Annotated in this window: 48 protein-coding genes and 1 pseudogene (1 of these 49 running past the window's edge); 21 read left to right on the top strand and 28 right to left on the bottom strand. The window is 73.6% G+C overall.

Translation table 11 applies throughout. The annotated features are described in order from the left end of the window. Positions 1–221: 221 nt before the first annotated feature. Positions 222–1,553, bottom strand: a complete 1,332-nt coding sequence (locus ACZ3KJ_RS20005; RefSeq protein ID WP_467528630.1) for an FAD-dependent oxidoreductase — start codon at positions 1,551–1,553, stop codon at positions 222–224. Positions 1,554–1,828: 275 nt separating this feature from the next. Between ACZ3KJ_RS20005 and ACZ3KJ_RS20010 the strand changes: the two genes are divergently transcribed. Then, positions 1,829–3,406 (top strand): aspartate aminotransferase family protein, encoded by a 1,578-nt coding sequence (locus ACZ3KJ_RS20010; protein WP_467528631.1) that lies wholly within the window; start codon positions 1,829–1,831, stop codon positions 3,404–3,406. Between the two features lie 258 nt (positions 3,407–3,664). Here the strand turns inward: ACZ3KJ_RS20010 and ACZ3KJ_RS20015 are convergent, their stop codons facing one another. Then, a complete protein-coding gene (locus ACZ3KJ_RS20015) occupies positions 3,665–4,309 on the bottom strand; it encodes a hemerythrin domain-containing protein (RefSeq protein ID WP_467528632.1) in 645 nt (214 codons plus the stop codon). A 61-nt stretch (positions 4,310–4,370) separates the two neighbouring features. Next, positions 4,371–5,945, bottom strand: coding sequence for an MFS transporter (locus tag ACZ3KJ_RS20020; protein WP_467528633.1), 1,575 nt, complete (start codon positions 5,943–5,945; stop codon positions 4,371–4,373). 274 nt (positions 5,946–6,219) lie between these two features. Here ACZ3KJ_RS20020 and ACZ3KJ_RS20025 point away from each other — a divergent pair, with 274 nt between their 5' ends. Then, positions 6,220–7,170, top strand: a complete 951-nt coding sequence (locus tag ACZ3KJ_RS20025) for an MBL fold metallo-hydrolase (RefSeq protein ID WP_467528635.1) — start codon at positions 6,220–6,222, stop codon at positions 7,168–7,170. Between the two features lie 279 nt (positions 7,171–7,449). Here ACZ3KJ_RS20025 and ACZ3KJ_RS20030 read toward each other — a convergent pair whose 3' ends face one another. From ACZ3KJ_RS20030 to ACZ3KJ_RS20040, 3 genes are all read right to left on the bottom strand, one after another. Next, positions 7,450–8,391, bottom strand: coding sequence for an aromatase/cyclase (locus ACZ3KJ_RS20030; protein WP_467528636.1), 942 nt, complete (start codon positions 8,389–8,391; stop codon positions 7,450–7,452). Between the two features lie 74 nt (positions 8,392–8,465). Beyond that, positions 8,466–9,263 carry an SDR family NAD(P)-dependent oxidoreductase gene (locus tag ACZ3KJ_RS20035; protein ID WP_467528638.1) on the bottom strand — a complete coding sequence of 266 codons (798 nt, stop codon included), beginning with the start codon at positions 9,261–9,263 and terminating at the stop codon, positions 8,466–8,468. A gap of 95 nt (positions 9,264–9,358) precedes the next feature. Continuing rightward, complete coding sequence (locus ACZ3KJ_RS20040; protein WP_467528640.1) at positions 9,359–10,057, bottom strand: TetR/AcrR family transcriptional regulator; 699 nt, start codon at positions 10,055–10,057, stop codon at positions 9,359–9,361. Positions 10,058–10,174: 117 nt separating this feature from the next. On the opposite strand from ACZ3KJ_RS20040, the gene ACZ3KJ_RS20045 reads away from it, so the two are divergent. After that, positions 10,175–11,875: an MFS transporter gene (locus tag ACZ3KJ_RS20045; protein WP_467528642.1), complete on the top strand. Its 1,701-nt coding sequence runs from the start codon at positions 10,175–10,177 to the stop codon at positions 11,873–11,875. 549 nt (positions 11,876–12,424) lie between these two features. Here ACZ3KJ_RS20045 and ACZ3KJ_RS20050 read toward each other — a convergent pair. The 6 genes from ACZ3KJ_RS20050 to paaA form a co-directional block, all read right to left on the bottom strand. Then, positions 12,425–14,848: a SpoIIE family protein phosphatase gene (locus ACZ3KJ_RS20050; RefSeq protein WP_467528644.1), complete on the bottom strand. Its 2,424-nt coding sequence runs from the start codon at positions 14,846–14,848 to the stop codon at positions 12,425–12,427. Positions 14,849–14,927: 79 nt separating this feature from the next. Further along, positions 14,928–16,064 (bottom strand): 1,2-phenylacetyl-CoA epoxidase subunit PaaE, encoded by a 1,137-nt coding sequence (paaE, locus tag ACZ3KJ_RS20055; protein WP_467528645.1) that lies wholly within the window; start codon positions 16,062–16,064, stop codon positions 14,928–14,930. Then, positions 16,064–16,579 (bottom strand): 1,2-phenylacetyl-CoA epoxidase subunit PaaD, encoded by a 516-nt coding sequence (gene paaD / locus ACZ3KJ_RS20060; RefSeq protein WP_467528648.1) that lies wholly within the window; start codon positions 16,577–16,579, stop codon positions 16,064–16,066. Before paaD ends, paaE begins: the two co-directional genes overlap by 1 nt. Next, positions 16,573–17,403, bottom strand: coding sequence for a 1,2-phenylacetyl-CoA epoxidase subunit PaaC (gene paaC / locus ACZ3KJ_RS20065; protein WP_467528650.1), 831 nt, complete (start codon positions 17,401–17,403; stop codon positions 16,573–16,575). Before paaC ends, paaD begins: the two co-directional genes overlap by 7 nt. 9 nt (positions 17,404–17,412) lie before the next feature. Next, a complete protein-coding gene (gene paaB / locus ACZ3KJ_RS20070) occupies positions 17,413–17,706 on the bottom strand; it encodes a 1,2-phenylacetyl-CoA epoxidase subunit PaaB (protein ID WP_389516004.1) in 294 nt (97 codons plus the stop codon). Then, the gene (gene paaA, locus ACZ3KJ_RS20075; RefSeq protein ID WP_467528652.1) at positions 17,703–18,689 is read right to left on the bottom strand and encodes a 1,2-phenylacetyl-CoA epoxidase subunit PaaA; all 987 of its coding nucleotides are present in this window, start codon (positions 18,687–18,689) and stop codon (positions 17,703–17,705) included. The genes paaB and paaA overlap by 4 nt, the downstream gene beginning before the upstream one ends. A 279-nt stretch (positions 18,690–18,968) precedes the next feature. Here paaA and paaI point away from each other — a divergent pair, with 279 nt between their 5' ends. The 5 genes from paaI to ACZ3KJ_RS20100 all read left to right on the top strand — a co-directional run bounded on the left by paaI (position 18,969) and on the right by ACZ3KJ_RS20100 (position 23,124). Next, complete coding sequence (gene paaI / locus ACZ3KJ_RS20080; RefSeq protein ID WP_467528654.1) at positions 18,969–19,394, top strand: hydroxyphenylacetyl-CoA thioesterase PaaI; 426 nt, start codon at positions 18,969–18,971, stop codon at positions 19,392–19,394. Next, positions 19,391–20,737 (top strand): phenylacetate--CoA ligase PaaK, encoded by a 1,347-nt coding sequence (gene paaK, locus ACZ3KJ_RS20085; RefSeq protein ID WP_467528656.1) that lies wholly within the window; start codon positions 19,391–19,393, stop codon positions 20,735–20,737. The genes paaI and paaK overlap by 4 nt, the downstream gene beginning before the upstream one ends. Before the next feature lie 329 nt (positions 20,738–21,066). Beyond that, positions 21,067–22,059 carry a dihydroxyacetone kinase subunit DhaK gene (dhaK, locus tag ACZ3KJ_RS20090; protein ID WP_467528658.1) on the top strand — a complete coding sequence of 331 codons (993 nt, stop codon included), beginning with the start codon at positions 21,067–21,069 and terminating at the stop codon, positions 22,057–22,059. 62 nt (positions 22,060–22,121) lie between these two features. Beyond that, positions 22,122–22,721, top strand: coding sequence for a dihydroxyacetone kinase subunit DhaL (gene dhaL / locus ACZ3KJ_RS20095; protein WP_467528659.1), 600 nt, complete (start codon positions 22,122–22,124; stop codon positions 22,719–22,721). Further along, positions 22,714–23,124 (top strand): PTS-dependent dihydroxyacetone kinase phosphotransferase subunit DhaM, encoded by a 411-nt coding sequence (locus tag ACZ3KJ_RS20100; protein WP_467528661.1) that lies wholly within the window; start codon positions 22,714–22,716, stop codon positions 23,122–23,124. The genes dhaL and ACZ3KJ_RS20100 overlap by 8 nt, the downstream gene beginning before the upstream one ends. Before the next feature lie 32 nt (positions 23,125–23,156). On the opposite strand, the gene ACZ3KJ_RS20105 is transcribed toward ACZ3KJ_RS20100, so the two are convergent. Then, on the bottom strand, positions 23,157–23,957 hold the full coding sequence (locus ACZ3KJ_RS20105) for a glycoside hydrolase family 75 protein (RefSeq protein ID WP_467528663.1): 801 nt from the start codon (positions 23,955–23,957) through the stop codon (positions 23,157–23,159). 472 nt (positions 23,958–24,429) lie between these two features. Between ACZ3KJ_RS20105 and ACZ3KJ_RS20110 the strand changes: the two genes are divergently transcribed. Together ACZ3KJ_RS20110 and ACZ3KJ_RS20115 are read left to right on the top strand one after the other, a co-directional pair. Beyond that, positions 24,430–25,389: a fibronectin type III domain-containing protein gene (locus ACZ3KJ_RS20110; protein ID WP_467528665.1), complete on the top strand. Its 960-nt coding sequence runs from the start codon at positions 24,430–24,432 to the stop codon at positions 25,387–25,389. 150 nt (positions 25,390–25,539) lie between these two features. Next, positions 25,540–26,076 (top strand): hypothetical protein, encoded by a 537-nt coding sequence (locus ACZ3KJ_RS20115; RefSeq protein ID WP_467528667.1) that lies wholly within the window; start codon positions 25,540–25,542, stop codon positions 26,074–26,076. Between the two features lie 383 nt (positions 26,077–26,459). Here the strand turns inward: ACZ3KJ_RS20115 and ACZ3KJ_RS20120 are convergent, their stop codons facing one another. From ACZ3KJ_RS20120 to ACZ3KJ_RS20135, 4 genes are all read right to left on the bottom strand, one after another. Next, positions 26,460–27,023, bottom strand: a complete 564-nt coding sequence (locus ACZ3KJ_RS20120) for a PadR family transcriptional regulator (RefSeq protein ID WP_467528668.1) — start codon at positions 27,021–27,023, stop codon at positions 26,460–26,462. 31 nt (positions 27,024–27,054) lie between these two features. Continuing rightward, a complete protein-coding gene (locus ACZ3KJ_RS20125) occupies positions 27,055–29,070 on the bottom strand; it encodes an NADPH-dependent 2,4-dienoyl-CoA reductase (RefSeq protein WP_467528670.1) in 2,016 nt (671 codons plus the stop codon). A gap of 100 nt (positions 29,071–29,170) precedes the next feature. Then, positions 29,171–29,539, bottom strand: coding sequence for a hypothetical protein (locus ACZ3KJ_RS20130; protein ID WP_467528671.1), 369 nt, complete (start codon positions 29,537–29,539; stop codon positions 29,171–29,173). 156 nt (positions 29,540–29,695) lie between these two features. Continuing rightward, positions 29,696–30,595: a hypothetical protein gene (locus ACZ3KJ_RS20135; protein WP_467528672.1), complete on the bottom strand. Its 900-nt coding sequence runs from the start codon at positions 30,593–30,595 to the stop codon at positions 29,696–29,698. A gap of 249 nt (positions 30,596–30,844) precedes the next feature. On the opposite strand from ACZ3KJ_RS20135, the gene ACZ3KJ_RS20140 reads away from it, so the two are divergent. Continuing rightward, the gene (locus ACZ3KJ_RS20140; RefSeq protein ID WP_467528674.1) at positions 30,845–32,914 is read left to right on the top strand and encodes a SpoIIE family protein phosphatase; all 2,070 of its coding nucleotides are present in this window, start codon (positions 30,845–30,847) and stop codon (positions 32,912–32,914) included. Positions 32,915–33,214: 300 nt separating this feature from the next. Here the strand turns inward: ACZ3KJ_RS20140 and ACZ3KJ_RS20145 are convergent, their stop codons facing one another. Next, positions 33,215–34,021 carry a putative protein N(5)-glutamine methyltransferase gene (locus tag ACZ3KJ_RS20145; RefSeq protein ID WP_467528676.1) on the bottom strand — a complete coding sequence of 269 codons (807 nt, stop codon included), beginning with the start codon at positions 34,019–34,021 and terminating at the stop codon, positions 33,215–33,217. Between the two features lie 436 nt (positions 34,022–34,457). On the opposite strand from ACZ3KJ_RS20145, the gene ACZ3KJ_RS20150 reads away from it, so the two are divergent. The 3 genes from ACZ3KJ_RS20150 to ACZ3KJ_RS20160 all read left to right on the top strand — a co-directional run bounded on the left by ACZ3KJ_RS20150 (position 34,458) and on the right by ACZ3KJ_RS20160 (position 36,717). After that, positions 34,458–34,946, top strand: a complete 489-nt coding sequence (locus tag ACZ3KJ_RS20150) for a MarR family winged helix-turn-helix transcriptional regulator (protein ID WP_467528678.1) — start codon at positions 34,458–34,460, stop codon at positions 34,944–34,946. A 93-nt stretch (positions 34,947–35,039) separates the two neighbouring features. Then, positions 35,040–35,624 carry an Rv1733c family protein gene (locus ACZ3KJ_RS20155; protein ID WP_467528679.1) on the top strand — a complete coding sequence of 195 codons (585 nt, stop codon included), beginning with the start codon at positions 35,040–35,042 and terminating at the stop codon, positions 35,622–35,624. Between the two features lie 124 nt (positions 35,625–35,748). Then, on the top strand, positions 35,749–36,717 hold the full coding sequence (locus ACZ3KJ_RS20160; protein ID WP_467528681.1) for an acetylxylan esterase: 969 nt from the start codon (positions 35,749–35,751) through the stop codon (positions 36,715–36,717). 269 nt (positions 36,718–36,986) lie between these two features. On the opposite strand, the gene ACZ3KJ_RS20165 is transcribed toward ACZ3KJ_RS20160, so the two are convergent. Beyond that, positions 36,987–37,712 (bottom strand): class I SAM-dependent methyltransferase, encoded by a 726-nt coding sequence (locus ACZ3KJ_RS20165; RefSeq protein WP_467528682.1) that lies wholly within the window; start codon positions 37,710–37,712, stop codon positions 36,987–36,989. A 37-nt stretch (positions 37,713–37,749) separates the two neighbouring features. Further along, positions 37,750–38,322 carry a PadR family transcriptional regulator gene (locus ACZ3KJ_RS20170; protein WP_467528684.1) on the bottom strand — a complete coding sequence of 191 codons (573 nt, stop codon included), beginning with the start codon at positions 38,320–38,322 and terminating at the stop codon, positions 37,750–37,752. Between the two features lie 70 nt (positions 38,323–38,392). Between ACZ3KJ_RS20170 and ACZ3KJ_RS20175 the strand changes: the two genes are divergently transcribed. Continuing rightward, entirely contained in the window at positions 38,393–38,791 is a 399-nt protein-coding gene (locus ACZ3KJ_RS20175; RefSeq protein WP_467528686.1) for a nuclear transport factor 2 family protein, read from the top strand. A gap of 48 nt (positions 38,792–38,839) precedes the next feature. Here ACZ3KJ_RS20175 and ACZ3KJ_RS20180 read toward each other — a convergent pair whose 3' ends face one another. Further along, positions 38,840–39,706, bottom strand: a complete 867-nt coding sequence (locus ACZ3KJ_RS20180) for a hypothetical protein (RefSeq protein ID WP_467528688.1) — start codon at positions 39,704–39,706, stop codon at positions 38,840–38,842. A gap of 515 nt (positions 39,707–40,221) precedes the next feature. Between ACZ3KJ_RS20180 and rho the strand changes: the two genes are divergently transcribed. Both rho and ACZ3KJ_RS20190 read left to right on the top strand, forming a co-directional pair. Continuing rightward, entirely contained in the window at positions 40,222–41,358 is a 1,137-nt protein-coding gene (gene rho, locus ACZ3KJ_RS20185; protein ID WP_467528690.1) for a transcription termination factor Rho, read from the top strand. 477 nt (positions 41,359–41,835) lie between these two features. Then, a pseudogene (locus ACZ3KJ_RS20190) lies at positions 41,836–42,534 on the top strand (D-alanyl-D-alanine carboxypeptidase family protein); the annotation flags it as partial. Positions 42,535–42,617: 83 nt separating this feature from the next. Here the strand turns inward: ACZ3KJ_RS20190 and ACZ3KJ_RS20195 are convergent. The 7 genes from ACZ3KJ_RS20195 to ACZ3KJ_RS20225 form a co-directional block, all read right to left on the bottom strand. Next, the gene (locus ACZ3KJ_RS20195) at positions 42,618–44,012 is read right to left on the bottom strand and encodes a glycosyltransferase family 87 protein (protein ID WP_467528692.1); all 1,395 of its coding nucleotides are present in this window, start codon (positions 44,010–44,012) and stop codon (positions 42,618–42,620) included. Next, positions 44,009–46,081 (bottom strand): polyprenol phosphomannose-dependent alpha 1,6 mannosyltransferase MptB, encoded by a 2,073-nt coding sequence (gene mptB, locus ACZ3KJ_RS20200; protein WP_467528694.1) that lies wholly within the window; start codon positions 46,079–46,081, stop codon positions 44,009–44,011. The genes ACZ3KJ_RS20195 and mptB overlap by 4 nt, the downstream gene beginning before the upstream one ends. Before the next feature lie 252 nt (positions 46,082–46,333). Continuing rightward, positions 46,334–47,350 carry an asparaginase gene (locus ACZ3KJ_RS20205; protein WP_467528696.1) on the bottom strand — a complete coding sequence of 339 codons (1,017 nt, stop codon included), beginning with the start codon at positions 47,348–47,350 and terminating at the stop codon, positions 46,334–46,336. A 50-nt stretch (positions 47,351–47,400) separates the two neighbouring features. Beyond that, positions 47,401–48,135: a FadR/GntR family transcriptional regulator gene (locus ACZ3KJ_RS20210; protein ID WP_467528698.1), complete on the bottom strand. Its 735-nt coding sequence runs from the start codon at positions 48,133–48,135 to the stop codon at positions 47,401–47,403. Positions 48,136–48,209: 74 nt separating this feature from the next. Then, positions 48,210–48,497: an ArsR family transcriptional regulator gene (locus ACZ3KJ_RS20215; RefSeq protein ID WP_467528700.1), complete on the bottom strand. Its 288-nt coding sequence runs from the start codon at positions 48,495–48,497 to the stop codon at positions 48,210–48,212. 294 nt (positions 48,498–48,791) lie between these two features. Then, positions 48,792–50,360, bottom strand: coding sequence for a glycoside hydrolase family 53 protein (locus ACZ3KJ_RS20220; RefSeq protein WP_467528701.1), 1,569 nt, complete (start codon positions 50,358–50,360; stop codon positions 48,792–48,794). A gap of 124 nt (positions 50,361–50,484) precedes the next feature. Next, positions 50,485–52,506 (bottom strand): beta-galactosidase, encoded by a 2,022-nt coding sequence (locus ACZ3KJ_RS20225; protein WP_467528703.1) that lies wholly within the window; start codon positions 52,504–52,506, stop codon positions 50,485–50,487. Positions 52,507–52,689: 183 nt separating this feature from the next. On the opposite strand from ACZ3KJ_RS20225, the gene ACZ3KJ_RS20230 reads away from it, so the two are divergent. The 4 genes in view from ACZ3KJ_RS20230 to ACZ3KJ_RS20245 are tightly spaced (each overlapping or abutting the next) and all read left to right on the top strand, a layout consistent with a single transcriptional unit that may run on beyond the window. Next, positions 52,690–54,006 carry an ABC transporter substrate-binding protein gene (locus tag ACZ3KJ_RS20230; protein WP_389516072.1) on the top strand — a complete coding sequence of 439 codons (1,317 nt, stop codon included), beginning with the start codon at positions 52,690–52,692 and terminating at the stop codon, positions 54,004–54,006. After that, positions 54,003–54,926 (top strand): carbohydrate ABC transporter permease, encoded by a 924-nt coding sequence (locus tag ACZ3KJ_RS20235; RefSeq protein ID WP_467528705.1) that lies wholly within the window; start codon positions 54,003–54,005, stop codon positions 54,924–54,926. The genes ACZ3KJ_RS20230 and ACZ3KJ_RS20235 overlap by 4 nt, the downstream gene beginning before the upstream one ends. Next, complete coding sequence (locus ACZ3KJ_RS20240) at positions 54,923–55,828, top strand: carbohydrate ABC transporter permease (protein WP_389516077.1); 906 nt, start codon at positions 54,923–54,925, stop codon at positions 55,826–55,828. The genes ACZ3KJ_RS20235 and ACZ3KJ_RS20240 overlap by 4 nt, the downstream gene beginning before the upstream one ends. Further along, positions 55,825–56,201, top strand: the 5' portion of a protein-coding gene (locus tag ACZ3KJ_RS20245; RefSeq protein WP_467528707.1) for a LacI family DNA-binding transcriptional regulator. The gene runs 655 nt beyond the window's last position; only the first 377 of its 1,032 coding nucleotides appear in the window; the start codon lies at positions 55,825–55,827; the stop codon falls past the right edge of the window. The genes ACZ3KJ_RS20240 and ACZ3KJ_RS20245 overlap by 4 nt, the downstream gene beginning before the upstream one ends.

Genomic DNA, 56,201 nt, shown 5'->3' on the forward strand with positions numbered 1-56,201 from the left:
GCAACGCACGCACCACCGCCAACCCGATCCCCCGACCCGCGGCCGTCACCACCACCGACTTCCCCGCATACTCCAGATCCACGACCCATACCTCCTGTTTGTCCGTTGATCATCCGTTGATGAATCGAGCGATCCGGGCCTTTCGGACGGCCCGGACGAAAGGTTGATCCTCGATGGCGCGCGCCGTGACCGGAGCGCGGACGGCCGCCGGTGGCGCCGTGTCAGAGCGTCGCGGCGACCCGCTCCTGGATCTCCGGGCCCAGGAGCGCGGCCGGCGGGTCGACGAGACCGAACACCTTCAGGCAGGCGACGGCCAGTTCGTCGTCGAGGGTGGCCGCGGCCTGGGTCCGGCCGACGAGTTCGAGCACCCGCATCAGCTCCGGAGGGCGCTCGCCCTCGACGCCGGGGATGCTGAGGTCGCTGAGCACGGTCATGTCCCAGACGGGCCCCACGACCTGTTCGGTGAGCTGTGCGAAGAACTCCGCGGGGTCCGGCTGTACGCCGTCCGCGGCCCGCAGCCGGTCCCTCAGCACCGTCGCCTGGAGGGCGGCGAGCGTCATGCCCTGGCCGTAGCGCGGGTTGAGGCTGCACACGGCGTCGCCGAGCACCAGCAGTCCGCGCGGGAAGCGGGCCAGCCGCTCGTAGTGCCGGCGCAGGCCGGCCGGGAAGCGGTAGCGCTGCGGCTCGGACAGCGGCTCGGACACCTCCAGGATCTCGTGGATGTCGGGCGCCGCCAGCGACTTGGCGAAGGCGAGGAAGCCGTCGTGGTCGAGCGGCGGATGGTCGCCGAGCAGCCCGTAGAGCGTGACCACGGTCCGCTCGCCGTCCACCCGCTGGCAGGCTCCCCCGCGGGGCGAGTCGGCGGAGGCGACGATGTTGACGGAGATGTCCCCGGCGAAGGCCTCGGGCGGGGTGCGGACATAGCGGGTGACGTATCCGATGTCGACCTTGAGCCGGGTCTCCTCCACCCTCCCGTAGCCGAGTTCCTCCAGCCGGACGGGGGTGCGGGAACCGCGGCCGGTGGTGTCCACGACGAGGTCCGCGGGCAGGTGCTCGGCCCCGGTGCCGTCCCGCCGGGTCACCGTCACGCCGACGACGGCGTCCCCGTCCCCGGCCGTGGTGAACCCGGTGACGTCCCGGTCGCCGTGCACGGTCACGCCGGGCAGCGCCCGGACGCGCCGGCGCAGGTGGAACTCCCGGAAGGGGCGTGAGGCGGTCACCGTGCCGAGTCCGGCGGCCGGCTTCCTCAGGGGGTGGCCGCCCACGATCCAGCGCATGGCGCCGGCGATGTCACCGGCGTGCGCGCCGGCGGCGGCCAGTTCGTCGCCGAGCCCGGGGAAGAGCTCCTCGGAGATCTGGTGGCCGCGGGCCAGGAAGTCGTGGGCGTGTCCGCTCTGCGGCACCCCGCGGCGCGGCTCGTGCGGCGCACCGGCCAGGTCGTCCCGGTCCAGTACGGTCACGCGCCCGTAGAACTCGGACAGGACGCGGGCGGTGAAGAGTCCGGCGATCCCCGCTCCGAGGACGATCGCATGCGCTTCGGCGCGAGGTGTCATGACCTGCCGCCTCCTGTGGTCGGCTTCCGTGGGCGTGGGTGGGTGGTGCGCAGAGCGCACCGGGTGGCTGTCCCGTGTCCCGTGCGCCGTGCTTCGGCACGAGTGCGTGCGCCGTGCTTCGGCACAAGCTAGCGGCGGCCCGCTCACCGCCCGCCCACCGCGCGGCCATCGCGGCACCATCCGGGACCGGCGTTACCGGCCGATGACCCTCGGCTGAGATCCCTCACACCGCGCTTGCCTAGGCTCGCCCGCGACCCCGACGACGGAGGAGAGCCATGGAATCCGAAACCAGCCGAGCGGAGCTCACCGAGCCGTATCTGACCGGGATGCTGGCCGGTATCGGTCTCGCTGTCGAATACGTCCGGGCCGAGGGGAACACGCTCCACCACCTCGGCGACGACGGGTCCGAGATCCCGGTGGTCGACTACTGCGGCGGTTACGCGTCCCTGTTCCTCGGCCACAACAACCCGGAGATCGTCGCGCACGCGCAGCGGGTCCTGTCCGCGGGCACGCCCGTTCTCACGCAGTTCTCCCCGCACTCCACGGCCAACGACGTCGCGCTGAAGCTCAACGAGATCCTGCGCCGCGAGACGGGTGCCACCGAACCGTACTTCGCGCATTTCGCGAGCACGGGTGCGGAGGCCGTCGAAACCGCGGTCAAGCAGGCGGAGTTCGACCGGGTGCTGAAGGTGTCGGCGCTGATGGCCGAGATCGGCGAGCACGTCGAGCGGGCCCGCGCCCTGGCCGCGACGGGCGGCGTCACCGTGGCGGACGGCGCGTGGGCCACGGCCGGCCTGGAGCGGGCCGGCGCCGCCTCCTTCGAGGACCTCGCCGCCGCCGTCGTACGCCACAACACCGCGGTGTCGGCCCGTCCGCCGGTGCTGCTGGCGCTGGAGGGTTCCTTCCACGGCAAGCTGATGGGGAGCGTGCAGTTCACCCACAACACCGGGTTCCGGTCGGCGTTCGCGGCGCTGGGCGCCCAGGCCCGGTTCGTCCCCGTCGACCAGCCGGACGTCCTGGCGAAGACGGTGGACGAGGCGCGGGCCCGGGTGCTGGACGTCGTGGTCGAGGAGGGGACCGTACGGCTGGTGGAGCGGGACTTCCCCGCGTTCTGCGCGTTCCTGGTCGAGCCGATCCAGGGCGAGGGCGGTATCCGGGTGCTCGGCGAGGAGTTCGCGGCGGAGGTGCAGCGGGTCTGCGCCGAGGCCGGCTGCCCGCTGATCATCGACGAGATCCAGACCGGCGTGGGGCGCACCGGTTCCTTCTTCGCCAGCGCGCAGGTGGGGCTGCGCGGTGACTACTACGTCCTGGCCAAGAGCCTCGGCGGTGGCATCGCCAAGTGCTCGGTCGCGCTGGTGGGCCAGGCGCGCTACCGCCAGGAGTTCGAGCTGGTGCACAGTTCGACGTTCGCCAAGGACGGCTTCTCGTGCGCGATCGCGCTGAAGGTGCTCGAACTGCTGGAGGCGGACGACGGGGCGGCGTACCGCACGGCCGCGGAGCGCGGGGCGCGGCTGCGGGAGATGCTCGACCGTGTCCGTGCGGACCACCCCGACGTCGTGGCGGAGGTCCGCGGCAAGGGACTGTTGCAGGGCCTGGAGTTCCGCGACCAGTCGCAGGCGGCTTCCGAGCTGATCGGGTCGCTGGCCCGGCAGGGCGTCTTCGGCTACGCCGTGGCCGGCTTCCTGCTGCGCCGGCACCGCATCCGGGTGCTGCCGACGGCGAGCGCGCCGAACACCCTGCGGTTCGCGCCGTCGGTCCAGCTCACCGACGCCGAGATCGACCAGTTGGAGGCGGGCCTCAGGGACCTGTGCACGCTGCTGCACGACCAGGACGAGCAGCGCCTGATGGGCTGAGGACGCCGACGGCCGGCCGCCGCGGAGGGGGAACCTCGCGGCGGCCGGCCACGGCGGGCGCCCGGAGGCCGGGGCTGCCGACGGACCGGTGCCGGACGCGTGCGGGGGTTCACGCGTCCGGCACCGGAGTGTGTGGGGGTCACCCGTCCGGGACCGGAGGGTGCGGGGGTCACCCGTCCGGCACCGGAAGGTGCGGGGTCACCCGTCCGGCACCGGAAGGTGCGGGGTCACCCGTCCGGCACCGGAGTCTGCCGGGCTTCAGGCAGCCGGCCGTTTCCAGGGCGAGTGCCGCTCGTAGCGGGGCCGCCACACGGCGCGGTACACCAGGCGCAGCGGCGGGGGCAGCCGGTCGAGCACGTCCCGCCGGTCGCCCTCCGGCACCCCGTCGAGCAGCCAGGGGAAGAACGTCGCCGCGCCCTTGAGGCCGACCTGGCTGCGCTGTTCGGCCACGAAGCCGTTCCACTCGGCGGCCGTCAGCTCGCTCTCCAGCAGGGGCAGCGCCTGCGCCTCCTCGTGGTCGAGGTGGTCGGACAGGCAGGCGGCGACCTCCCGCATGAGGTCCGGCAGCGCCCGCTCGCCGCCCTCCTCGGCGAGGGCCGCGTCGACCTTCTCGGCGGCCCGGTCCAGGAGGGCGTGTTCGGCCTCCATGTCCTCCAGCATGGCCAGCGCCTCCGGCCGCCCGGCCAGTTTGTTCCGCAGGACGGGCCAGAGCGAGTGGTCCTCGGCGACGTGGTGGATCGTCAGGTAGCGCCCGAAGAGCTGCCATCCGTCCCTGAAGGCGGCGATGTCGTCGTGCTGGGCCGCGGTCAGCAGCCGCAGATCCCGCCGGAGGGCCCGGTGGATCGCGTACATCATGGTCAGGTCGACGCCGGAAGCGGTGCCGGACTGCGCTCGGGCGCTCATGGTGGACTCCTCCTGGTCGGGAGCGGCGGGCGGGCGGGGGTTCGGCGGTGGCCGGAGCGGCTCAGACGACGACGCCGATCTCGGCGTTCTCCGCGTCCGCGGAGGAGACCCGGATGACCAGGACGGCGAGGAGGAACGCGCCCAGCAGGACGAAGCCCGTGACGAGGAACGCCGTGCCGTATCCGTGCGCGAGCGAGTCGAACACCGCGTTGCGGACCTCCGGCGGCATGTGCGCCGCGTCCGCGGGCCCATAGCTCTCGGCGGACTCCGCAGCGGCCGCGCCCATCAGCTCCGTGAGCCGGTCCTTGGTGACGGTGACCGCGACCGTCCCGAGGGCCGCGAGGCCGAGCGCCGCTCCGACCTGCTGTCCCGCGTTGAGGAGCGCCGAGGAGACGCCGGCCTGGGCCTTGCGCACCCCGGCCACCGCCGCGAGGGTCAGCGGCACGAAGCACAGGCCCACGCTGCATCCGGCGAGGACCAGCGGGCCGAGCAGGTCGCCGCTGTAGCTGCCGTCCTCGCTGATCCGCGAGAACCAGAAGAAGGCGACCGCCGCCAGCACCGTCCCGGCGCCGAGCAGGACCCGCGGGCCGACCCGCCCCACCACCTGGCTGCTGATCGTCGCGAAGACGGCCGCGCCCACGGCGAACGGCAGGAAGGCGAAGCCGGTCTTCAGCGGGCTGAAGCCGAGCACGATCTGCATGAAGAGGGTCAGGAAGTAGAAGAGGACGATCATTGCGGCGCCGAGCGTCAGCATGATCGCGTACGCGCCGGAGCGGTTGCGGTTGCGGAAGATGCTCAGCGGCATCAGCGGGGAGCCGCTGCGCGCCTCGATGACGACGAAGGCGGCGAGCAGCGCCGCGCCGACGGCGAGCGGGGTCACCGTGCCCGCGCTGCCCCAGTCCTCGGTGGCGGCGTGGATCAGCCCGTAGACGACGAGGGACATGCCGGCCGTCGAGGTGACGGCGCCCGGCAGGTCCAGTCGCCGGCCGGCGGCGTCGGCCCGTTCGGCGGGGAACGCCCGGACCGCGGCCAGCAGCAGGAGGACCCCGATGGGCACGTTGACGAACAACACCCAGCGCCAGCTCAGCGCGTCGGTGAAGACCCCGCCGAGCACGTTGCCGAGCGCGCCGCCGGCACCGCCCATGGCGGCGTAGATGCCCATGGCCTTGTTGCGTTCGGCGCCCTCGGAGAACGTGCTGGCGATCAGGGCCAGCGCGGCGGGCGCCACGAGCGCCCCGGCCAGGCCCTGCACGGCCCGGGCCGCGATCAGCCAGCCCTGGTGGGGCGCCATGCCGCCGAGCAGCGAGGCCACCGTCAGGACGCCGACGCCGACGAGGAACGTACGGCGCTGGCCGTACAGGTCCGCGATCCGCCCGCCGAGCAGCAGGAGTCCGCCGAATGCGAGCGCGTAGGCGTTGACCACCCACTCCAGGTCGGTCGCGGAGAAGTCGAGGGCCGACTGGATGGACGGCAAGGCGACGTTCACGATCGAGACGTCGAGGACGACCATCAGCTGGGCCACCGCGATGGCGGCCAGCGCCAGCCCCTTGTTGGCGGAGCGGGAGCCCGCCGGCGCGCCGTTCCGCGGCACGGCGGGCGAGGTCGCGGGAGGCTGCCCCACGGATCGTTCGGACACCAGATCTCTCCTGCCGGTGGGCGATGGGAAAGGGAAAGGGAAGCGGAGGCAGGCCATCCGCCAACTTCGGAACAACTTGCCCCACAACTCTGGAACACTATGCCCCACACCCGGCTCCGGTGCAAGCTGTTCCACAGTGGGATCCGGCCACTTCGCAGGTCTCTCCGCCGGCGCTCTTCCCCGCGGCCACCCCCGCACCTGCGCCCCTCCAGCGGGACGGCGGATCGTGAGGACCGCTCGCGCTCCGCACCACCGCCTCGGGAAGGAACTCCGGATGACCCAGCCCACGGCCGGGCCGCGCCCCAGCACCCCGCTCCCGCCCGCCCCTCCCCGCCTCGAAGAGCTGGCGCCCGGCGTCCACGCCTACATCCAGCCGGACGGCGGCTGGTGCCTGAACAACGCCGGCGTACTCATCGGCGACGACGCCGTGGCCCTGGTGGACACCGCCGCCACGGAACGGCGGGCCCGCGCGCTGCGCGCGGCCGTCGCCTCGCTCACCCCGCTGGAGGTGGGCACCGTCGTCCCCACCCACCACCACGGGGACCACCACTTCGGCAACGCGGTGGCCGCCCCGCACGCCACCGTGGTGTCCCACGAGGTCACCCGGGCCGAGATGGCCCGGCGCGGCCTGGCGATGCGGGAGGTCTGGCCGGCCACCGACTGGGGCGACGTCCGCCTCTCGCTGCCGACGCTCACCTTCCGCGACCGCGCCACGCTCCACGTCGGCTCCCTGACCGCCGAGTTGATCCACGTCGGCCCCGCCCACACCACCGGCGACGTCGTGGTCTGGCTGCCGGAGCAGCGGGTCCTGTTCGCCGGGGACGTCCTGCTGCCCGGCTGCACCCCGTTCGTCCTCATGGGCTCGTTGAGCGGCACCCTGGAGGCGATCGCGCGGCTGCGGGCCCTGGACCCGGCCGTCGTGGTGGGCGGACACGGCCCGGTGGCGGGGCCGGAGGTGCTCGACGCGACGCGGGACTACCTGCTGTGGGTCCGCGACACCGCCCGCGAGGGCCTGGCCGCCGGCCTCTCCCCCCTGCGGACCGCGCTCCGCGCGGACCTCGGCGCGTACGCCCGGCTGCGCGACCCCGAACGGCTGGTGGCCAACCTGCACCGCGCCTACGCCGAGGAATCGCGGCTCCCGCGCGACACCGAGATCCGGTCGGCACCGGTCTTCGCGGAGATGGCGCGGTTCAACGGCGGCCGCCCGGTCGCCTGCCACGCCTGAGCCGGCGGTGCCGCGGCCCCGGCGCACGCCATCGGGACGGCGCGCCGGATCCACGGCACCGCTCCGGTGCCGGGGTACGGCGGGAGGGGCGGTCCCGGGGGGGCGGGACCGCCCCTCGCACGGGTGGGCGGTCCCCGGGGGCGGGACTGCCCACCCGTGCACGTGGGCGGCTCCGGGTGGCGGACCGCCCCTCGCGCGGGTGGGCCGTTGCGGGCGGCGGACCGCCCTCCGTACCCGTGGGCGGCTCCGGGCGGCGGCCGCCCTCGCACGGGTGCGGTGTCAGCCGACGGGGTTGCGCTCGGTGAACTCCTTGGCGTGCCGGAGCGTCGCCAGGCTGTTCGTGCCCAGCGCGTCCCGCACGAAGGCCCGCGCGTCGGCCACGGTGGCGTCCGGGCCGAGCAGGTGGACGGAGGACGGGTTGACGACGACGGTGTGCCGGGCCACGGCCGTCGTCACCCCGTCCGCCTCCTCCAGCAGCCAGGCCCCCACGTGCGCGGTGAGCAACGGCGGCACGCGGAGCTGCTTGTACACGATGCGGGAGGGGCCGAGGCTCACCCGCACCGACTCGGTGGTGTGCCGGGAGCCGTCCCGGGCGATCGTGTCCATCTCGAGGATCTGGATGTCCGTGCCCGGCTCCGTCAGTCCCACCCGGGCCACGTGCGGAAGCAGGTCCTCCCACGCCTCGGCCCGCCACAGGAAGGCGTGGACGTCGGCGCACGGGGCCTCGATGCTCACCTGGTCCTCGAAGGTGCACAGCAGTTCCCCGAGCCGGTCGGCGGACTCGGCGGTGGCCTTCATCCGGCTCAGTTCGGCCTCGCTGTTGCGGTCCAGCGCCTGGTTGATCCACGCGACGTTCTCCGGGGCGTCGTCCACGGCCGTGAAGTCGTGCAGCAGCACCACCTCGCACCGGGCGTCGGACAGCGGGCGGATCCGCCACTCGCCCCCCATCGACGCCGCCGGCGCCTGGGTCCTCTCCTGGCGGAAGCCGATCACGAGGCCGTCGGGGTCGAGCCGGCGCCGGGACCGCCACGCCTTGACCTCGCCGTTGGCCGTGGCCCAGACGTGCAGCACCTCCTCACCGTCGCCGAGCGGCGTCTGCTCCACGTGCACCGAGGGAGGGAAGACGCGTGGCCAGTCGGCGGCGTCCGCGATGATTGCGTACACGGTCGGCGCCGGAGCGTCGACGGTGATCGTGTGCCGGGCGCGATGCGTCACTGCCATGGCGGAACAGGGCCTCCTTGGGTCGGGGCCGGGGCGGGCCCTCGTACGGACATCAGCGGTACACCCGTCGGGCGTCAGTAGTTCCCGAGGCCGCCGCAGACGTTGAGGGCCTGGGCGGTGATCGGGGCGGCGGCGGGGGTGACCAGGTAGCCGACCAGGGCGGCCACCTCTTCCGGAGCGGTGTACCGGCCCAGCGGGATCTTGGCCTCGAACCGCTCGAGCACCTCTTCCACCGCGATGTCCCAGTGGCCCGCGTATCCCTCCCGCACCGACCTGGCCATCGGGGTCTCCACGTAGCCCGGGCAGACGGCGTTGACGGTGATCCCGGTCTTCGCCAGTTCCAGCCCGAGCGACTTGGTGAAGCCGACGACCGCGTGCTTGGAGGCGCTGTACGGCGCCCCGAGCACCACGCCCTGCTTTCCGCCGGTGGAGGCGATGTTGATGATCCGTCCGATCCGTCCGGCCGCCATCCCGCCCGCGTTGAGCACCTCACGGGTCATGCGGAAGACGCTGGTCAGGTTGGTCTCGATGACGTCGTTCCACAGCTCGTCGGGGATCTGCGCGGTCACTCCGCCGCCGCTGCGGCCCGCGTTGTTGACCAGGATGCCGATGGGCCCGAAGCGGTCGACGGCGGCGGCCACGGACCGCGCCACGTCCTCGCCCCGCCGTACGTCGGCGGCGATGCCGTCGACGGTGATCCCGCTCTCGGTCAGCTCCTTCACCGTCGCCGCCACGTCGTCGGCGTTGCGCGAGGTGATGAAGACGTTGATGCCGGCCCCGCCCAGCGTCTCGGCCACCGCGCGGCCGATGCCCCGCGTGGCCCCGGTGACCAACGCGACCCGCTGCTCCTCGGTCTGCGACTCCGCCGTCATGGCGCTCCTTCCCCACGTGTCCGTCGCTGCCTGTGCAAGGCGAGCCTGACGGGGGGCCCTGGAGTACGGCTGAAGGGCTGGGCGAGCGAGGGGGGTCATCCGCCGGACGCGCGCTCCGCGGCCAGGTCGGCCACCAGCGCGGCGGCTTCGTCCGCGGGGATTCCGGCCGCGCTCAGGAACGTGATCGGGGCGGCACGGCTGGCTTCGCCGCTGTCCAGGAGGCCGTCGTTCACGGCTTCCATCAGGCTGAAGATGATCTGTTCGAGGACGTAGACGAGCACGCGGTCCGACAGCGGCGTACGGAATCTGCCCTCGTCCAGACCGCGTCGCAGGACCTGGGCACCCGACTCGTGCACGAGGGCGAGGCGCTCGCGGATGCCCTGCATCGTGACGGCGCTCTGGGCGAGCGAGAGCAGCAGGCGGTAGCGGTCGGTCACACGCCACACGGAGAGCATCGCGCTGGCGACGGCACGGGCCGGGTCGTCGATGCCGGCGATGCCGGCGACGTGCGCGGCCTGCACCGCCTCGACCGCCTCCTCCACGATCGCGGTGACCAGGGTCTCCCGGTTGGAGAAGTGGCCGTAGATGGTCCGCCTGACCACTCCGGCGGCGCGCGCGATCTGCTCCATGGAGGCGTCGGGATCGCGCAGCAGCTCCACGACGGCGACGTCCAGGATGCGCCGCCGGTTGGCGTCGGCGCGCTGCTGGGCGGCCGAGGGAGAGGTCGGTCGCGGACGGCTCGTACGTCCGTGCAGGGCGGTGCGGCCCGGCTGAGTGCCCGTCATGGGCCCCATTCTGCACGGGAAACACCGTCATTGCACAACCGCGTGCATCGACAGCCCTCGACGGGATACATTGCACAGCACTGCGCAATTGCACACCTGCGCGCAATCACGAGAAGGAGCTTTCGCATGCCCTTATTCGTCAATGAGCCGGTGGCACGCATGGAGCAGCCCTACGCCCGCCGCTGGTGGGCCCTGCTCGTCCTGTGCCTGAGCCTGCTGATCGCCGTCATGGCGAACACCGCGCTGACCGTCGCGGCCCCCGACATGACCGGCGACCTCGATCTGAGCAGCTCCGAACTGCAATGGGTCATCGACGCCTACACCGTGCCGTACGCCGCCCTGATGCTGCTGCTCGGCGCCATGGGCGACAAGTGGAGCCGCCGGGGCGCGCTCGTGCTCGGCCTGGTGATCCTGGCGGCGGGAGCGGGGGCGGGCGCGCTCGCGGACAGTCCCACGGGCGTCATCGCCGCCCGCGCGGTGATGGGCGTGGGCGCGGCGATGATCATGCCGGCCACGCTGTCCCTGCTGGCGGCGACCTTTCCGCGCGAGGAGCGGGCCAAGGCGATCACCCTGTGGGCGGCGACGTCCGGCGTGGCCATCGCGGCCGGCCCGCTGATCGCCGGAGCGCTGCTCTCCGACTACGGCTGGGCGTCGACGTTCCTGATCGACATCCCGGTCGCCGTCCTCGCGATCGCCGGCGCGTTCGTCCTCGTACCGCCGTCGAAGGCCGGTGACCAGGGCAGCGTCGACTACGTCGGCGGCCTGCTGTCCGTCCTGTGGATCAGCGCCCTGATCTACATGATCATCGAGGGTCCGGGGTTCGGCTGGGGCACGCGTCCGATCGCGGCGGCGGTCGTCGCGGCCGTGGGCCTGGCGGCGTTCGTGGCCTGGGAGCTGAAGCACCCGCGGCCCGTCCTCGACGTCCGTAAATTCGCGCACCGCGGGTTCTCGGGGTCGAACCTGGCCGTGGCCCTCTTCTTCCTGGCGGTCTTCGGCGCGTTCTACTTCCTCACCCTGCACCTCCAGTTCGTCCTGGCGTACGACCCGCTGGAGACGGGCCTGCGCATGCTCCCGCTGGCGGGGGCGGTCTTCGTCGGCTCGGCGCTCACCGGTGTCCTCACCCCGCGCCTCGGCGCCAGGGTCATGGTCACTGCGGGCATGGTCGGCGGTACGACGGCGCTGGCGCTCATGGCGGCGACCGGGTCGGCGTCGACGTACGGGGACTTCGTCCCGGCCCTGGTCGTGCTCGGTCTGTCGCTCGGCTTCGCGGTCTCCCCGTGCACCGACGCGATCATGGGTGCGTTCCCCGAGTCGGAACTGGGTGTGGGCGGTGCCGTCAACGACACGTCCCTGGAGCTCGGCGGCTCGCTCGGCATCGCGGTGCTCGGCTCGATCCTCGCCGGTTCGTACGCCTCCGGGGTGGAGGACGGGACGGCGGGCGGCGGGCTGCCCCCCGCCGCCCTCGAACAGGCACAGGACTCGGTGGGCGCGGGCGGGGGCGTGGCCCGGGCCCTCGGCGAGCAGGCACGTCGGCTCGCCGAGCAGGCCGCCGGGGCGGGCTCGTCACCGGAGGCCGCCGCCCTGAAGGCGCAGTCGGACGAGCTCGCGCGGAGCGCCGAGCAGCTGCGGCACGCGGTCGGGACGGCGTTCTCGGACGCGGTGGCGCACACCAGCCTGGTCGGCGCGGTGATCCTGGGCGTCGGGACGGTGGTGGTGGCGGCGCTGCTGCCCGGCAGGCGGAAGGCCGCCGCGACGGTCGCGGCCACGTCGGGCGGTTCGGACCGCACGGAGGAGCAGCCGCGTCCCGTCGAACGGGCGGCCCGCTGAGGTGGTGCGCGCGGTCACCGGGGCCGGTCGCCGTCGACGCACGTGCCCCGCGGGGCTGCCGGGCGGACGCCGTCGGCGCGTGTGAGCGGTGAGGAAGCCGGGCGGACGCCATCGGCGCGTGTGACCGGCGAGAAGGCCGGGCGAATGCCATCCGCTCGTCCGACCGGCAAGGAAGCCGGGCGAACGCCGCCGGCTCGTCCGACCGGCGAGAAAGCCGGGCGAACGCCATCCGCTCGTCCGACCGGCAAGGAAGCCGGGCGAACGCCGCCGGCTCGTCCGACCGGCGAGAAAGCCAGGCGAACGCCATCCGCTCGTCCGACCGGCAAGGAAGCCGGGCGAACGCCGCCGGCTCGTCCGACCGGCGAGAAAGCCGGCGGGACGGCCGCCAGCTCAGCCGGCGGGGGGACGCCTGCCCGCGGGTCCGTCCCCAGCCGGTCCCTCCCGCAGCGGGCCCTCCCCTGCCGGACCCTGCCCCGCCGGGCCCTGCCCCGCCGGGCCCTCCCCCGCCGGGCCCTCCCCCGCCGGGCCGGACGACGGCCGTCCGGGTTCTCACAACGCGAACAGTCCGTCCGCCAGGGCTTCGGTGAGGGGTGCCGGAGTGAGTGAGACCTCGGTCCAGATGGTCTTGCCCGTCGGCGTGTAGCGGGTTCCCCAGCGCCGCGTCAGCTGTGCCACCAGGAACAGGCCTCGGCCGCCCTCGTCCTCCGTGGCGGCCCGCCGGAGGTGGGGGGAGGTGTGGCCGCCGTCGGAGACCTCGACGATGAGGCCGCGCTCCCGGATGAGCCGCAGGGTCACCGGAGCGCCGCCGTACCGGAGGGCGTTGGTGACCAGCTCGCTGACGACGAGCTCGACCACGAACGACGCCGCCTCGTCGACCCCCCACGCGCTCAGCCGGTCGCGGGCCAGCGAGCGCGCCCTCGCCACCTCTCCGGCGTCGAGCGGGATGTCCCAGGTCGCCACCAGGTTCTCGGCCAGGGCGTGGACGCGGAGCAGCAGCAGGGCGGCGTCGTCCTCGGGCGCCCGGGGCAGGAGCCTCCCGATGACGCCGTCGCACGTCTCCTCCAGCGGGCCGTGCCCGGGACCGGAGAGCGCGGCGCACAGGGAGCGGACCCCCCGGTCGATGTCCGTCTCGCGGCTCTCGACGAGTCCGTCGGTGTACAGGGCGAGCATCGCGGCTTCCGGCAGCTCGACGTCGGCGCTCTCGAACGGCAGGCCGCCCAGTCCGAGGGGCGGTCCGGCCGGGAGGTCCACCAGCTCGGCGCGGCCGTCGGGGGCGACGAGCACCGGGGGCAGATGCCCCGCACGGGCCATGACGCAGTGCCGGGAGACCGGATCGTAGATCGCGTACAGGCAGGTGACGCCCAGCGCCTGGTCCTCGGCCTCGGTGGCCCCGGACGGCAGGGTGGTGCCGGTCCGCGCCACGAGGTCGTCGAGACGGGCGAGCAGCTCGTCGGGGGTCAGGTCCAGCGCCGCCAGGGCCGCCACCGTCGTGCGCACCCGGCCCATGGTGGCGGCCGCGCCCATGCCGTGACCGGCGACGTCCCCCACCACCATGCCCACGCGCGCTCCGGACAGCGGGATGACGTCGTACCAGTCCCCGCCGACGCCGGCGGGCCCGGCCGCGGGCAGATAGCGGTGGGCGATCTCCACGCCCGGCGGCTCGGGCAGCGCCCGCGGCAGCAGATCGCGCTGGAGCATGAGGGCGGTCGCGTGCTCGCGGGTGTAGCGACGGGCGTTGTCCACGCACACCGCGGTACGGGAGACGAGTTCCTCGGCGAGCAGGATCTCCTCGGGCTCGAAGGGGCTCCTCGGCCAGGTCCGTACGAGGGCCACGACGCCCAGGAGGGCGCCCCGGGCCGTGAGCGGAACGGCGATCGCTCCGGCGGCCGGGTCGGCGACCGGTCCGTTCTCGTCCAGGCAGCGCAGGCGGAGGGCGTCCAGCGCGTCGGACGCGATGTCGTCGGACGCGTCGTCGCAGGGGCGCCGCGCCGCTCGGCGAAGGGGCGAGCGGGTGCCGCCGCGCGGCGGCTCCTGTCCGCTCAGGACCGGTTCGAAGACGTCGACCACGGCGGCGTCGGCGAAGTCGGGGACCACGAGCTCCGCCAGGTCGCCCGCCGTGCGACGGATGTCCAGGGTCCTGCCGATGCTGCCGCTCGCCCGGCTGAGCAGGGCGAGACGCTGCCGCGCCACATAGCGGTCGGTGATGTCGAGGCTCGCCTCGCAGGCCCCGATCGGCCGGCCCTCCTCGTCCTGGAGCCGGAAGTAGGAGCACGACCAGACGCGCTCGCGATGGGGGGCGAGGCGGGTGGAACTCCGGTAGCGCACATCGGCCACCGGTGTGCCGGTGCGGATCACGCGCTCGACGATCTCCTCGACCCCCGAGACCTTCCGGTCGTCGTGTCCCAGCACGCGGCCCTGCGGAAGGAGGTCCTTCACGAACCGTCCGACCGCCTCCCGCAGCGGCACTCCGAACTGCTTCTCGACGGCGGCGTTGATCCAGCGCAGCCGGGCGCCCGTGTCGTACACGACCAGATGGACGGGTGACTCCCGGTCGAGTCCGGCGAGCACGCTGCGGCCGACGGCCTCCCAGTGCGCCTGCTCCGCGCCCGCGGCCATGAGGATCCACCCGGACGCGCCGTCCCCGTGGGCGAGCGGAGTGAGGGACAGCATCACCTCCAGCGGGCGTCCGTCACCGCGGCGGACGATCCGGGCGCCGATCAGCCGAGTCGTGTCACGGTCGCCGGCGAGGGGCGCGTCCGCCCCGGTCCCCGCGGCGGCCAGGACCGCGTCGGCGGACCGGCCGAGGACGTCGTCGGCCCGCAGACCGAACAGTTCCTCGGCCTCCGGGCTCCATCCGGTGAACCGCATGCGGTCGTCCAGCACCGCAGTGGCGCAGCCGGGTGGCGAGGTCTTCGAGAACGGCCTGCCGTGCAGCCACGCTCCCGCGTCGGGCGCGTCGGGGAGACCCGTCATCGCTGCTCCTGAGGGTGGTGGAGTCAGTCCTCCGGCTCGTTCAATTTACCGTGGGACGTCCTGCCTGACCCGCTGCTCCTCAGCTGTCGAAGTCGACGGTCAGGGTGTCGGAGACGGGGAAGGTCTGGCAGGTCAGGACATAGCCGGCGTCGACCTCGGCGGGTTCCAGCGCGTAGTTGCGGCGCATGTCCGCCCTGCCGTCGGTGACCCGGGCGCGGCAGGTGCCGCAGACGCCGCCTTTGCAGGCGAAGGGCAGGTCGGGGCGGACCCGGGAGGCCGAGTCGAGGAGGGTGGCCCCGCGGGAGAGCGCGGAGGTGGTGGAGCGGCCGTCGAGGACGACGGTGACCTGGCTGACCGGCCCGTCGGGCCGCTCCTCCTCCCGGCGTACGGCCCTCGCCGGTTCCTCGCCGGCGAAGAACAGCTCCTGATGGATCCGGTCGGCCGGCACCCCGAGTCCGGCCAGGACCTTCTGGGCGTCGCGGACCATGCCGTGCGGGCCGCACAGCCACCAGTGGTCGGCCCGGGGGACGTCGACCAGGCCGTCGACGAGCGCCGTGAGCCGGTCGGCGTCCAGACGGCCGGTCAGCAGCTCGGCCTCCCGGGGCTCGCGGGAGAGCACGTGGGCGAGCTGGAACCGGGCGGGGTAGAGGTCTTTGAGGTCGGCGAGGTCGTCGGCGAACATCACCGAGTCGGTGCGCCGGTTGCCGTAGAAGAGGGTGACGCGGGAGCGGTCGTCGGCGGCGAGGACGGACTCCGCGATGGAGAGCATGGGGGTGATGCCCGAACCGGCCGCGACGAGCACATGGTGTCCGGGCACGGTCAGGTCCGGGGTGAAGGCGCCGGCCGGGGCCATCACCTCGACGGCGTCGCCGGTGCGGACCTCGTGCACCAGCCAGGAGGAGAACAGCCCGCCGGGCACCACGCGCACCCCGATCCGGGGCTGCGAACCGGCCGGGGAGCAGATCGAGTACGAGCGTCGTTCGTCCCGTCCGTCGACCTCGCGGCGCAGGGTCAGCGACTGGCCCGGCGCGAAGGCGAACTCCTCCGCCAGGTCGGCGGGGATGTCGAAACCCACGGTGACGGCGTCCTCGCACAACCGCCGTACGTCCGCCACCTTCAGGGTGTGGAAGGACGGTCGGCGGCGGGTGCGCCGCGCCGGGGCCGGGGCCGGGGCCGGGGCCTGGGCCGTGGCCCCGGGGGCCGGCAGCTCGTCCATCAGATCTCCTTGACGTACTCGAACGGTTCCAGGCAGGCACGGCAGCGCCACAGCGCCTTGCAGGAGGTGGCTCCGAAGCGGGACGTCTCCTCCGTGTCGGTCGCGCCGCAGCGGGGGCAGGGCACCGTGCGGCGGGTGGCGGACAGGATCAGCGGCACCGGCCCGGACGCCGTGGACGGCGCCGGTCCGGGCGGGGCGATGCCGTGCTCGGCGAGCTTGCGGCGCCCCTCGGGGGTGATCCAGTCGGTGGTCCACGGCGGGTCGAGGACCGTGCGGACCTCCACCCGCTCGTAGCCGGCGTCCGTCAGCCGTGCGGCGACCGCGGCGCGCATCTCGGCCATGGCCGGGCAGCCGGAGTAGGTCGGGGTGAGGGCGGCGACGACCGTGCCGTCGGCGGTCACCGTCACGTCCCGCAGCACGCCGAGGTCGGCCAGGGTGAGCATGGGCAGTTCCGGGTCGGGCACCTGCTCGGCGAGGTGCCGGGCCCTGCGGGTGTCGGTGAGCACGGTCACCATGTCGCCTCCGGGTGGGCGCGGGCCACCGACTGGAGCTCGGCGAGCAGGGGGGCGAGGTGTTCGGTGTGGTCACCGTCGCGGCCCGAGCCGGCCGTCCCCGCGGTGCCGTCCGGCAGCGGCAGGCCCGCGGCCTCCGTGACGTGCCGCAGGACGGCGAGGACCTCGTTCCGCGCGTCGTGCGCCGCGAACAGCTCGCCCAGGTGGACGGCCGCCCGGGCGAGGCCGGTGCGCATGCGCCGGTGGGACTCCGCGGTGCCGTCGCCGAGCCGGACGACCCACTCGGCCGCGTACTGCCGGTGGTACGCCAGTTCCTTCACGCCCTTGGCGGCGACGGCGGCCAGCACCGGATCGGCCGAGGCGGCCAGGCGCTCGAAGTGGGCCAGCCGCCAGGCGGCGAACACCAGCAGCCGCGCCATGGTGAACGCGAAGTCGCCGTTGGGCAGTTCGGCCAGGGTCACGTTGCGGAAGTCCCCGGCGTCGCGGAAGTAGGCGTAGGCGTCCTCGCCGCGGCCGGTGCCGTCGACCTGGCCGCAGCGCGCGTAGAGCAGACGGGCCTGGCCGAGGAGGTCGAGGCCCATGTTGGCCAGCGCCACCTCCTCCTCCAGTTCCGGTGCCCGCGTGGTCCACTCCGCCAGGCGCTGGGCCATGACGAGGGCGTCGTCGCCGAGCGCCAGGCAGAGCGCGGCCAGTCCGGCCCGGTCGACGCCGTCGGGCACGACGGTGCTCACGCCGTGCAGGGGGTCCTCGAAGCCGGTGCCGTAGGCCCACCGGGTGTCGTCCTCGTGCCCCTCGGCGAGGGTCATGTAGACGTGGTCGTCGCTCAAGCCCCGCTCCTAGATGTGAGGGACGTCGTCGGGGATGTCGTAGAAGGTCGGGTGCCGGTACACCTTGTCCGCGCTGGGCGCGAAGAAGGGGTCCTTCTCGTCGCGCGTGGAGGCGGCGATGTGCTCCGAGCGCACCACCCAGATGCTGACGCCCTCGTTGCGGCGGGTGTACAGGTCGCGGGCGTGGGTGAGCGCCATCGCGTCGTCGGCGGCGTGCAGCGAGCCGACGTGGACGTGGTTGAGGCCGCGCTTGCCGCGCACGAACACCTCATACAACGGCCAGCCCTGCTGGTCGGGGGTCATGCCGCCGCTCCCTTCCGCGCGCGGGCCGCCTGCTTGGCCGCGTGGGCGGTGGCCGCCTCGCGCACCCAGGCGCCGTCCTCGTGAGCGGCCCGTCGCCGCTCGATCCGTTCGGTGTTGCACGGCCCGTCGCCCTTGATGACACGCATCAGCTCGTCCCAGTCGGGGGTGCCGAAGTCGTGGCGGCCCCGCTCCTCGTTCCAGCGCAGCTCCGGGTCGGGCAGGGTGACACCGAGCTTCTCCGCCTGCGGGACGGTCATGTCGACGAACCTCTGGCGCAGCTCGTCGTTGCTGTGCCGCTTGATCTTCCAGGCCATGGAGGCGGCCGAGTTGGGGGAGTTGTCGTCGGGCGGGCCGAACATCATCAGGGACGGCCACCACCAGCGGTTCACCGCGTCCTGGACCATCTCGCGCTGGGCTTCGGTGCCGCGCATCATCGTCATCAGCAGCTCGTAACCCTGCCGCTGGTGGAACGACTCCTCCTTGCAGATGCGCACCATGGCGCGGGCGTAGGGACCGTAGGAGCTGCGGCACAGGGGCACCTGGTTGCAGATCGCGGCGCCGTCCACGAACCAGCCGATCACGCCGACGTCGGCGAAGGTCGGCGTCGGGTAGTTGAAGATCGACGAGTACTTCTGCCGCCCTTCGATCAGCCGCTCGGTGAGGTCCGTGCGGTCGGCCCCCAGGGTCTCGGCGGCCGAGTACAGGTAGAGCCCGTGGCCGGCCTCGTCCTGCACCTTGGCGAACAGGATCGCCTTGCGCCGCAGCGACGGCGCGCGCGTGATCCACTCCCCCTCCGGCTGCATGCCGATGATCTCCGAATGCGCGTGCTGCGCGATCTGCCGGACCAACGTCCTGCGGTAGCCGTCCGGCATCCAGTCCCGCGGCTCGATCCGCTGGTCGTGCGCGATCGTCGCGTCGAAGTGCGCCTGGAACTCGGGCGGAACGCCGTCCGCGGCCGATGAGCCGGGGTGCTGTGCCGTCATCCGTACCACCCATCCCTACCGACCATTCGTTCGGTCTATGATAGGACGAGCTCCCCGGGGTCCGGCAAGTGCCCGGACGGGGGCAGTTCCCTGCGCAAGGCGGGGCGCCGGCCGCGGGAAAGGCGCGACCTCGTCCAGCCCCAGCCGGCGCATGACGGGCATCCCAGGGGCCGCGCGCCGCGGGTGACGCACCTCTTGACAGGTCATGGCGCGGCTTGATTACTTGGCCGTGCCGCACGGTGACCGAATGTTCGGTCGGTACACAAGGTGGTGTGGAACGTGACGGAAGCGACGTCCGCGTCGCCGGGGCCCGCAGCGCGCATGTTCGCCGCGGACCGGGCCTCGCGGCTGCTGGGCATCGAACTGCTGGAGCAGGGCGAGGGGACCGCGGTGCTCCGCATGACCGTGACGGCGTCCATGGTCAACGGCCACGGCATCGCCCACGGCGGCTGTCCGTTCCTGTTCGCCGACACCGCCTTCGCCTGCGCCTGCAACCACCACGGCCCCGTCACCGTCGCCTCCGGGGCGGACGTAGCCTTCGTGGCGCCCGCCCATGAGGGCGACGTCCTGGTGGCCACCGCCCGCGAGGTGACCCGGTTCGGCCGCAGCGGTATCCACGGCGTGAGCGTCACACGCGGCGACGCGGTGATCGCCGAGTTCCGCGGCCGCAGCATCCGGAGCACGCAAGGCGAGGAGCCGCAATGATCAGCGAACCGACAGCACCGGCGGACGCGCGCCCCCGCCGCGGCGAACCCCTCCCGGCGGAGCTGTGGGACGACGCCGAGCGGCTGCCGCGCGAGGAGGTGCGCGACCTCCAGCTGCGCCGCCTCCGGCGGACACTGCGGCACGCCTACGACAACGTCGAGCTCTACCGCCAGAAGTTCGACCGGGCCGGTGTGACGCCCGGCGACTGCCGGACGCCGGAGGATCTGGCCCGCTTCCCGTTCACGACCAAGGCGGACCTGCGCGAGACGTACCCGTTCGGCATGTTCGCCGTGCCCCTGTCCGAGGTGCGGCGCATCCACGCCTCCAGCGGCACCACCGGCCGCCCGACGGTCGTCGGGTACACGGAGCGGGACCTGTCCACCTGGGCGGATCTCATCGCCCGCTCCATCCGCGCCGCCGGCGGCCGCCCCGGCCACAAGGTCCACATCAGCTACGGTTACGGCCTGTTCACCGGCGGACTCGGCGCCCACTACGGCGCGGAGCGGGCCGGCTGTACGGTGATCCCCGCCTCGGGCGGTATGACCGCACGCCAGGTGCAGATCATCCAGGACTTCCAGCCCGAGATCATCATGGTCACCCCGTCCTACATGCTCACCCTGCTCGACGAGTTCGAGAAACAGGGCGTGGATCCGCGCTCCACCTCCCTGAAGGTGGGCATCTTCGGCGCCGAGCCGTGGACGGAGGCGATGCGCCACGAGATCGAGGAGCGCATGGACATCCACGCGGTCGACATCTACGGCCTCTCCGAGGTGATGGGCCCCGGCGTCGCCCAGGAGTGCGTGGACACCAAGGACGGCCTGCACGTGTGGGAGGACCACTTCCTCCCCGAGATCGTCGACCCCTTCACGGACGAGGTCCTCGCCGACGGCGAGAGCGGTGAGCTGGTGTTCACCTCGCTCACCAAGGAGGCGCTGCCCGTCATCCGCTACCGCACCCGGGACCTGACCCGTCTCCTGCCCGGCACGGCCCGGACCGGGTTCCGCCGCATCGAGAAGATCACCGGCCGCTGCGACGACATGATCATCCTGCGTGGGGTGAACGTCTTCCCGACCCAGATCGAGGAGATCGTGCTGCGCACCCCCGGCGTCGCCCCGCACTTCCAGATCGACCTCAGCCGGCGCGGGCGGATGGACCACATGACCGTCCGGGTGGAAGCGCGGCCGGACGCCGGACCGGAGCAGCGCGAAAGCGCGGCCCGCGCCGTCGCCCAGGGCGTCAAGGACGGTGTCGGCATCAGCGTGGAGGTGGCCGTGGTGGACCCGGAGACGCTGGAACGTTCCCTCGGCAAGCTCCGCAGGGTCAGGGACCGGCGCGGGGACTGAACCGATTCCTCGCCACCACGGCCGGGTGACCACCACGCCCCCGGCATGGACGCAACGGCTCGCCGCGCGCGAAGGACGGGCCCGGCAGGTGCACGTGACCTTCGCAGCCGCAAGGCCGATACTGCCCTCGTAGGACCCTTTCAGCACTCCGACGAGCCACCGCCGGCGACCGGCACGGCGTCACCGGAGCAAGCGTTCCGTCGGTGTCCCTACCGCCGGGACCCGCGCCGGAGCGCCTCGAACCACCGCGATCGGTGGTGACCCGTCACCCGCCTGACTACAAGAGACGCTGGTCAGGAGTCCACCCGCTGACCAGCCGGGAGGTACCCATGAGGATGCTCATCAACGTTCCCGAGACCGTCGTCGCGGACGCCCTGCGCGGGATGGCCGCCGCCCACCCCGAGCTGACCGTCGACGTCGAGAACCGGGTGATCGTGCGGCGGGACGCGCCGGTGGCCGGGAAAGTGGGGCTGGTGTCGGGGGGCGGCTCGGGGCACGAACCCCTGCACGGGGGATTCGTCGGACCGGGGATGCTCTCGGCGGCCTGCCCGGGGGAGGTCTTCACCTCGCCGGTGCCGGACCAGATGGTGCGCGCGGCCGCCGCCGTCGACAGCGGGGCCGGGGTGCTGTTCGTCGTGAAGAACTACACCGGCGACGTGCTCAACTTCGACATGGCCGCGGAACTGGCCGAGGACGAGGGCATCCAGATCGCGAAAGTGCTGGTCAACGATGACGTCGCGGTGACCGACAGCCTGTACACGGCGGGGCGGCGCGGCACCGGCGCGACACTGTTCGTGGAGAAGATCGCCGGCGCCGCCGCCGACGAGGGCCTGCCGCTGGAGCGTGTCGAGGCGGTCGCGCGGAAGGTCAACGAGAGCGCGCGCAGCTTCGGCGTGGCGCTCAGCGCGTGCACCACCCCCGCCAAGGGCAGTCCGACCTTCGACCTGCCGCCCGGCGAGCTGGAGTTGGGCATCGGCATCCACGGCGAGCCGGGGCGCGAGCGGCGCGCGATGATGACCGCCGGGGAGATCGCCGACTTCGCGGTCGACGCCCTCCTGGAGGACCTGTCACCGCGCAACCCGGTCCTCGTCCTCGTCAACGGCATGGGCGCCACCCCGCTGCTGGAGCTGTACGGCTTCAACGCCGAGGTGCAGCGCGTCCTGACCCGGCGCGGGGTCGCCGTCGCCCGTACGCTCGTCGGGAACTACGTGACGTCCCTCGACATGGCGGGCGCCTCGGTCACCCTGTGCCAGGTGGACGAGGAGCTGCTGCGGCTGTGGGACGCGCCGGTGAGCACGCCGGGGCTGCGCTGGGGCAGGTGACCCGCGGGCCCGCCCGCCGGGAGGCCACCACGCCCGACCCACCTACCAGGCAAGGAGATCCAGTGCTCGACGCCGATTTCTTCCGCCGTTGGATGACGGCCACCGCCGCGTCCGTCGACCGCGAGGCGGAACGGCTCACCGCCCTCGACTCCCCCATCGGGGACGCCGACCACGGCAGCAACCTGCACCGCGGGTTCAGCGCCGTCACCGCCGCCCTGGAGAAGGAGGCGCCGGCGACGCCCGGGGCCGTCCTCGTGCTCGCCGGGCGTCAGCTCATCTCGACCGTCGGCGGGGCGTCGGGACCCCTGTACGGCACGCTGCTGCGGCGGACGGGCAAGGCGCTCGGGGACGGGGCCGAGGTGAGCGAGGAGCAGCTCGCCGAGGCGCTGCGCGCCGGCGTGGACGCGGTGATGCAGCTCGGCGGGGCCGCGCCGGGCGACAAGACGATGATCGACGCGCTGGTGCCCGCCGTGGAGGCACTGGGCGCCGGGTTCGGCGCGGCGCGGGACGCCGCGGAGCGGGGGGCCGTCGCCACCACCCCCCTCCAGGCGCGCAAGGGCCGGGCGAGCTATCTGGGCGAGCGCAGCATCGGGCACCAAGACCCGGGCGCCACCTCGTCCGCCCTGCTCGTCGCGGGACTCGTGGAGGCCTCCGGTGAGTGAGGGCCGACGGGTCGGGATCGTGCTCGTCTCGCACAGCGCCCAGGTCGCCGCGGCCGTCGCGGAGCTGGCCCGGGGGCTCGCGGGCGGCGGCACGGACGTGCCCGTCGCCCCGGCGGGCGGCACCGAGGGCGGCGGGCTCGGGACGAGCGCGGAGTTGATCAGCGCCGCCGCGGCCTCGGTGGACCGCGGTGCCGGGATCGCCGTCCTCACCGACCTCGGAAGCGCCGTGCTCACCGTGAAGGCACTGCTCGCCGAGGGCGACGAGCTGCCCGACGGCACCCGCCTCGTGGACGCGCCGTTCGTGGAGGGCGCGGTCGCCGCCGTCGTCACGGCGGCCACGGGAGCCGGCCTGGACGCGGTGGAGGCGGCGGCCGCCGAGGCGTACTCCTACCGGAAGGTGTGACCGGGCCCCTTGGCGGGGCCCGGCCGTGCCGGTCACGGGGCCCCACGGTCCTCGGCGAGCGGCTGCCCGGCCCCGGTGGCGCCCGGCCGCCGCGCCGCGTCCCGGGTGCCCCGGACGAACGCGCGCGCGAGCCGTTCGCCCACCTCGACGGCGGCCGCGTGGCTCTCGACGGGGGTCGCCCGGGAGTCCTCGAAGAGGATGTAGGTGACGCCGGAGGGGGTTCCGCCGCCGTGCGGGTCGGCGCGGATGCCGAGGGCCGCGGCGGTGGCGTACGAGGCCTCGCCGATGATCGCGGACGGTCCGACGTCCCCGACGACGGCGTACTGGACCCGGCCCTGGTGGACGACGGCCGCCACGGTTCCGCCGCGCACCCCGTGGTCGCGGTAGTCCCAGAGGGTGCTCGGGGCGGGCACGACGATGTACGGCAGGCTCTCGGCGCTCAGATAGCGGCCGTCGGACTGGGTGAAGGCGGTGGCCGGCGAGAACGTGGGGTCGGTGGTGGCGTTGCAGCGGGTGCCGGGGCGGCCGTCGCAGTCGATGTCCATGTCGGCCGTCCAGAAGACGGCGCCCTCGGTGCCGCAGACCGGGATCGTGGCGGGGGCGGCGGCATCGCTGCGGTAGAGGCCGCGGGAGACGCGGGTGCAGTTCCGCACGCGGGCCAGCAGGTCGGCGGCGGACACGGTGCCCTCCCGCGGCGCGGCCGGTCTCCGGGGGACGTCGGAGGCCGGCCGGGCCACGGCGGGGGCGGCGGTCGGGGCGAGCAGGACGAGGCCGGCCGCGGCCAGCGTCAGGGGCGCCCTCCGCCTCACCCGGTGCGGCAACTGGACAGGCACGGTGCGGGACCCTCTCGTGGGGGACTGGGGAGAACTCCCAGCCCAATCTGGGGCCGGCCGTCTCCCGGGGCCACCCGAGGGGGCCGTACGGTGCACGCGCCCCTCGCGGCGTACGGACGTACGGACGGGAGCCGGGGCCGCGGTCCGGGGCCGCGGTCCGGGGACGTGGGCCGGGGGCCGTACGTGAGCCGGGTACGTGAGCCGGGGGCCGGGTACGTGGGCCGGGGACCGGTGCCGTCTCGGTACCGGTCCCCGGCCGCCCCGCCGGCGTGGGATCAGCGACGACAGCGTTCCACGCCGACGGCGCGAACTCCCCTGGATCAGAGGGAAGTTCAGCCGTGGAAGCCTCAGCATACGAAACTGTCCCGGCCGCCCACCAATGCCGGCCCCGCACCGCCCTCTTGATGTGCTCGCACCACCGCGCCATATTGGTCCGGACCATTGCCGCCCTGTCGGCCCGGGAGGGGGAGCCGTGCGACGCGTGGTGCTGTGCGGGTGGGTCCTGGCGGTGTGCTGCGGATGCGCGGCGCCGGGCGACGGTGACGAGGGGCGGGCGCCCGGCGCTCCGACCGGGGTCACGGCCGAGGCGGGAAGCGCGACCAGCGTGCACGTGATGTGGAACGCGGTCGCCGGGGCCCGCGCGTACGAGGTGTACCGGGGCACCACGAAGGTCGGTGAGGTGCCCGGCTCCGCCCACATGCTCGACGTCACCCGGCTCGACCCGGGCACCGGCTACGTCTTCACCGTGCGGGCGCGGGACGCCGGGGGACGGCTCGGCCCGCGCAGCCGGGAGGTACGGGCGACGACCCCGGCGGCGGTCGCGGCGGACCGGACGGCCCCGACCCGGCCGGCCGGCACCGTGGGCCGGGCCGCGGGGAGCCGGGCGGCCCAACTGTCCTGGTCGGCCTCCACGGACGACCGCGGGGTGGTGTCGTACGACGTCTACCAGGGCGGGGTGAAGATCCACAGCGTCGGCGGGAACCAGACGGCGACGGTGGTCACGGGGCTGCGGCCGGGCACCCGGTACTCCTTCACCGTGCGGGCGCGGGACGCGGCCGACAACCTCTCGCCGGCCGGCGCGGTCGTGCGCCTGACCACCGGGCCCGGCACGGACGAGGGGCGGGACACCGCGCCGACGGACCTGCGGGCGACGGTCCGCGCGGCGGACGGGGCGTACTCCGTCGAGCTCACCTGGGTGCCGCCGCGCGTGGACGGCGTGGTCACGGAGTACCAGATCCAGCTCGACGGGCAGCCGGCCACCTCCCTCGTGTGGGGCGGGAACCCCCCGCAGGGGAAGGCCTCCTACAGCTTCTACCTGGGGCGCGAGGCCGGTGTCGGGCACCGGGTGCGGCTGCGGGCACGGCTGCCGGACGGGACGTGGGGGGCGTTCTCCGAGGAGCGGACGGTGACGACGGGCGGCCACCGGGGCTGAGCCGTCCGGGGGACGACGTCACCCGGACGGAGGCGGCCGGGGTGCGGCACGGGGCGGGGGCGCATTGGCTGCCCCTGAGGCAGCACGGGCGTACCCGATCCTCGGCGGCGCAAGGGATGTACCGCCAACCGTGCCGCCGGAGGACATCCGATGCGCACTTCCCGTCTCCTCGCCCGCTCCGGACTGACCGTGGCAGCCGCCGCCGCGCTCCCGCTCACGGTGACCGCCCGGCCGGCCGCGGGGATCTCCGGCATCTCCGTCAGCACGACCGGGTCCACGGTGTCCGTGGTGACCAGCGCGTGCACCCAGGCCAACGGCAGCTGGGGCACGGCGGCGCTGCTCACCAGCGGCCAGGCGAACTTCTCCCAGGGCCGGCAGGTGGCCCTGTCGGGCACCGGCGTCAGCCAGTCCGCCGCCTGGTCGGGCATCACCCCCGGCACGTACACGGTCGTCGTCATGTGCGCGAACGGCACCACCGCCGGCACCCAGTCGGTGATCGTCGCGGCCGCGTCCGAGCCGACGATCTCCACGACGTCCTCGCCCACCCGGGGCGTCCTGGGCGGCACGGGCGGCACGGTCCGCGACTACGGCGCGGTCACCATGGCGGTCGGCGGGGCCCTGGTCGGGTCCGGCGCCGTCGCGGCGGTCTGGTACCTGCGCCGCCGCTCGCGGCCGCACCGCTACTAGGGCCTGTTGCGAAAGTCCCGCCTGCCCGACGACGCCATGCACGCACTCTCGCCGCACCGGCCCCTGACCCAAGTACATCCAGTACGAGGGCCAGGGGCCGGCACTCCCCCAGCCTTCGACCGGGGGGACCCCCAGAGCACGCATCTGACGCCGCCAGGCCCGCCCTCCGGGCGGACGACGGGACTTTCGCAACAGGCCCTAGGGCCGCTCTTGCCCGTCCGGTCCCGGTACGCCTGCCCTGCCGGGGGGAGGGCCGGCGGGAGGCTCCCGCCCGGCCGGATCAGATGGTCCCGTGACACTGCCTCAGCGGCTCCCGGGACACCGCCTCGGCCGATGCCGGGACGCCGCCTCAGGCGGTGCCGGGACGCCTCGGCCGGTCCGAGCTAGGACGCCTGCTCGGCCGGGCCACCGGGCCGTACCCCGGGAAGTTCCTCCAGTGCCTCGGTCAGCCACTGCGTCCAGAAGGTCTCCAGCTGGATGCCCGCGCGCAGGACCAGGTGCTGAAGCCTGGCCTGCGCGCCGTCGCTGCCGGGCGGGAAGTCGCGCTGCTCGATCTCCTCGTACTCGGCCAGCTGCCGCCGGTGCAGGTCCAGATGGCGGCGCAGGTCGGCCTCCAGGCCGGCGGTGCCGACGACGGCTGCGGCGCGCAGCCGCAGCAGCAGCGCGTCCCGGTGCGGCTTGGGGTCCTGCGCCGCGGCGGTCCAGCGTTCGAGTTCGGCGCGGCCCGCGGGCAGGACCTCGTAGCTCTTGCGCTGCCCGCGCGTCGGTCCTTCGGCGGGCAGGGCCCGGATGTGGCCCCCGGCCTCCAGCCGCCCCAGCTCGCGGTAGATCTGCTGGTGCGTCGCCGACCAGAAGTAGCCGATCGACTTGTCGAACCGGCGGGTCAGATCCAGTCCCGACGACGGCTTCTCGAGCAGGGCGGTGAGGATCGCGTGCGGGAGTGACATGGGCCCATCCTAGGGACGCGCCCTACGGGGCCTACAGCGCCGCCGCCAGCTCGGTGCCCTGCTTGACGGCCCGTTTGGCGTCCAGTTCGGCGGCCACGTCGGCGCCGCCGATGAGGTGGGCCTTCACCCCGGCGGCGACCAGTTCCTCGTAGAGGTCCCGGCGCGGTTCCTGGCCGGTGCACAGCACGATGGTGTCGACCGGGAGGACCGTGCTCTCCTCGCCGACGGTGATGTGCAGTCCGGCGTCGTCGATGCGGTCGTAGCGCACGCCCGGGACCATGGTGACGCCGCGGTGCTTGAGCTCGGTGCGGTGGATCCAGCCGGTGGTCTTCCCGAGTCCGGCGCCGACCTTGGTGGTCTTGCGCTGGAGCAGGTGGACGGTGCGCGGCGGGGCGGGCCGCTCGGGCGCGGCGAGGCCGCCGGGGGCCCGGTAGTCCCTGTCCACGCCCCAGTGGCGGAAGTACGTCGCGGGGTCCTCGCTGGCCCGGTCGCCGCCGTCGGTGAGGAACTCGGCGACGTCGAAGCCGATGCCGCCGGCGCCCAGGACGGCGACGCGCTCGCCCACGGGGGCGCGGTCGCGCAGGACGTCCAGGTAGCCGACGACGCTCGGGTGGTCGACCCCGGGGATGTCGGGGGTGCGCGGGGTGACGCCGGTGGCGACGACGACCTCGTCGTAGCCGGACAGGTCCCCGGCGGTCACCCAGGTGTTCAGGCGTACGTCCACGCCGTGCGCGTCGATCTGGTGGCGGAAGTAGCGCAGCGTCTCGTCGAACTCCTGCTTGCCGGGGACCTGGCGGGCCACGTTGAGCTGGCCGCCGACCTCGCTCGCGGCGTCGAACAGCGTGACCCGGTGGCCGCGTTCGGCCGCCGACACCGCGCAGGCGAGGCCCGCCGGTCCGGCGCCGACGACGGCGACGCGCTTGCGCAGCCGGGTCGGGGCGAGCACCAGCTCGGTCTCGTGGCAGGCGCGCGGGTTGACCAGGCAGGAGGTGATCCGTCCGCCGAAGGTGTGGTCGAGGCAGGCCTGGTTGCAGCCGATGCAGGTGTTGATGGCCTCGGGCGTGCCGGCCGCGGCCTTGGCGACGAAGTCGGGGTCGGCGAGCATGGGGCGGGCCATGGACACCAGGTCGGCGCAGCCGTCGGCGAGCAGTTCCTCGGCGAGTTCCGGGGTGTTGATGCGGTTGGTGGTGACGAGGGGGACGGACACCTTCCCCATGAGCTTCCTCGTCACCCAGGTGTAGGCGCCGCGGGGCACGGAGGTGGCGATGGTGGGGATGCGGGCCTCGTGCCAGCCGATGCCGGTGTTGATGATCGTCGCCCCGGCCTCCTCGACGGCCCGCGCGAGGGTGACGACCTCGTCGAGCGTCGAGCCGCCGGGCACCAGGTCCAGCATCGACAGCCGGTAGATGACGACGAAGTCCTCGCCGACCGCCTCGCGCACCCGCCGGACGATCTCCACCGGGAAGCGCATCCGGTTCTCGTAGGAGCCGCCCCAGCGATCCGTGCGCCGGTTGGTCCGCGCGGCGGTGAACTCGTTGATCAGGTAGCCCTCCGAGCCCATGATCTCGACGCCGTCGTAGCCGGCCCGCCGTGCGAGGCGGGCGGCTCGGGCGTAGTCGTCGACGGTGCGCTCGACGTCGGCGTCGGTGAGCTCGCGCGGCGGGAAGGGGCTGATGGGGGCCTGGAGGGGGCTGGGGGCGACCAGGTCGCGGTGGTAGGCGTAGCGGCCGAAGTGCAGGATCTGCATCGCGATGCGGCCGCCCTCGCGGTGGACGGCCTCGGTGACCACCCGGTGCCGTTCGGCCTCCGCGTCCGTGGTCAGCCTGGCGCCGCCCTCGTACGGCCGTCCCTCGTCGTTGGGGGCGATGCCGCCGGTGACGATGAGGCCCACTCCCCCGCGCGCGCGGGCGGCGTAGAAGGCCGCCATGCGCTCGAAGCCGCCCTCGGCCTCTTCCAGGCCGACGTGCATCGAGCCCATCAGGACGCGGTTGGGCAGCGTGGTGAAGCCCAGGTCCAGCGGGCTCAGCAGATGCGGGTAACGGCTCAAGGCAGGCCTCCGTGCGCGGTGTCGTCACCTCCAGTTCTAGAGGACCGCGCACGGGTTATGCAACTAGTTGCACAATAGGGGGTGAGGGGTGTGCCGCAGGTCACCGGCTTTCGAGCAGGACGTGCAGCTCCCGCTCCTGGTCCCCGGAGGCCGAGGACAGGTCGCGCACGGCGAACAGGGAGTCGAGCGTCGTGCGGAGCCGGTCGATCGCCCAGTAGCCGCCCTGCGCGTCGGCCTCCACGGAGGACGACAGCCGGGGCGGGGCCGCGCACTCCTGGGCCTCGGTGACCTCGAACGTGCCGAGCCAGACCATCGGGCGTGTCTCGTGGAGCTGTTCGGGCACGTCCTCGGCACACCGGTCGGACTCGTAGCACGCGCACAGCGCGTCGAACACGATCCGGGCGTCTTCCTTGCTGCATCCGCTGATCTCGACGGAGACGGACTCCTCGTGCGTTCGCTCGCGGTCCATCGTGATCGCTCCTCTCGTGGCGGTGGCGCGACAGCGCGGGTTCCCCGCGAACCGCGCCACATCCCTAGAAAAGCACCACTTTTCCGGGCGGGCACCACCGGTCGCGCGCCCGTCCACGCCCGTCCGCGCCCGTCCGCGCCCGCCCGGCTGCCGTCCTCAGCCGCTGGTGAAGCGGTAGGTCTTGCTGTCCGTCAGCACGCAGACGCCGGGCGAGACGACGATCACCCGCAGGGTGCCGGTACGGCGGTCGTAGTCGATGCCCTCCGTCTCGAACGCGCCCGAGCAGGAGCTGCGCAGCGGGAGCGCGCGCAGCGCGGTGACGTGCCCGGTGACGTCGGAGGTACCGGGTTCGGCGGACAGGTCGACGCGCAGGAGCGGCTTGGTGATGCCGAACAGGGTCCCCTCGGGGTCGTCCGAGGAGCACAGCAAGGTGACCGGGCCGGTGAAGTCGCAGCCCTGGACGTCGCGCACGGCGTGGTCGAGGCGGACGGTGGACACCTGGGGCAGGTCCGCCGAGGGCGAGGTGGCCGGGTTGACGCCGGGGGTGGGCAGGACCAGCAGCCGGGTCATCGTGCCCCACTCGCCGGTGAGCATCCACTGGCCGCCGGGCGTGATCGCCACCCAGGAGTTGTTGAGGGCCTCGCCGGGGCCGAGCGTGTGGACGTACTCCGACCAGGCGCCGCCGGGTGCCTGCACCCGGAACATCTTCGACGTGCCCGAGTCCCGCTGGTAGGGCTCGACGTAGTGGCCGTCGTAGGAGGCGTCGGGGTCGCCGACGTGGTTCCAGCCGCGGATGCTCACGCCGAGGGGGACGGTGCCGATGCCGGTGTAGCGGTTGGCGCTGCCGGCCGGCACCTCGACGGAGGTCAGGCCCTGGCTCTCGGTCAGCGGGTCGGCGCGGTCGGAGCCGATCTCGGTCCAGGTGTCGGCGGCCGCGGCGGGCGGGGCGGCGCCGAGGGCCGCCGCCGTCGCGGTGGCCAGCGCCACCAAAGCAGCACGTACGGGGCGTGCGGCACGGGCCGGGCGTGCGCGTCTGCGGGCGGGGCGCAGGGGCATGGGTCTCCTCCGGGGCGGGGGGTGAGGTGCGCGCTCGGCGGACAGTGCGGCCCCGCCGGATGGTCATGTACAGACCAATCACATGGACGGGAGGGAGCCGTGCGGAGAACGGCGCGCCGCGCCGTACTGGAGGAGCATGGAAGACGGTCGGTGCCGCAGGCGTGGGCGAGAGAGGTTGTGCGCGGTGGAACCAGGAGAGTCGGCACGGGGGGCTGTGCGCCGAGTCGGCCTTGCGGGGCGGTGCGTGGCATGAGCGGTGACGTCGGGGCGGCCGCGGCCGCCGACAGCGGCCCCGTCGGGCCCAGCGGCCTGCTGGACGTACTGAACATGGCCTCGGTGGTGCTCGACACCGACGGCCGGATCGTGCTGTGGAGCCCGCAGGCGGAGGAGCTGTTCGGCTACTCCGCGCACGAGGCGCTGGGCCGGTACGCCGCGCACGTGATGGTGCACGAGCACCACGTCGAACTGGTGGTGAGACTCTTCGCCGACGTGATGTCCACGGGCCGCAGCTGGGCGGGCGCGTTCCCCATCCGGCGCAAGGACGGCAGCACGCGTCTGGTGGAGTTCCGCAACATGCGCCTCGTGGACGACCGGGGCGACGTCTACGCCCTGGGCCTGGCCGCCGACCAGTCGACCGTACGGCGGCTGGAGCGGGACGTGGCCCTGTCGGCGCGGATGGTCACGCAGTCGCCCATCGGCTTCGCCGTCCTGGACACCGGGCTGCGCTACGTCACCGTCAACCCCGCGCTGGAACGCATCCACGGCCTCCCCGCGCGCAAGCTCGTGGGCCGGACGATGCGCGAGGTGCTGCCCCGAGTGGACACCGAGGCCCTGGAGTCGGAGGCCCGCGACGTGCTGCGCACCGGCGTGCCGCTCGTCGACCGGTCCGTCGTCGGACGCGCCCCCGCCGACCCCGACGAGGACCACGCCTGGGCGGTGTCCCTGTACCGCCTGGAGGACGCCCGCGGCACCGTGCTGGGCGTCGCCCTGTCGGTCGTCGACGTCACCGACCGGTACCGGGCGGGCCTCGAGGCCGACGCCGCGCGCCGCCGGCTCGCCCTCATCGCCGACGCCTCGGCTCGGATCGGCACCACCCTGGACCTGGAACGGACCGCCTGCGAACTGGCCGACGTCGCCGTGCCGGAGCTCGCCGACGTGGCCACCGTGGCCCTGCTCGACGCGGTGGTCCAGGGCCGGCGCAGCGTCCTCGGTCCCGCCGAACCGGCCGTGATCCGCGCGCTGGCCTTCCGGGCGGCCGACGGGTCGCACGTGCGCGCCGCGGCGGACCCTCCCGGCCGGGTCACGCGCTACGCGCCCGACCTCATCGTCACGGAGTGCCTGCGCACCGGCCGGCCGGTCATGGTGGCGCGGGTCAAGGACGAGGACATGGCCCGCATCGCCCGCTCCCCGGAGACGGCCGCGCTCCTGGAACGGGCCGGCTTCCACTCCTATCTGGCGGTGCCGCTCATCGCGCGCGGCGAGGTGCTGGGCGCCCTCGACCTCGCCCGGACCCGCCACCCCGTGCCGTTCGGACAGGACGACCTGCTGCTCGCCGGGGAGCTGGCCGCCCGCGCGGCCGTGCAGATCGACAACGCCCGCTGGTACCAGAACACCCGCACCACCGCCCTCACCCTCCAGCGCAGCCTGCTGCCGAGCCATCCGCGGGTCACCGGCGGCCTGGAGGTGGCCTCCCGCTACCAGCCCGCCGGGGCCGGCACCGAGGTGGGCGGCGACTGGTTCGACGTGATCCCGCTGGACGGCGGCAAGACCGCGCTCGTCGTCGGCGACGTGATGGGCAGCGGCATCGACGCCGCCGCCACCATGGGCCGGCTGCGCACCGCCACCACCACGCTGGCCTCCCTCGACCTCGACCCGGCGGTGCTGCTGGAGCACCTCGACCGGATCACGTCCGGTCTGCCCCACTCCATCGCCACGTGCGTGTACGCCGTGCACGACCCCCGTCTCGGCCGGTGCCGGATCGCCAACGCCGGGCACCTGCCGCCCGCGCGCGTACGCCCCGGGCGCCCGCCGGAGCTGCTCGACCTGCCCACCGGGGTGCCGCTGGGCGTGGGCGGGGTGGCGTTCTCCACGACCGATGTCGAGTTCGCCCCCGGCGACCAGCTCGTCCTGTACACCGACGGGCTGGTCGAGACCCGCCGGCACTCCCTGGACGAACGGCTGGACGCCCTGCTCGCCCTCCTCGACGACCCGGCGCGCCCGCTGGAGGACCTGTGCGACCTGCTGCTGCGCGCCCTGCACCACCCCGACAACCACGACGACGTCGCCCTGCTCGTGGCCCGTGCCCGGGCCACGGAGTGACCGGCCCCGGTCCCCGGTCACTCCGGGTACGCGGGCTGCCGGAGCCCGGCACGCCGAGGGCACGCACCTGACGCCGGAGGGCCCGCCGTCAGGGACCGGCACGCCGAGGGCACGCACCTCACGCCGGAGGACCCGCCGTCAGGGACCGGCACGCCGAGGGCACGCACCTCACGCCGGAGGACCCGCCGTCAGGGACCGGCGCGGCGAGCGGAGCCCCCGCCCACGCCGTTCGGGCAGTGGGGGGCGTGCAGGGCGCCGCCAGGCCGACGGGAGTCCGACGGCAGGCTACGGCGGCAGGGCCTACGCCCCGGCGGCCCTGGTCCCGATCACCACGTGGGCGTACAGCTCCTCGTCCACGGCCAGGCGGGTCGTCAGCCCGCCGCGGCGGAACGCCTCGACCGCCGCGGCGGCCTGCCGTTCGCTCGTCTCGACGAGGAGGCTGCCGCCGGGGGCGAGCCACTCCCCCGCGCCGGCGGTGACCCGGCGCAGCACGTCGAGCCCGTCGGCGCCGCCGTCGAGGGCGGTGAGGGGCTCGTGGTCACGGGCCTCGGCGGGCAGCAGGGCGACCTCGCCGGTGGGGACGTACGGCACGTTGGCGGCCAGGATGTCCACGCGGCCCCGCAGGGCGGCGGGAAGCGCCTCGAACAGGTCGCCCACGTGGACGTGTCCGCCGACGTCGGCGACGTTGCGGCGGGCGCAGCGCACGGCGGCCGGGTCGATGTCGGCGGCGTGCAGTTCGACCGGTCCGAGGGCCGAGGCGAGGGCCGCCCCCACCGCGCCCGAGCCGCAGCACAGGTCCACGACCACGCGGGCGTGCGGGGCGCCGGCGAGTGCCTGGGCGACGAGGAACTCGGTACGGCGGCGGGGCACGAAGACGCCCGGTTCGACGTCGATGCGCAGACCGTGGAACTCGGCCCAGCCGACCACGAGTTCGAGGGGCAGGCCCGTGACGCGGCGCTCCACCAGGCCGGCGAGCCCCTCCGGTGTGCGGGCGGCCGCGAGGAGCAGCTCCGCCTCGTCCTCCGCGAAGACGCACCCGGCGGCACGCAGCGCACCGACGACGGCGTCACGGGGAGGGAAGCGGGAGGGGGAACGGGACGGGTCCACGAAGGACGCCGTGGAGGAATCCGTGGAGGAATCCGTAGGGGAATCCGTGGAGGAATCCGTAGGGGCTTCGGTGCGGGATTCCGTGGCGGCTGCCGCGGAGGGAGCCGCGGAGCACGACGGCCCGGACGAGGAAACGGACGAGGAAACGGACGAGGAAGGGGACGGGGTCGACGGAGAGGGCATGGAAGCCGAGAGACCTTTCGGAAGCCGAAGGGCGCTCTCGCGTCGCCGAAAGACCTAGCGGCGGTCCGCGCCGTCGCGAGGTGAGAGCACCCGACCTGACACTGCGGTAATGGGTCTCACCTCCTCGGTCGCTCACGGCCGGGGAACGTCCGCAGCCGAGTCGTCACCCTACCCCAACGGGCGGGCCCGGATGCGGTGCGGCCCCTTCCCCGATCCGGTTGTACGGTACAACTGGAACGGCGAGGGAGGCCCCATGGAAACAGCACGAGCCGTGGAGACCATCCAGCGCGAGATGACGGTCTTCGCGCGGCGCGCGCGTGCCTCGGCGGGCCGGCTGCACCCCGAGCTCTCGCTCGTGTCGTACACCCTGCTCGGCCATCTCGAGGAGAGCGGCGACTGCCGGGCCACCGATCTCGCCGCGCACTACGCGCTGGACAAGTCCACCGTCAGCCGCCAGGTGGCCGCTCTGGAGCGGGCCGCCCTGATCGAGCGGCGCGAGGACCCGGCGGACCACCGTGTCCACCTCCTCCGTCTCACCGGCTCCGGCCGCCGTGTCCTCGCCCGGGTCACCGACAGGCGGCGCGCCGCCTTCCGGGAGCGGCTCGCCCGCTGGCCCGAGGACGACCTGGAGCGCTTCGCCGCGTATCTGACGCGGTACAACGCGGTGGCCGCGGACGCGGGCCGGCCGGAGCGCGGTCGGCCCGCGTCCGCGGCGGAGGGAGCGACCGACCGCCGACCATGACACCGGAACCCTGTGGCCGTCGTGAACGATCCGGCCCACACGGGGTATCCCCTCCCTGTGGGCACTCGTCCGCGTGACGGCGAGGAGGTCGACATGCGAACCCGGGTGCGGGCCTGGCGACGGCGGGGCAACCCGCTGCTGCGCCGGTCGGACGTGGTGGAGGCGTGGACGGCCCTGCTGGTGGCCGTGCTGCTGCTGGTGGGCGCGCCCCTGACGGGGGCCGCGGTGGGCCGGTGGGCCCACCAGGAGGCGACGGCGACGGCGGCCGAACAGCGGGCGGAACGGCACCGGGTGCGGGCCGAGGTGATCGGCCGGCCGCCCGACGCGCTGCCGACGGCGAGCGGCGGCCGGGCGGACTCCTACCGAGTCGACGTGCGGTGGACGGAGCCCGGACAGGGCACCCGCACGGCCGTCGCGCGCGTGCCGGCGGGCACCCGGCACGGTGACGTGGTGGAGGTGTGGTTCGACGCCCGGGGGCGGAGCACCGGTCCGCCGGCGGACGGTACGGCGGTGTGGCAGCACACCCTCTCCCTGGGCGTCTCCGCGGCGGGCGGTACGGCCGCCGTCGTCCTGCTCGGGCACGCGGTGGTGCGCCGGGTGGCGATGCGGCACCGGCTGGAGGAGTGGGACCGGGAGTGGGCCCGGACGGGTCCGGAGTGGAGCAGGCGCAGCGCCTGAGGGCACCGGGGGCGGACGGCGGCCGAGGGTCGGGCACGGCCGCGGCCCGGGTCTAGAAAGCGCTACCACCCGCCACGTACGGTGTGATCATCCGTACGGCCACTTATCCACAAGGCGGTTGTTCATGGCCCAGTTCGACCTGTCCCTGGAGGAGCTCCAGGAGTACCGCAGCGCGTCCACCGAACCGGAGGACTTCGACGCCTTCTGGTCCAAGACCCTCCAGGAGGCCCGCGAGCACGACTTGGACGCCCGCTTCGACCCGGTCGACACGGGGCTGACCACGGTGCGGGTGTTCGACGTGACGTTCGCCGGGTTCGGGGGACACCCGGTGAAGGGCTGGCTGACGCTGCCCGCCGCGGCCGAGGAGCCGCTGCCCCTGGTGGTGGAGTTCGTCGGCTACGGCGGCGGCCGGGGCCTGCCGCACGAGCACCTGCTGTGGGCGTCGACGGGCCGTGCGCACTTCATCATGGACACCCGCGGCCAGGGCAGCGCCTGGGGCGGCGGGGGCGCCACCGCCGACCCGGTGGGCGGCGCGCCGGCGTACCCCGGCTTCATGACGCGCGGCATCGACGCCCCGGAGAACTACTACTACCGCCGGGTGATCACCGACGCGGTACGCGCCGTCGAGGCGGCCCGCTCGCATCCGCTGACCGACGCGGCGCGCACGGTGGCGCTCGGCGCGAGCCAGGGCGGCGGTCTGGCGATCGCCGTCGGCGGCCTGGTGCCGGACCTGGTGGCGGTCGCCCCGGACGTGCCCTTCCTGTGCGACTTCCCGCGCGCCGCGGTACTGACGGACCGTCACCCCTACCGGGAGATCGGCCTGTACCTCAAGACGCACCGGGGCCGCACCGAGGACGCGCTGCGCACCCTGGCCTACTTCGACGGCGTGCACTTCGCCGCGCGCGCCACGGCCCCCACGCTCTTCTCGGTGGCCCTGGAGGACCAGACCTGCCCGCCGTCGACGGTGTACGCCGCCTTCCACGCCTGGGCGCACGAGGACAAGGCGATCGAGGTGTACGACTTCAACGACCACGAGGGCGGCGGCCCCTTCCACCAGGCGGCCAAGGTCCACTGGCTGCGGTCGTACGCCTGAGACGGTCCCTCCTTCCGGTCCGACCGGTCGGTACGACCTGGGGGTCCGGGCCGCACCGCGGCGGTCCGGGCTCGCGGCGGACGTACGGCGTCCTCGCCGGCCGGGGCGGCTTGGGCGGCTTGGGCGGCTTGGGCGGCTTGGGCGGCCGGAGCGTGCCGTCCGCCGGGGCCGCCGGGCGGGTGCGGGAGGGCCAGGGCGGCTGCCGGGACAGTCCCGTCCCGGCCGACCGGACGGCCCCTCGTCCGTCGCCGGACGGCCGGGGCGCGCCGTCAGGGGAGGCGGCGCGCCTCGACCATCCGCGCGCGGGGGCTTCCGTCGCTCCTGGTCCCGAACTCGGGCAGGGCGCGCAGGTCCACCTGGAACCCGGCGCGCTCCAGTTCACGGCGCACCTCGCCGAGCCGGAAGGCCCGGTAGTACATCACGAACGGCGGCCGCCACAGGGCGTTGCGCACCCGCATCACGGTGTCGAAGCCGAGGAGCGTCCAGAAGGCGGCGGAGGACGGACGGGGCGGGGCGAGCACCGGGAAGGCGAAGCGGCCGCCCGGCCGCAGCGCCGTGTGCACCTGGGCGAAGAGGCCCGGCAGTTCGCGGGGCAGGAAGTGGCCGAACGCGCCGAAGCTGACGACGAGGTCGAAGGCGGACGTGAACGGCAGCGCGCGGGCGTCCGCGCGCACCCAGGACACCCGGGGGCCCGTCGGACGCGTCCGCGCACGGGCCACGTCGAGCATGCCCGCGCTGAAGTCGACCCCGGTGACGCTGCGCCGGCACACCGCCGCCAGCGCGCCGACGCCGGCGCCGGTGCCGCAGCACAGGTCGAGCCCGTCGTCGTGGGGGCCGGTCCGGTGCAGCGCGGAGGCGACGGCGTCCAGGACGGAGTCGGGTGTGCGGAAGGGCGTGTGGTCGAACTTCGGCGCGAGCAGGTCGTAGCCGTGCTCGACGGACGACAGCGCCTGCACGGCGAGTTCGCGCAGCGTGGGGCCTTCGGGGCTGAACATCGGCGTCACCTTATCCCGGTCGCCGTCCCGGTCGCCGTCATCCCTGCCGGGTGACGGAGGTCCGGCGCTCCAGCAGGGACAGGACGCGTGCGCACCAGCGCAGGTTCTCCTCCTCGAAGGCGATGCCGCCCATCAGGGTCAGATAGGGGCCGATCCGGTCGGCGGCGGTGAGGTACTCGTCCTCGCTCCGGCCGTCCAGGAGCCGTTCGCGCACCCGTTCGTAGCGGGCGAGCTTGCCGCGCGCCCAGGTCATGCGCTCCTCGATCTGCGCCCGCGTCGCCCCGGGGTCCACGCCGTCCATCGCCTGGATCTTGATGAGGAGTTCGTCGCGGACGGCGGTGGGCCGGCGGGGCGGGGCGGCCGCGAAGGCGCTCAGGTCCTCCCGGCCGGCTTCGGTGAGCGTGAACATCCTCTTGTCGGGACGCCGTTCCTGCCGTACGACCCGTGCCTGGATCAGGCCGGCCTGCGCGAGCCGCTCCAGCTCGCGGTAGAGCTGCTGCGGGGTCGCGGGCCAGAAGTTCGCCAGCGAGACGTCGAAGGTCTTGGACAGCTCGTAGCCCGAGGCCTCGCCCTCCAGGAGGGCGGCCAGCACGGCGTACTTGAGGGACATGTGGACATGGTACGGGCCGACGGATACTGTCATCCGCACCTAATCAAAAAATTGCCTATGAGGTGATCCGATGCGCGCGTTCCGTGCGGCGGTCGAGGCCCGCGACCTCGACGCGGTGGAGGCCCTGCTGGCCGAGGACGTGGTGTTCACCAGCCCGGTGGTGTTCCGGCCGTACCCCGGCAAGGCGATCACGGCGGCGATCGTGCGGGCCGTGGCGCAGGTCTTCGAGGACTTCCGGTACGAGCGGGAGCTGGCCGGGGCGGACGGCCGCGACCACGCCCTGGTGTTCACCGCCCGGGTGGGCGAACGGCAGCTCACCGGCTGCGACTTCATCCATGTGAACGAGGAGGGCCTCATCGACGGACTGACCGTGATGGTGCGGCCGCTGTCCGGCGCGCAGGCGCTGGCGGCGGCGATGGGGGCGCGGGCCGAGGAGATCGCGAAGGAGGTGGAGGCGCGGTCCGTGTGAGGGAGCGCGCCTCCCGTACCGGGGCGACGGGGAACGTCGCGGGGGACGTCAGTCCTTGAGTTCCTCCAGGCTGGCTTCGGCGTCCTTCTTGAGCCAGTCGGTCACCTCGTCGAGCGTCGGCGGGTCCTGGTCCTCGTCGTAGGAGGTGAGGTAGATGTTGAAGTTCATGGTGTACGTCACCCAGCCGTCCCGCACCGCGATCGTGACGTCCATGGAGCCGCTGTCGGAGCTGTCCGTGCTGTCCTGGCTGATGACGTACGCCTCGTCACCGATGCCCGTGACGGTGTCCACGTCGTACTCCGTGTGGCTGCTCCCGTAGTTCTTCCACCGGGCCGTGAACTCCGGTGCCGGATCGGTCTTCTTGTGGAGGCCGAGTTCGAGGGAGAGGTAGGCGTCGGAGTAGGTCGAGCCCGTCTTCTTCAGGCCGAGGCTGCAGTAGCTCTCGTCCAGGGCCTCGTGCTCCAGCTCGTTGTGGACCGGGTCCTCGTCGGCCTCGGGGTACTCGTCCTGGAACGTCGAGTAGTCCGCGCTGGTGCACAGGTTGGACGGCGCCGTGTAGCCGCTCAGCTCCGCGTCGGCTCCCCGGCCGCCGATCAGGAACACTCCGGCCGCCCAGGCGGCGGACGCGACCAGCGCTCCGACGGCGGTCCACAGCACCGCCCGCCCGGCGCCGCCGGCGCCGCCGCCCGCCGGGGGAACGCCTCCGGGGGTGTACGGGGGCTGCTGGAGGTAGGGATTGGCCGCCGGGCCCGGCTGTCCCACGAGGGTGGGCTGGGCGTAGAAGGGCTGCCCGCCCGGCGACTGCGGATGCGGATACGGGTAGGCGGTCGGCTGGGCGGGCGCGTCGGAGGGCTGCTCCGGCTGCCGCTCGGGCTGCTGCGGAGGCTGCGACGGAGGCTGGGGCGGCGTGGACATGTCGTGAAGATAAGCCAGCGACAGCGTTCAAGTCCCTTGCCGTCACCGATCGTTATGGTCTGGGGACATCTGATGCAGGATGACGACACCCCGGTCCGGACCAGGACCGGACCACCGGGGTCGAGCCGGCCTCACGGGCGGGCCCCGCGCCGCACGGAGTCCGTACGCCTCCGCCGGAACAGAAGGGGCCGCCGACGCGTTGTTCCGGCAGGAGCGCACGCATCGTTCCGGCAGGAGCGCACGCGGCACTGGCCACGATCACACCCGAGTGCTACAATCGCGCCAGCATCTGTGTACGCCCCGTTCGGCGCCGATGCCGTTTCTCCTTCAGTTCACTGATCGCCCGCCCGCAGCGGCCGGCGCGACAGTTCCCCCGCAACCTCGTGTGCAGGACTTCTTCGCTGCGCCCGAGTGATGCTCCGCCGCCCCAGGCGCGCGTTCACGCCCCTGGCCGAGCGGCCTCTCTCCCCCCTCCCGCAGTCCCGTGTCTTCCGTCCTCGAAAGGACCGACCACCATGACCACCACACTCGAACACCCCCCTCTCCAGCAGCAGGCCCAGCTCGTCACCGGTGTCCTCGACATCGACGGCCACGGGAAGGGCCACCTGCGGGCGGAGAGCTGCCTGCCCTCCCCCACCGACCTCCCCGTCCCGCCCGCGCTGATCCGCCGACTCGGCCTGCGCAAGGGCGACTTCGTCGAAGGGATGCGCTCGGCGGCGCGCTCGCTGACCGACGTGGCGCGCGTCAACGGCCGCACGCCCCAGGAGCTGCGCGACCGCCGTCACTTCCACGACCTCACGCCCCTCCACCCGCACGAGCGGCTCCGCCTCGAACACCCCGCGTCCGGCCTGGCCGGACGGGTCACCGATCTGCTCGCGCCCGTCGGCAAGGGGCAGCGCGGGCTGCTCGTCGCCCCGCCCAAGACCGGCAAGACCGTCCTGCTCCAGCAACTCGCCGCCGCCGTCGCCGGGAACCACCCCGAGGCCCGGCTGATGGTGGTCCTGCTCGACGAACGCCCGGAGGAAGTCACCGACATGCGGCGCTCCGTGCACGGCGAGGTGTACGCCGCGACGTTCGACCGGACGCCCAGGCAGCACATCGCCCTCGCGGAACTCGTCGTCGAGCGGGCCAAGCGGCTCGTCGAGGCGGGCGACGACGTCGTCATCCTGCTCGACTCGCTGACCCGGCTGTGCCGGGCCCACAACAACGCGGCCGCCGCGGGAGGCCGCACCCTCAGCGGCGGCGTCGACGCGACCGCGCTGATCGGCCCCAAGCGGTTCTTCGGCGCCGCGCGGGCCGCCGAGGAGGGCGGCTCGCTCACGATCCTCGCCACCGCGCTGGTGGAAACCGGCTCCCGCGCCGACGACTTCTTCTTCGAGGAGCTGAAGAGCACCGGCAACATGGAGCTCCGCCTCGACCGGGAACCCGCCTCCCGCCGCGTCTTCCCCGCCGTCGACATCGACGCCTCCGGCACCCGCCGCGAGGAACTCCTCCTGGCTCCGGCCGAGTTGGCCACCGTACGCGGTCTGCGCCGTGTGCTGCGGACCCGGGACGGCCGCGGCAGCCTGGAGACGCTCCTGGAGCGGATGCGGCAGACCCCGGACAACGCGACCTTCCTGCGGCGCATCCAGCCGACGCTCCCGGCCGCGTAGGGCCGCCCCCTCCCCCGCACAGGCATCCCTCTCACCTCGGCGCGGGAGCCCCTCACCTCGGCGCGGGAGTCCCTTCACCTCCGCGCGGGAGCCCCCTCACCTCCGGACGGACGAAGCGTCGGCCCCGGACACAGCTGACGTGCGGCTCGGACACACCTGATGTACGGCTCGGACACGCCTGACGTGCGGGTTCGGACACAGGTGAGGGTCGAGTGCGAGGTACCCGGACCGGCCACTCCGGAGCCCGGGACGTGCGGCATCCGGGTGCACGCGCGCGGTCCCCGGCACGGGCAGCGCGGGTTGGGCCGGATTCATTTCTACGTTGATCATATGATCATCAGACTTTCTTCCCGAGTCGCCGTGCCGACCTGTGCGCTCTGCGTGGCGGGTCTCCTGGCCCTCGGCCCCGCCACGGTCACCACCCCCGCCGCCCCCGCCGCCACGGACCCCGGCCCCCCCGGCGACCCCCGGACGGCGATGCCGTGGCCAGGGCTGCTCTACCACCCCGGCACCCTGGTCAGGCCCCGCCCCGGAGCGCCCGGGCTCCCGGACGTCTCCGCGCTGTCCTGGCTGGTGGCCGACGCCGGCACCGGCGAGGTGCTCGCCGCCTCCGACGCCCACCGCCCGCTGCCGCCCGCCAGCACCCTGAAGACGCTGTTCGCCCTCACGGTCCTGCCCGACCTGCCCGCGGGCGCCCGGCACCAGGTGTCCGACGAGGAACTCACCGGCATCGGGCCCGGCAGCAGCCTCGTCGGCGTCGCCGAGGGGCTCACCTACCAGGTCGCCGACCTGTGGCGCGGGGTGTTCCTCAGCTCCGGGAACGACGCGGTGCACGTCCTCGCCGCTCTCGACGGCGGCTGGCACACCACGGCCGCCCGGATGCAGGCCAAGGCACGCTCCCTGGGCGCCCTGGACACCCACGTGCTGTCCCCGGACGGCTACGACGTCCCGGGCCAGGTCTCCTCGGCCTACGACCTGGCGGTGTTCGGCCGGGCCGGGCTGCGCGACCCCGACTTCGCGCGGTACTGCGCGACGGCCGAGGCGTGGTTCCCCGGCTACGACGGCAGCACGTACGCCATCGTCAACACCAACCGGCTGCTGACCGGCCGCAGCGGCGTCGAGCCCTATCCGGGGCTGGTCGGCATCAAGAACGGCTACACCAGCGAGGCCGGCCACACGCTCGTCGCCGCCGCCCGCCGGGACGGGCGCACCCTCGTCGTGACGGTGCTCAACCCCCAGGCGGGCGGCGGGTTCACCGTCTACGAGGAGGCGCGCGAGCTGCTCGACTGGGGGTTCGAGGCCGCCGGGCACGTCGACCCGGTCGGTTCCCTGGACGCGCTGCGGGCGACGCGGAAACGGCCGGGGCCGGACTCCGCGCCGGTGACCGCCGCGGGCCCCTCGGCGTCCCCGGTCTCCGCCGCCGAGGACGACGACGGACCCGGCTGGTCGCAGGCGGCCGTCATCACGGGCACCGCCGCGTCCGGCGGCGTGGCCGTGGCCCTCGTGCTGACGGCCGTACGGCGCCGGGTCCGCGGCGGATGACCCACCGGCAGCCGGACGAGCAGGCCCAGCGTGATCCACGTGTACAGGTTGGAGCCCAGGAAGCCGTCGACGCCGGACGCGTCGTCGAACCACAGCCACACCACGCTCGTGCACAGCACGGCGTACAGGGCGGCCGCGGTCCTCGGGTGCCCCGCGCGGACCAGCACGGCGAAGGACGGCAGCAGCCAGACCAGGTGGTGCACCCAGGTGACGGGGCTGACCAGGCAGGCGGTCAGGCCGGTGAGCGCGAACGCCGCCGTCCAGTCGCCCGCGGCCGCCGCCCGCCGCGCCCGCCGGGCCCACCCGCACAGCACCAGCACCACCAGCACCGCCCAGACCGGCCGGCTCTCCACGCCCAGCCGGGCCAGCACGCCCTGGAGCGACTGGTTGGAGACGTAGTCCAGGCGGCCCACCCGGGAGGTGTCCCACAGGGCGTGGGTCCAGTAGAAGCGGGAGGCGTCCGGGGCGACGAGGGCCGCGGCCGCCGTCGCCCCGACGGCGACGCCGGTGGCGACGGCCGCCGCGCGCCGGCGGCGGGCGACCAGCAGCAGGCCGATGAAGAGCGCCGGGGTGAGCTTGACCGCCGCCGCCAGCCCGATGCCGATCCCGGCCCAGCGGGAACGCCCCGTCGACAGCAGCAGGCAGTCCGTCAGGACCAGGGCCAGCAGCATCAGGTTGACCTGGCCGAAGCTGAAGGTGTCCCGCAGCGGTTCGAACAGCGCCAGCGCGCAGGCGGCGAGGGCGACGCCGTACCAGCCGTGGCGCCGCAGCCGGCCGGGGCCCGCCAGGACGCGGGCGACGGCGGCGAGGGCCGTCAGGTCGAGCAGCAGCGTCACCGCGATCGCGGTGCGCAGCCCGACCAGCGCCATCGGCAGCATGGCGACGGCCGCGAACGGCGGATAGGTGAAGCCGTACCGCGTGCCCGGCACCCGGTAGTCGTAGACGCGGCCGCCGTCGTGGACCCAGGAGTGCACGGTGCCGTGGTAGACCCGCAGGTCGAACCAGTCGCGCAGCAGCGGGACCGTCGCGGTGAAGACGGTCACGGCCGTGGCGAGGGCGAGGACCAGCAGCAGCCGGCCGCGGTCGGTGCGCGGCGCCCGGAGCGGTCTCATGCCGTACGCACCGGCCCGGCCGGGGCCGACGCCGCCAGGGCCTGTTGCGAAAGTCCCGTCGTCCGCCCGGAGGGCGGGTCTGGCGGCGTCAGGTGCGTGCTCTCGGCGTGCCGGCCCCCGGCCCTCGTACGGGAGGTACTCGGGTCAGGGGCCGGTGCGGCGAGTGGGGGTCCCCCCGGCCGGGGGCTGGGCGAGCGTGCATGGCGTCGCCCGGCAGGCGGGACTTTCGCAACAGGCCCTAGGTGCGCCTGCCACAGCACGACCATCGCGAGTGCGCCCCCGCAGACCGCCAGGACCAGGCGGTCGGTGTCGGCCGGCCCGCCGTCGGGCAGGACGGCGAGGGCGAGGACGCCGGCCACGGCGGCCGTCCGGTGCCGTACGGAGGTGCTGGGCGCCGCGGCGGCGATGAGGAAGAGGCCCCACAGGGCGTACCAGGGGCGGATCGCCGGGCCGAAGGCGGCGATCGCGGCGAGGCTCAGACCGAGCGCGTACACCGGGCGGGGGCGCAGCCGCCACCAGATGGCGGCGACGGCGACGGCGGTGACCACCAGGCCCAGCGCGTGCCAGACCGGGACGGCGAGCGGGGCCAGGTCGCTGCCGAGGGTCTCCAGCAGGGCTCGGGTGGCCCGGCCGAGCAGGCTGGTGAGGGCCCAGTTCTGCGGGGAGACCGGGGTGTCGAGGGCGGCGATCCAGCCGTATCCGGTGCCCGCGACGGCGGTGGCGGTGACGGTGGTGGCCGCGGAGGCGGCGGCCGTGGTCAGGACCGCGGCGACCGGGCGGCGGCCGGAACGGAGCTGGAGGACCAGGACGGCGGCCAGTCCGAGCGCGGCGGGCGCCTTGACCAGGGCGGCGAGGGTGACCAGGACGGCGGCGAGGACCGGGCGGCGGCCGAGGGCGGCGACCAGGCCGACGCCGAGCAGGCCCAGCATGATCGCGTCGTTGTGGGCTCCGGCCACCAGGTGCAGCAGGACGAGGGGGTTGAGGGCGCCCAGCCACAGGGCGGCGGCCGGGTCGGCGCCGCTGTGCCGGGCCAGCCGGGGCAGCGCGGCGGCCATCAGCGCCACCCCGCACAGCGCGACACAGCGCATCCCGATCAGACCGGCGGGCAGTTCGCCGCGGGTCAGGGCGGACAGGGCCGCGGCGACGGCGAGGAACACCGGGCCGTAGGGGGCGCCGGTGTGCTGCCACAGCGGGGCGACCTCCTCGGCGAGCGGACCGCCGAGCCGCGCGGGGCCCTGGGCGTAGACGTCCATGCGGGCGTCGACCATGGCGCCCTGGGCCAGGTAGCTGTAGACGTCCCGGCTGAACAGCGGCGGCGCGATCAGCAGGGGCGCCGCCCACACGGCGAGGACCAGCAGCAGGGCGCGCGGCGTGGGCGGGTCACCGCCGCGCACCAGGCGGCCGAGCAGCACCCAGGCCGCGGTCAGCAGGACGAGCCCGAAGTAGACGCCGACCAGGCCCAGTACGGCGTGCGGCGAGGAGGGGGCGAGGAGCTCGCGGGCGGGCAGCGCGCCGGCCGTCTCGCCGCCCAGGGCGAGACAGGAGGTGCCGGCCAGGCCCAGCACCTGACAGCGGCGGAGATCGACGGGAAGAGCCATGGCCAACACTCCGCCAGGGTGTCGGCGCCGGGTGGCCGGTGAGCGACGTCCCGCCTTCCGGGCGGCGGCCTGCGCATGACCGCCGCGTGAGCGTCGCGTTGCGCCGGGCGCGCCGGGCCGGGCCGCGCCAGGCCGGGCCGCACCAGGCCGGGCCGCACCAGGCCGGGCCGCGCCAAGCCGGGCCGGGCCCGGCGGATCGGAACGACCGGCGCGACCGGCAGGGCCCGCACAATCGGCGCGACCGGCACGGCAGGCGCAATCGGCACGACCGGCATGCGGGCACTCCCCGCACGACGGGCCCGACCCGCACGATCCGCGCGACCGGCACGGCAGGCGCAATCGGCACGACCGGCATGAGGGCACTCCCCGCACGACCGGCGCAATGGGCCAGAGCCGCACGACCCGCACGACCAGCACGACGGGCCAGAGCCGCACGACCAGCACGGTCGGCACGACCCGCACGACCCGCACGACCGGCCACGACCGTCACGGTCGGCGCGGTCGGCGCGGTCGGCGCGGTCGGCGCGGTCGGCACCACGACCGGCACGGCCAGAACACCGACAGTCCCGTCGGCCTCGCGCCCCGGTCCGGGGTCGTCACGTCGGCCACCGAGTTGCCGCGTCCGTCCCCCGTGCCGGACGATCGAGCGCGCCACACATGACCGGAACGGTCACGCGCCACGCAGGGCGCGTGGGACGGGCCGGCCGGCGGGTGGCGTGGTCGTCAGGCGCAGGCCGGCCAGGACGTCGGGTCGAGTGAGCGGACCGGGCGGACGCGGCCGACCGGGACGCCGCCGCCGAGCAGGGGCTCGCCCGCGAACTCGGTGAGCAGGGCGGGGTCCACGCCGGCGTGGGCGAGGGCCGCCGCGGCGACCGGGACACGGGCCCGGTCCGCGCCGTCGGCGATCTTGACGGCGATCGCGCGGCCGTCGGGCAGCGCGGCGACCTCGACGCCCTCGAAGCCGTCCTTGGCGAGCAGCCCGGGCACGGCCCGCATCAGCGCGGCCACGTCCCGGCCGGAGCCGGAGGCCATCTCGGGGTGCCGGCGCACGGCGTCCGCCAGCCGGGCCTCGGGGGTGCCGGGCGCGGCGGAGGTGATGCGGGCGGCGGCGCGGGCCAGGCCGTGCAGGGAGACCGAGAAGAGGGGGGCGCCGCATCCGTCGACGGTGACCCGGGCTATGCGCTGCCCGGTGAGGTCCTCGACGATCTCGGCGATCGCCTGCTGGAGCGGGTGCTCCGGGTCGAGGTAGCTGTCGAGGGGCCAGCCGTTGAGCCGGCAGGTGTACAGCATGGCCGCGTGCTTGCCGGAGCAGTTCTGGGCGAGGCGGGCGGGCGGACGGCCCTCCCGCACCCACGCGTCGCGGACCGCCGGACCGAACGGCAGGTCCGGCACGTTGCGCAGGTCGTCCTCGGTGAGGCCGGCCAGTTCCAGGATGCGCCGGGTCCCGGCGAGGTGGCGCTCCTCGCCGGAGTGGCTGGCGGCGGCGAGGGAGAGCAGCTCGCCGTCGAGCGGGAGTCCGGCCCGGACCATGGCGACGGCCTGGACGGGCTTGAGCGCCGAGCGCGGGTAGAAGGCCGCCTCGATGTCACCCAGCCGGAGGCCGACCCGGCCGTCCGCGTCGAGGACGACGACGGAGCCGTGGTGGACGCCCTCGGTCACCCCGCCGCGGACGAGGTGGGCGACGGGTGCGTGCTGGGGTTCGCGGATCGCGGGGGCGTCGGCGAGGGAACTGGTGTACATCACTGCCTGGGTCGTCGGTGGGGGTGGGGTGGTGTGGGTGGACGCCGGGTTCACGGCGCCTGCGTGGGGCTGGTGGGGCGGTCGGCGCGCGGGGACCGCACGATGTCGGCGAGGGTCGTCCCGACACGGTCCAGGTGGTGGGTCATGGCGTCCACGGCGGCGTGTTCGCTGCCGGCGACCAGCGCCTCGACGATGGCCCGGTGTTCGCGGTCGGACTGTGCGCGGCGCCCGCCCAGTTCGTCGAGGAAGGCCGACTGGCGCGCCAGCGCGTCCCGGATCTCCTCGATGACCCGGCGGAAGACCGGGTTCCGGGCGGCCTCGGCCACGGCGAGGTGGAAGAGGGTGTCCATCGCGACCCACGCGGTGGTCTCCGTCTCCCGCTCCATGCGGTCCAGGATGCGGGCCAGGCGGTCCAGGTCCTCCGGGGTGCGGCGCAGGGCCGCGTAGCCGGCCACCGGGACCTCGACGTGGCGGCGTACCTCCATCAGGTCGCCGGCCGTGTAGTCGCCGAAGGTGGGGTCCTCGACGGTGTCCGCGATCACGAAGGTGCCCTTGCCGGTGCGGGAGACCGTCAGGCCCATGGTCTGCAGGGCGCGCAAGGCCTCCCGCAGGACGGGCCGGGAGACCTCGAGGGTGCGGCAGAGCTCCGCCTCGGAGGGGAGTCTGTCCCCGATGGCGTACCGGCCGTGTTCGATGGCGTCGCGGAGGTGGCCGAGCACCGCCTCCATCGCACTGACGCGACGCGGGGCGACCCGACCACCTGTCTGGCTGTCTGACAGGTTCACGGGAGCGATGGTCCGGGTGAGGGGCGGGCGATGTCAAGTCGGGGCCGGGACCGGTGGCGCGTCCACCAGCCCTTCTACCAGCCCTTCTCGAACATCCGGGCCACCTCGGCGATGCGCATCTCGTCGCGCCGGTAGTAGGTGCGGCGGCGGATCCGCTTGGCGCGCAGCAGGCCCAGGTCGGCGAGCAGGCTCAGGTGGGTGTCCGCCACCTGGCGGCGCACGCCCAGCTTGGCGGCGACGGCGTCCGCGGTGACCCCGTCCACGACGGGGTCGCCGTGGCGCTGCGGCGGGAAGTGCCGGGCCGGATCCTTCAGCCACTCCAGGATGTCCAGCCGCCGTTCACTCACGGGTGTCCTCAGCATCGTCGCCCCCTCCGTCCCTTCGTCGGGGCCCCCTCGTACCGCGTCTTCCCACTCTTCCGCAGGGGAGGCCGCCGTGTCCCGGACTCCCGCACGCTTGGCGGGATCGAACACCCTTGCGCTGCAAGGGAGTCGGGGTGGAGGCGCCGGAGCACGGGCAGGGCCCGGCCGCGGGGGAGCGGCCGGGCCCCGGGACGGCCGGTCAGGGGGACGGCGTGGCCGGACCGTGCCGTGCCGAGCCGTTTCGTGCCGTGCCGTCCTGTGGGTCCCGCGGTGGCGGGGCCGGCGAGGGGCGGGTCAGCGGTGGCTGAACCACGCCATCGAGGACAGCGCCCGGTCGTCGTAGCCGAAGAGGGCCTGGTTCTCCCAGCCGTTCCCGGACGACGCGTCGGTCGGGTCCCAGCCGTTGCCGGTGACGGCGGTCCAGGTCGCCTCCCAGTAGAAGACGCCCAGGCCGAGGCCGCCCGGTACCGCTTCCACGATGTCGGCCACGGCGTTCGTCCAGGCGAGCTGGCCGGCCTCGGTCGCCGGGTAGCCGGAGACGAGCTCGCTCGACAGGTCGATGATGTTCTCCAGCGTGTCGTCGCTGTCGAGGCGGAACGGATAGGCGGTCTCGGCGACGTAGACCGGCTTGCCGTAGCGGGAGGCGGCGTCGTCCAGCGTGGTCTGGAAGTCCGCCAGGGTGCCGTGCCAGTAGCCGTAGTACGACAGGCCGATCGTGTCGAACTTCACGCCGTTCGCGACGGCGTTGTCGAACCACCAGCGGGTGCCGGCCAGGTCGCCGCCCTTGGCGAGGTGCAGGGCGACCGCGGTGGAGGAGCTGACCGCCTTGACCGCGTCGTAGCCGGAGTTGAGCAGACCGGCGAGCTGGGCCCAGTTGTCGGTGGACCCCTCGGACCAGAGCATGCCGCCGTTGATCTCGTTGCCCACCTGGACCATGTCGGCGGTGGTGCCCTGGGCCTTCAGCGCGTTCAGCACGTCGTACGTGTGGTTGTACACGTCCGTCTTGAGCTGGCTGTACGAGTGGCCCGCCCAGGCGGCCGGCTTGGCCTGGGCGCCGGGGTCGGCCCAGGTGTCCGAGTAGTGGAAGTCGACCAGCAGCTTCTGGCCCGCGGCCTTGATGCGCTTGGCCATGGCGAGCACGTGCGCCTTGTCGTTGTAGCCGTCGGCCGGGTTCACCCAGACCTTCAGGCGCGCGTAGTTCATGCCGGCGTTCTTCAGGATGGTGACCGCGTCGCCGGTGGTGCCGGAGGCGGTCTTGTAGACGCCGCCCTTGGCCTCGCTCTTGGCGAGGGAGGAGATGTCGGCGCCCTTGATCGACAGGCCGGACGTGCCGGACGCGAAGGTCAGGTCGTCCACGTTGATCCAGTTGCCCGCGTTGGCGTCGCTGTTGATGCTGACGGTGCACTGGTTGGTCGTCACGGTGACCGGGACGACGATCCGGATCCAGCCGCTCGCCGACACGGGCAGGGCGGTGCGCTGCTCGGCGCCGCCGCAGTTCTTGAGGGCTATGTAGGCGGAGTTCTGGCCGCCGCCGGAGCGGACCCAGGCGGTGAGCTTGTAGGAGCCGTTGGTCAGCCCGGAGAGGTACTGGTAGGTCTCCACCTTGTACGCGGTGGACGCCCAGTGGGTGAGGCGGTAGCTGCCGGCGTGGCCGCCCGCCTCGGTGAAGGAGGCGGAGTTCTGGCCGGCCGCCGAGTACGTGGACCAGCCGGCCGGGGTGGCCGTGCCGGTGCCGTCGGACTCGAAGCCGGCGTTGGTGAGCGTGGCCGCCGCTCGGGCGGTCTGCGCCGGCAGGGCGATGAGGGAGAGCCCCGCGGCGAGCGGGAGCAGCAGTGCTGCGAGCGTGCGTCTGGGATGGAACATCGTCGTCCGTCGTCCCTTCGACGTGATGGCGGTGTGTGCGGGCCGGACGGCCCGCCGGTCCCCTCAGGGTGAGGGGCCCTCTCCGCCCGCGGCTCGCGGCTCCACGGGCGGGGAGGGAGTCGGTTCAGCCGTCGAGGCGCACGACCCGGACGGCTCCCGCCGGGACCACGAGACGGCCCGCGGCGTGTTCGCCCGTCAGCAGTTCGGTGCCGGACGTGTCCAGCGGCACCTTGGCGTCGGTGGCGGTGTGGTTGATCGCGAAGAGGAAGCTGCCCGTCCCGCCGGTGCGGCGTACGACCTCGACGTCACGCGGGAGGTCGGCGCGGGGGGCGACGCGGGCGTCCTCGGCGGCCCGTGCGAGCACGGCGTCGAGGCCGTCGGCGCCGAGGCGGGTGGAGACGTACCAGGCGGTGCCCTCGCCGAGGCGGTGGCGGGTGACGGCGGGCCGGCCGGCGGTGAGTCCGTCGGCGTACGTCCACACCGTCTCGGCGCCGCGCGGCACCACGAACTCCGTCCACAGGTCCGCGCGGAGTTCGGCGCCGTCCGGGCCGGTGAGCCGGGTGCCCTCGCCCGCGAGCAGCGGGGAGAACTCCTCGACGGTCAGGCCCAGGACGTCGCGCAGCGGGCCCGGGTAGGCGCCCTCGTGGACGGCGTCGTGCTCGTCGACGATGCCGGAGAAGTACGACACGACCAGGGTGCCGCCGTTCTCGACGTACGCCGTGAGGTTGTTCCCGGCCGCCTCCGTCATCAGGTACAGGGCGGGCACCACGACCAGGGGGTACGCCGAGAGGTCGGCCTCCGGGTGGGCGAAGTCGACCGTGAGGTGGCGGTCGTAGAGGGCCTCGTAGAAGGCGTCGGCGCGCTCGCGGGCGTCGTGTTCCTGGGAGGGGCGCCAGTCGAGGGTCTGCGCCCACCAGGAGTGCCAGTCCCACAGGACGGCCGCGTCGGCCACGGTGCGGGTGCCGCGGATCGGGTTCAGCGTGTCGAGGGAGGCGCCGAGTTCGACGACCTCGCGCCACACGCGGGTGTCGGTGCCGCCGTGCGGGACCATCGACGAGTGGAACTTCTCGGCGCCGCGCCGGGACTGCCGCCACTGGAAGAACATGGCTCCCTCGGAGCCCCGGGCGACGTGCGAGAGGGAGTTGCGGGCCATCTGGCCGGGGGCCTTGGCCGGGTTGCGGGGCTGCCAGTTGACGCCCGAGGTGGAGTGCTCCAGCAGGAGCCAGGGGGCGCCGCCCGCGACGGAGCGGGTCAGGTCGGCGGCCATCGCGAGGTTGACGTGGGTGCGCCGGCCGTCGGTGATCAGGTAGTGGTCGTTGCTGACCAGGTCGACCTCGCGGCCCCAGGCCCAGTAGTCGATCGTGTCGCACTGGCTGAGCGCCGTCATGAAGTTGGTCGTGACGGGGACGCCGGGCGCGAGGCGGTGCAGGATGTCCCGCTCCCGGCAGAAGTTCTCGCGCATGGTGGCGTCGGCGAACCGCCGGTAGTCCAGCGCCTGGCCCGGGTTGCCGACGGTCGGGGTGGCGCGCGGCGGGTCGATGTCCTCGAAGCGGGCGTAGCGCTGGCCCCAGAAGGCGGTGCCCCAGGCCTCGTTGACCGCGTCGACCGTGCCGTAGGTGGTTTCCAGCCAGCGGCGGAAGTGGGCGGCGCAGGAGTCGCAGTAGCAGGCGGAGACGGGGACGCCGTACTCGTTGTGCACGTGCCACAGGGCCAGCGCCGGGTGGTCCGCGTAGCGCTCGGCGAGCCGGGTGGTGATGTTCGCCGCGGCGGCGCGGTAGTCGGCGTTGCTGTGGCAGATCGCGCCGCGGGAGCCGAACGCCAGGCGGCGGCCGTCGGCGGTGACGGGCAGCGCCTCGGGGTGCTGCCGGTAGAACCAGACGGGCGGGACCACGGTGGGCGTGCCCAGGTCGACGCGGATGCCGTTCTCGTGCAGCAGGTCCACGACGCGGTCGAGCCAGCCGAAGTCGTACTCGCCCGGCGCGGGCTCCAGAAGGGCCCAGGAGAAGATCCCGACGCTCACCATGGTGACGCCGGCCTCCCGCATCAGCCGGACGTCCTCCTGCCAGACGCTCTCCGGCCACTGCTCTGGGTTGTAGTCCCCACCGAAGGCGAGCCTGGTGAGGCCCTTGGGGGTGGTCTCCGGCATGGGTGTCTCCCGTGTAATCGATCATTTGGGAACGTGCACACACTCGATCTGCGGTGCGATCCCAACATAACCGCACAGCAACAACCATTGACAAGTGTCCGGGATGTTTCTCTACTGTGAACGCTCACAGAAGCATGGCAGGTCCTCGCAGCAGGCGGGGACCCCAGGTCAGGGGAGTAATCCATGCCCATCACGAAGCGCCGTCGCCTCGTGGCCACCGCCCTCGCCATCACGCTGGGCGGCACCGCCCTCGCCGCTTGCGGCTCGTCCGACGACAGTGAGACCGAGTCGGGTCCGGTCTCACTGACGTACTGGACCTGGACGCCCGGCATGGACAAGGTCGTCGACCTGTGGAACAAGGGCCAGGGCAAGAAGGACCAGATCACGGTCACGGTGAAGAAGCAGGCCTCCGGCGACTCGCTGATCACCAAGATCCTCACCGCGCACAAGGCCGGCAAGGCGCCGGACCTGGTCCAGGTGGAGTACCAGTCGGTGCCGACGCTGGTCAGCAACGACGCGCTCGCCGACATATCGGGTGACGTGGGCGACGCGAAGGACAAGTTCGCCGAGGGCGTGTGGCAGCAGACCACGCTGGGCACCGACGCCGTCTACGCGGTGCCGCAGGACATCGGCCCGATGATGTTCTACTACCGCGAGGACCTCTTCAAGAAGTACGGCCTGACGGTCCCGACGACCTGGGAGCAGTTCGCCGAGACGGCCCGCGCGCTGAAGAAGAAGGCGCCCGACGTCGACCTCACCACCTTCTCCGCCAACGACTCCGGTCTCTTCGCGGGCCTCGCCCAGCAGGCGGGCGCCCAGTGGTGGACCACCTCCGGCGACAAGTGGCAGGTCGGCATCAACGACGCGGCCAGCAAGAAGGTCGCCGACTTCTGGGGCGGCCTGGTCAAGGAGGGCGCCATCGACAACCAGCCGATGTACACCCCGGCCTGGAACAAGGCGCTCAACACCGGACAGCAGATCGCCTGGGTCTCCGCCGTGTGGGCGCCGGGCACGCTGACCACCGCCGCGCCCGACACCGCGGGCAAGTGGGCCATGGCCCCGCTCCCCCAGTGGTCGCAGAGCGAGAACGTCACCGGCAGCTGGGGCGGTTCCTCCATCGGCGTCACCACCGACTCGAAGCACAGGGAAGCCGCCGCGAAGTTCGCCGCCTGGCTGAACACCGACGGTGACGCGCTCAACGCGCTGGCCAAGGAGAGCGGCATCTACCCGGCCTCCACCTCCGCCCAGCTCAGCGGCGCCTTCACCACCCCGCCGGCCTACTTCTCCAACCAGGCGGACTTCTACACCGTGGCCGCCGACATCGCGAAGACCACGGCCCCCTCGGCCTGGGGCCCGAACGTGAACGTGGCCTACACCACGTTCAAGGACGCCTTCGGCGCCGCCGCGAAGAACAAGTCGGACTTCTCCGCCGCCCTCGACGAGATGCAGGCGGACACCGTCGCCGACCTGAAGAAGCAGGGCTTCGAGGTCTCCGAGTGACCAGCGCACACCGGAAGTCGTACGGGGTCAAGGGCGCCCCGTACGCCTTCCTCCTCCCCGCCACGCTGCTCTTCGCCCTCTTCTTCGCGCTGCCCATCGGTTACGCGGTCTGGCTCAGCTTCCACAAGGTGAAGGTCTCCGGGCTCGGCCTGGGCTCCAATGCTCGGAAGGAAGTCTGGGCCGGCCTGGAGAACTACACCGCCGCCTTCACCGACAGCGAGCTGCTGGACGGCGCGCTGCGCGTGCTGGGCTACGGCTGCATCGTCGTCCCGGTGATGCTGGGCCTCGCCCTGGTGTTCGCGCTGATGCTCGACTCCGAGAAGGTGCGGCTCACCCCGTTCACCCGGCTCGCGATCTTCCTGCCGTACGCCATCCCCGGCGTGGTGGCGGCGCTGCTGTGGGGCTTCCTGTACCTGCCGGACGTCAGCCCCTTCTACTTCGTGCTCGACAAGCTCGGCCTGCCGCAGCCGGACCTGCTGGACGGCGGTCCGCTCTACCTCGCCCTGTCGAACATCGCGGTCTGGGGCGGCACCGGCTTCAACATGATCGTCATCTACACCTCGCTGCGGGCCATCCCGGCCGAGGTGTACGAGGCGGCGAAGCTGGACGGCGCCACACCGCTCCAGGTCGCGCTGCGGATCAAGATCCCGATGGTGGCGCCCTCGCTGGTGCTCACCTTCTTCTTCTCGATCATCGCGACCCTCCAGGTGTTCAACGAGCCGACCACCCTCAAGCCGCTCACCAACTCCGTGTCGACGACCTGGAGTCCGCTGATGAAGGTGTACCGGGACGCGTTCGCCACCGGTGACGTCTACGCGGCGGCCGCCCAGGCCGTGATCATCGCGCTCGCGACGCTGCTGCTCTCCTTCGGGTTCCTGCGCGCCGCGAACCGCCGCAACAAGCAGGAGGCAGCACGATGAGTTCTCTTGCCGTACGGAAGGTCCCCTCGGCGACGGGCACGACCGGCGCCGCCCAGGGCCGCCCGCCGCTGCGCCGCCGCATCGCGCTCGTCCCGACGATCACGCTGCTGCTGGGCGCGCTCTACTGCCTGCTGCCGGTGGCGTGGGTGGTGATCGCGTCCACCAAGTCCGGGCGTGAGCTGTTCTCCACCTTCACCTTCCTGCCGGGCACCGGCTTCGCCGACAACCTCAAGGACCTCAACGCCTACCGCGACGGCGTCTACTGGGAGTGGATGGGCAACTCCGCCCTCTACGCCGGCCTCGGCGCCCTGCTGTCGACGTGCGTGTCCGCGCTGAGCGGCTACGCGCTGGCGACCTACCGCTTCCGCGGCCGCGAGACCATCTTCAACGTGCTGCTCGCGGGCGTGCTGATGCCTCCCGTCATCCTCGCCGTCCCGCAGTACCTGCTGCTGGCGCAGGCGGACCTGACGGACTCGTACTGGTCCGTGCTGCTGCCGCAGATCCTCTCCCCGTACGGCGTCTACCTCGCGCGCATCTACGCGGCCGCGGCGGTGCCGGGCGACGTGGTGGAGGCCGGCCGGATGGACGGCGCGAGCGAGTGGCGGATCTTCACCCGGATCGCGCTGCCGATGATGGTCCCCGGACTGGTGACGGTGTTCCTGTTCCAGTTCGTGGCGGTGTGGAACAACTTCCTGCTGCCGTACATCATGCTCGCCGACGACGAGAAGTTCCCGATCACGCTCGGTCTGTTCACGCTGCTGGAACAGGGCTCGAACCAGCCCGCGCTGTACACGCTGGTGATCACCGGCGCGTTCCTCGCGGTGCTGCCGCTGGTGGCGCTGTTCCTGGTGGTGCAGAGGTTCTGGAGCCTCGATCTGCTGTCCGGGGCCGTAAAGTCATGACCATGAGCAATACGGGGGGCCGGCGCAGACCGCCGACGATCCATGACGTGGCGCGCGAGGCGGGCGTCTCACGAGGCACCGTCTCGCGCGTGCTCAACGGCGGCCACTACGTCAGCCCTTCCGCGCAGGAGGCGGTCAACGCCGCGATCCGCAAGACGGGTTACGTGGTGAACCGGCACGCGCGCTCGCTGATCACCGGGCGTTCGGACTCGGTCGGCTTCCTGCTGACGGAGCCGCAGGAGCGGTTCTTCGAGGACCCCAACTTCAACGTCCTGCTGCGCGGCTGCACCCAGGCGCTGGCCGCGCACGACATCCCGCTGCTGCTGATGCTGGCCGGGACCGAGGACGAGCGGCGGCGCATAACGCGGTACAT

The organism is Streptomyces sp. NPDC003248 (assembly GCF_055563235.1).

Excerpts from the sequence above, each read along its gene's own strand:
- ACZ3KJ_RS20005 (WP_467528630.1), bottom strand. The coding sequence starts at position 1,553 with ATGACACCTCGCGCCGAAGCGCATGCGATCGTCCTCGGAGCGGGGATC.
- ACZ3KJ_RS20010 (WP_467528631.1), top strand. The coding sequence starts at position 1,829 with ATGGAATCCGAAACCAGCCGAGCGGAGCTCACCGAGCCGTATCTGACC.
- ACZ3KJ_RS20015 (WP_467528632.1), bottom strand. The coding sequence starts at position 4,309 with ATGAGCGCCCGAGCGCAGTCCGGCACCGCTTCCGGCGTCGACCTGACC.
- ACZ3KJ_RS20025 (WP_467528635.1), top strand. The coding sequence starts at position 6,220 with ATGACCCAGCCCACGGCCGGGCCGCGCCCCAGCACCCCGCTCCCGCCC.
- ACZ3KJ_RS20030 (WP_467528636.1), bottom strand. The coding sequence starts at position 8,391 with ATGGCAGTGACGCATCGCGCCCGGCACACGATCACCGTCGACGCTCCG.
- ACZ3KJ_RS20035 (WP_467528638.1), bottom strand. The coding sequence starts at position 9,263 with ATGACGGCGGAGTCGCAGACCGAGGAGCAGCGGGTCGCGTTGGTCACC.
- ACZ3KJ_RS20040 (WP_467528640.1), bottom strand. The coding sequence starts at position 10,057 with ATGGGGCCCATGACGGGCACTCAGCCGGGCCGCACCGCCCTGCACGGA.
- ACZ3KJ_RS20045 (WP_467528642.1), top strand. The coding sequence starts at position 10,175 with ATGCCCTTATTCGTCAATGAGCCGGTGGCACGCATGGAGCAGCCCTAC.
- ACZ3KJ_RS20050 (WP_467528644.1), bottom strand. The coding sequence starts at position 14,848 with ATGACGGGTCTCCCCGACGCGCCCGACGCGGGAGCGTGGCTGCACGGC.
- paaE (WP_467528645.1), bottom strand. The coding sequence starts at position 16,064 with ATGGACGAGCTGCCGGCCCCCGGGGCCACGGCCCAGGCCCCGGCCCCG.
- paaD (WP_467528648.1), bottom strand. The coding sequence starts at position 16,579 with ATGGTGACCGTGCTCACCGACACCCGCAGGGCCCGGCACCTCGCCGAG.
- paaB (WP_389516004.1), bottom strand. The coding sequence starts at position 17,706 with ATGACCCCCGACCAGCAGGGCTGGCCGTTGTATGAGGTGTTCGTGCGC.
- paaA (WP_467528652.1), bottom strand. The coding sequence starts at position 18,689 with ATGACGGCACAGCACCCCGGCTCATCGGCCGCGGACGGCGTTCCGCCC.
- paaK (WP_467528656.1), top strand. The coding sequence starts at position 19,391 with ATGATCAGCGAACCGACAGCACCGGCGGACGCGCGCCCCCGCCGCGGC.
- dhaK (WP_467528658.1), top strand. The coding sequence starts at position 21,067 with ATGAGGATGCTCATCAACGTTCCCGAGACCGTCGTCGCGGACGCCCTG.
- ACZ3KJ_RS20115 (WP_467528667.1), top strand. The coding sequence starts at position 25,540 with ATGCGCACTTCCCGTCTCCTCGCCCGCTCCGGACTGACCGTGGCAGCC.
- ACZ3KJ_RS20120 (WP_467528668.1), bottom strand. The coding sequence starts at position 27,023 with ATGTCACTCCCGCACGCGATCCTCACCGCCCTGCTCGAGAAGCCGTCG.
- ACZ3KJ_RS20130 (WP_467528671.1), bottom strand. The coding sequence starts at position 29,539 with ATGGACCGCGAGCGAACGCACGAGGAGTCCGTCTCCGTCGAGATCAGC.
- ACZ3KJ_RS20135 (WP_467528672.1), bottom strand. The coding sequence starts at position 30,595 with ATGCCCCTGCGCCCCGCCCGCAGACGCGCACGCCCGGCCCGTGCCGCA.
- ACZ3KJ_RS20140 (WP_467528674.1), top strand. The coding sequence starts at position 30,845 with ATGAGCGGTGACGTCGGGGCGGCCGCGGCCGCCGACAGCGGCCCCGTC.
- ACZ3KJ_RS20150 (WP_467528678.1), top strand. The coding sequence starts at position 34,458 with ATGGAAACAGCACGAGCCGTGGAGACCATCCAGCGCGAGATGACGGTC.
- ACZ3KJ_RS20155 (WP_467528679.1), top strand. The coding sequence starts at position 35,040 with ATGCGAACCCGGGTGCGGGCCTGGCGACGGCGGGGCAACCCGCTGCTG.
- ACZ3KJ_RS20160 (WP_467528681.1), top strand. The coding sequence starts at position 35,749 with ATGGCCCAGTTCGACCTGTCCCTGGAGGAGCTCCAGGAGTACCGCAGC.
- ACZ3KJ_RS20165 (WP_467528682.1), bottom strand. The coding sequence starts at position 37,712 with ATGTTCAGCCCCGAAGGCCCCACGCTGCGCGAACTCGCCGTGCAGGCG.
- ACZ3KJ_RS20170 (WP_467528684.1), bottom strand. The coding sequence starts at position 38,322 with ATGTCCCTCAAGTACGCCGTGCTGGCCGCCCTCCTGGAGGGCGAGGCC.
- ACZ3KJ_RS20175 (WP_467528686.1), top strand. The coding sequence starts at position 38,393 with ATGCGCGCGTTCCGTGCGGCGGTCGAGGCCCGCGACCTCGACGCGGTG.
- ACZ3KJ_RS20180 (WP_467528688.1), bottom strand. The coding sequence starts at position 39,706 with ATGTCCACGCCGCCCCAGCCTCCGTCGCAGCCTCCGCAGCAGCCCGAG.
- rho (WP_467528690.1), top strand. The coding sequence starts at position 40,222 with ATGACCACCACACTCGAACACCCCCCTCTCCAGCAGCAGGCCCAGCTC.
- ACZ3KJ_RS20195 (WP_467528692.1), bottom strand. The coding sequence starts at position 44,012 with ATGAGACCGCTCCGGGCGCCGCGCACCGACCGCGGCCGGCTGCTGCTG.
- ACZ3KJ_RS20205 (WP_467528696.1), bottom strand. The coding sequence starts at position 47,350 with ATGTACACCAGTTCCCTCGCCGACGCCCCCGCGATCCGCGAACCCCAG.
- ACZ3KJ_RS20215 (WP_467528700.1), bottom strand. The coding sequence starts at position 48,497 with ATGCTGAGGACACCCGTGAGTGAACGGCGGCTGGACATCCTGGAGTGG.
- ACZ3KJ_RS20220 (WP_467528701.1), bottom strand. The coding sequence starts at position 50,360 with ATGTTCCATCCCAGACGCACGCTCGCAGCACTGCTGCTCCCGCTCGCC.
- ACZ3KJ_RS20225 (WP_467528703.1), bottom strand. The coding sequence starts at position 52,506 with ATGCCGGAGACCACCCCCAAGGGCCTCACCAGGCTCGCCTTCGGTGGG.
- ACZ3KJ_RS20230 (WP_389516072.1), top strand. The coding sequence starts at position 52,690 with ATGCCCATCACGAAGCGCCGTCGCCTCGTGGCCACCGCCCTCGCCATC.
- ACZ3KJ_RS20240 (WP_389516077.1), top strand. The coding sequence starts at position 54,923 with ATGAGTTCTCTTGCCGTACGGAAGGTCCCCTCGGCGACGGGCACGACC.